Source organism: Oscillibacter sp. 1-3 (genome assembly GCF_000403435.2).
In the GTDB taxonomy this organism is placed as follows: domain Bacteria; phylum Bacillota; class Clostridia; order Oscillospirales; family Oscillospiraceae; genus Oscillibacter.
In genome coordinates this window covers 231,391-286,750 of the sequence record NZ_KE159711.1, presented here as the reverse complement: position 1 = coordinate 286,750, position 55,360 = coordinate 231,391, and the positions used below count along the sequence as shown (strand labels likewise).

The window sequence follows — 55,360 nt, the reverse complement described above, 5'->3', positions numbered from 1 at the left end:
ACTTGACTATCTCTCGGAAAAACGTCTGGAGATTGAGCAGGCCATACGGGCTGATCAGGAAAAGCTGCAGAAAATAGCTGTTGCCCAGGAACAGATATTGGGCAACAGTGGTGATCTTCATTATAATATCTCCATCAAGTCAGTACCGGAGTACCGTGTCCTTTCCCTGCGCAGGGTGGTGCCCACATACTACTCGGAAGGAGAACTGTGGAGGGAACTCTGCGCTTTTGCAAAAACGCAAGACATAGCCCTCTCTGGTGAGACCTTCTCAATTTATCACGATGCGGAGTACAAAGAGCAGGATGTTGACATCGAACTATGCGCCCCCGTGAATAAGTTGATGGATGATGTGGAGCCATTTCAGTTCCGTATGACAGAGCCTGTGCCCATCATGGCTAGTACCATGGTGTATGGCGATTTTTCCAATATCAAGGGGGCCTACCTCGCCTTTGCCAGGTGGTTGGGCCAGCATGGCGTTTATCAGATGACCTGTCCCACACGGCAGATCGTGCATCGAGGACCTTGGAACGAGGCAGATCCGACTAAATATCTCACAGAGCTCCAAATACCGCTGGTAGCCAGGTAAAACGGCTTTGAGAGTAAGGACAGCACACATATTAGAATGGTTTTGGGAAACGGGGCAGCTTTCGGGTTGTACCGTTTCTTTATCTTTCACGACACGCAGCAAGCAGACGGAGAAAATTCATTTTCCCTATTGCATCTCACACAGTGTGAGGTATTATACTGGGCCTGCCAATAAAAAGGAGGTTTTCGTATGAACGAATATCAGGTAAGGCCCATTGGAACGATTCAGAATGGAAAGGACGGAATATTCATCAAGCTGTTCCCGGAGTATGTTCCCGGTCTGGAGGCGCTGGACGGCTTCAGCCATATCAACGTGCTCTGGTGGTTCAGCAACTGCGACAATCCCGCAGACCGGTGCATTTTCCAGGCAGAGCAGCCCTATAAGAACGCACCCGCCGTTATGGGCGTGTTCGCCACAAGGTCTCCGCTCCGGCCCAATCCCATTGCCTTGACAGCTTCGGAGATTATCAAAATTGATGCTGACCAAGGAGTGATCCAGCTTGACTACATTGACGCTGACAATGGTACGCCTGTGCTGGATATCAAGCCTTATACACCCAGTCTCGACCGGGTTGAGACGCCTCGGGTCCCTGAGTGGTGCCGCAGCTGGCCCAATAGCATTGAGGCCTCCGCCAACTTCCCCTGGGACCAGGTGTTCAATTTTGAGGCTGTATGAGGCGCCGGGATTACTCGGATAGAGGGCCCGTATGGATCGCCGTATCAAAATGTACTTGTGCGCAGGCGGGCAGAGGTGTATAATCCGCCCATAACAACATAGTAGGGGGAGCTTGTGTGACAGGCAGAGAGGAAGGTAGACCTTCGACCCTTGAACCTGATGCGGATAATGCCGCTGTAGGGAGTCACAGAAAATTCTACTTTTCCAGGGGGCATCGTATTCGGGTGCCTCCTGTTTTTTGCTGCACTTTTGATAGAATGTGAAACCGGCCACTGCCGCACACCTGCGGCGGCTGACCATCAACATCGGTACACTGAGCCAGCGCACCTTCCCCACGATGTTTGGCCCCAGGATTTGGCCGCATATATAGTCTCTTGCCTTTTTGGCTGATACCTAATATAATCTACACTGAAATAAAGGCTTTGTGATTCACAGGAGGCACTATGGCAAATATACTGATTGTCGAAGATGAAAAAGCCATGCAGGACATTATCGTAGACTATATGCGAAAAGGCGGACACGCCTGCTTTACTGCCAACGACGGCATAGACGCCCTTGTCACGTTGAAGAATCATCCTATGGATTTGATGATCTTAGACGTGATGATGCCCCATCTGGACGGCTTTTCCGTCTGCAAGATGGCGCGGGAAATGAGCGATATGCCTATTATCATGCTTACCGCCAAAAGCGCGGAGGATGACAAGCTGAAAGGCTACGACTACGGCGCAGACGACTACATGACCAAGCCCTTCAGTCCCAAGGTGCTGTTGGCCAAGGTGAATGCCTTGCTGCGCCGCTCCTCTGCTGCGTCTTCTGGGGCAATCACTGCTGGGAAAATCATGCTCCATCCCAATGCACACAAGGTCTATCTGGACGGCCAGGAGATCTCGTTGACCCATAAGGAGTATGAATTACTCGCTTTTCTGATGGCAAACCTTGGGCAGATTTTCAATAGGGAGCAGCTTCTAAACCGTGTCTGGGGCTATGATTTCGAGGGGACGACCCGAACCGTGGACACCCACATCAAGACCCTGCGGCAAAAGCTGGGGGACGAGGGCAGACATATCGTCACACTGATCCGCTCCGGCTATAAATTCGAGGTAACAATATGAAAGAGGCTTTTTCCCTCCGCACAGTGCGGAAAAAGATTGTAATGCTCTCCAAGCTGGCGGGAATTGTGCTGATTTTCTCCTATATTCTGTCTACCCGTCTGCCTGTCAGCGAGGATGCTTCTTTCTTGATTTGGTTGGGTTTTCTTATGCTGCTGGTTTTAGGGATAGACTTTTTCATGGGCCGCTTTATCACGAAACCGATTGACAAACTGAACGCCTCCGCAAAGCGCATGGCGGGACTGGATTTTTCCGCCCCCTGCAATCTCGTTTCAACCGATGAATTTGGGGAACTGTCTGCCAGCCTGAACACAATGGCTGAAAATCTGCAACAGGCCCTTGTCCGTCTGGAGGATGCGAATACCCAGCTCGAAAAGGATGTGGAAAAGGAACGGCTTCTGCTGGCCGAGCGCAAGGAACTGGTGGACAGTCTATCCCACGAGATGAAAACTCCGCTGGGCATCATCCGGGCCTATGCCGAGGGCTTGCAGGACGAGATGGACGAGGCCAGAAAGCAGAAATACGCCCAGGTCATTGTCTCCGAAGTGGAGCGAATGAATGGCCTGATCGTAACCTTGCTGGACCTGTCAGCGCTGGAAAGCGGAGCTGCAAGTCTGAATGTGACCCGCTTTGACTTTGTAGAGCTGATGGAGACAGTAGCCGGGCGGCTGCTGATTGACGCCCCGGACACCAATTTTGAGCTGCAATATGAGCTGCCGGATCAAAAGGTTTTTGTGAGGACAGACCAGCGGCGCATGGAGCAGGTTTTAAGTAATCTGATTGTCAATGCCAGGAAAAATGTGTGTCCTGGCGGCGTTCTGCAGCTTGAACTGAAAGTGGATAGTGGGATGCTGCATTTCTCTATCTACAATCAAGGCCGGCCCATTCCAGAAAGTGCCCTGCCCAAAATCTGGACAAAGTTCTATCGGGATAGCAGCGCGGAGTACAGTGGCTCCGGGCTGGGGCTGTCTATTGTGGCGCAAATCCTGTCCATGCAGAATCTGCCCTACGGTGCGGAAAACCGGGTGGACGGGGTGCTGTTCTGGTTCTCCATCCCCGTCACAGAATAATTTCACGCAGATTTCACAGCGGCCTCACACCAATTTCACACCGCAACCTTAAACTCTCCTTATCATACAGCTTCCAATTCAAATCCCTGTTCCCGCCCCCGGGCGGGAACAGGAAGAAAAATTGGGGCTGCAACTAAGGAGGTTTTTTTATGTTCTTTGGGTTAGCGTGGTACTGGTGGCTGGTGATTGGGGCGGTGCTTGTCATCTCCATCCCCTTCAAGATCAAGTTCATGAAGTGGTGGACCAAGCGCCAGCAGGGAAAAGATCAGCGTGGAAAGTGGGGTGGCGACGAGTGATTGAGGTCAAAAACCTGACGTTCTCCTACGGCAAAGACAAGCAGGCCCTCCACGGCCTGAACTTCACCGTGGAGGACGGAGAAATCTTCGGTTTCCTGGGGCCCAACGGCTCCGGGAAGTCCACAACACAAAAGATACTCACTGGGATATTAAAAGGCCACGGCGGCAAGGTCTCGCTGTTCGGGCAGGATATCTCCGCCGCTCACGGCCAGGAATTTTTTCAGAAGATCGGCGTGCTGTTTGAGTTTCCTTACCTATACGCCAATTTAAGCGCCGTGGACAACCTGAACTACTTCGCCTCCTTCTACCCCAGGGAACAGCGGCGGGATGTGGGGGAGCTGCTGGACACGCTGGAATTTAAGCCGGATTTTTTGAAAAAGCCGGTGTCCTCCTACTCCAAGGGGATGCGCCAGCGGGTGAGCATGGCGCGGGCGCTGGTAAGCAATCCCCGGCTGCTGTTCCTGGACGAACCCACCAGCGGCCTGGACCCCTCCGGGGCGGTTCTGTTCCGAAAGATCATCGAGCAGGAGCGCAAAAAGGGAACTACGGTGTTCGTCACCACCCATAACATGGTGGATGCCGATTTGCTGTGCGACCGGGTGGCGTTCATTTCCAACGGAAATTTGGTAGCCCTGGATACGCCCAAGCGTCTGAAGGAGAAAAACAGCAACCACCGGGTGGTCGTCGACTACCTGTACCGGGGAAAACGGGAGACAAAAACCATTGAGGCACCGGAGCTGGAGGCGGGCATTCCCTTTGCCCACAACGAGATTATCAGCATCCACTCCCAGGAGCCGACCTTGGAGGATATGTTCATCCAGTACACGGGGAGGGGGCTGTCCTGATGGGAAAAGGCTTTTGCGCCCTGTTCAAAAAGGATTGCCGGATGCTGGCGTCTGGGAAGTTTTTTCTGATGGCGATCGGTTTTCTGGCCCTCTATACGGCGTATGTGAACCTGGGCTATATCCGCTTTATGCAGATGCCGCCCTACAATGTGTATCTGTATGACCCGGCGGGGACACAGACGGAAAAATCGCCCCTGGTGCAGATTGTTTCCTCTATGGAGGCTATGGACGCCGTCCTGCTCTCCGACGCCAACGGTGTGGGGCTGGACGCCAGCGGCGGGGGTGTGCGGGTGGTACTCTACAAGGGGGCGGAACACGTTGACCGCCACCGGGCCGACTACGCCCTGTCCCTGCTGCGGCCTTCGGACAGCCAAGCTCCGGCGGTGCTGGGTACAAACACGCCGGAGCAAAAGGCAAGGAAAGAGATCACCTGCGAACTGCTGTTTTTTGAGCTGGCCGCTGTGGGATTTTTGGGCATCGCCGCCGTACTGTTCAAGGAAAAGGGCATGGGGGTCATTCGTGTCCACGCCATTCTCCCGGTGCGAAAAGATTTGTTTCTCCTGTCCAAGCTGGCGGTGTTCCTGCTCTCTGATCTGGCCTTTGCGGTGCTGCTCACCCTGCTGAACGTAGGGTTGAACGATGGAGCGGCGGTGCTGCCTGCGGTCCTGCTCCAGACGGCCATTCTTTCCCTGATGATGGCCTTGGTGGGACTGCTCTGCGCCCTGCTGCTGAAAGATTTCCGTCAGTTTACGCTGGCCTACCTGGTCATCGCTATTTTCGCTGCTACCCCGGTGTTCCTGTCGGCCAACACCTCCATCAAACTTGACTGGATCGGCTATCATCCGTTCTATCACGTCTATATGGGCCTGAAAAATGCCTATTTCGGAACAGACATTTCCCCTGCCTATTATGCCGGCGCTGCCGGTGTGATTGCGCTGCTGTTCCTGGTGGTGCGGCTTGCGTTCCATCGGGAAATCGGAAAGGAGGGGTGAGGGGTGAAAGGCTTGAAATATCAGCTAAAAAGTGTCCTGTGGGATAAATTCTGCCTGATGACATTCCTGCTGCCCATCCTGGTCGCCGGGGCGCTGAATTTCATGGGCTCCATTGATATGTCCAGCCTGGGAGAACTGCACTTCGGCGTACTGGAAAATGATCTGTCCCCGCAGACAATTACATGGCTGGAGCGGTATGGCCCGGTGACGGCCTACAGGACCCAGGAGGAGCTGACCGCCGCCATCAACGAACCGTCTACCAATGTGATTGGCGTAAAAGCAGACGGAGACAGCCTCAAAACCGCAATCAGCGGGGACGAGCTGGAGATTTTCCGGCAGGCGGCGGCTACCCTGCCCACCCTCTATGAGCGGCAAGAAAACGCTGAACAAACAGAAGTCCAGGTGTTGGATCGGCCTGATATTTTGGAAAACTTTCAAGACATTTTCATCCCCGCCGTGCTGATCGTGGCTATGTTTATGGGCTGTACGTTCAACGCCATGAACATCATTTCCGAAAAAGAGGACGGCGTGGCGTTTGTCAACGAGATACTGCCCATGACGCCCTGCCAGTACTTTTTACAGAAAGTTGTAGTGGGATTTCTCTTTGGAAGTCTTTCGTCTATCATAACGGCGTGTATTTGCTTTCAACTGTCCTGGAACCATTGGGGACTAATGCTGGCCCTGATTCTTCTGTCGTCCTTTGTGGCGGCGCTGATCGGACTGTTTACCGGCAAGCTCTCCGAGGGCCTGATGATCGGTGTGGTCTATATCAAGATCATCATGCTGGTATTTATCGCGGTGCCCATTTTATGCGCTCTGATTGGGGTCAGCGGGCTGTCGGCGGTCCTCTGCAATCTCGTCCCATCCCAGCCCGCCTTCGACGGCATTATGGCCCTGTCCGCCGGAAACACAGGCGCAGCAATCAAAGATGCCGGCATACTGTCTATTCATTGTGTGGTATGGCCTGCGCTGTACGTTTTGCTTTTTACACAGCGGAAAAAGCAAGGGGGATATTCAATCTAAATACCTTTTAGTGGAAAACCTGCTTTGGCTATGATTGGATGTATGGAACGATAGTGATCCGTTTTTACTTGCAGCCAAGAAAAATATAATTGACACCGGAAAAGAATTGCATTACAATGTGGAAAACAACATAGCAGGGGAGCTTGTGTGACAGGCTGAGAGGAAGGTAGACCTTCGACCCTTGAACCTGATGCGGATAATGCCGCCGGAGGAAGTCGTAGGAAACGCTACTTTTTTCAGGGGGCATCGTATTCAGATGCCCCCTGTTTTTTGTTGCCAATCAGAGAAAGGGAGTAAAAAACCATGTTTGAACCGATTTTTGAGAATGTCCGCCAGAAATCCCCCCTGGTCCACAACATCACCAACTATGTTACCGTGAACGACTGCGCCAATATGCTGCTGGCCTGCGGCGGCTCGCCCATTATGGCGGACGACCCGGAGGACGCCGTGGAGATTACCGCCATCTGCGGTGGACTGAACATCAACATTGGAACCCTGAACCAGCGCACCATCCCGGCCATGCTCGCCGCCGGGAAGCGGGCCAATGAACTGGGCCATCCTGTGGTGCTGGACCCGGTGGGGGCGGGGGCCTCCACCCTGCGGACGGATACCGCCCTTCGGCTGCTGAATGAGGTAAAGTTTGCGGTGATCCGGGGCAACATCTCGGAGATTAAGACCCTGGCCCTGGGCAGCGGCACCACTAAGGGTGTGGACGCCGATGTGGCGGACAAGGTGACGGAGGAGAACCTGGACGGGGCTGTGGCTTTCGCCAAAGACTTTGCCCGGCGGATCGGAGCGGTCGTTGCCGTCACTGGGGCCATTGACATTGTAACGGACGGGGAGCGAGCCTTCTGCATCCGCAACGGCCGTCCGGAGATGGCCTCCATCACCGGCACCGGCTGTCAGCTCTCCGCCCTGACGGCGGCCTTTGTCACCGCCAACCCGGATTGTCCCCTGGAGGCCGCTGCCGCCGCCGTGTGCGCCATGGGCCTGTGCGGGGAGATCGCCCACCGGCGGCTGACCGAGTTGGACGGCAATTCCTCCTATCGGAACTACATCATCGACGCCATGTACCGCCTCACCCCGGCGGAGCTGGAGAGGGGAGCCAAGTATGAAGTGCGATAAGCGGCATATGCTGCTCTACGCCGTCACCGACCGGGCCTGGACCGGGAAGCAGACCTTGTATGATCAGGTGGAGGCGGCGCTGAAGGGCGGCGTGACCTGTGTGCAGCTGCGGGAGAAGGAACTGGACGAAATGGCCTTCATCCAGGAGGCGAAGGAGCTGTGCGCCCTGTGCCGCCGGTATGGAGTCCCCTTCCTTGTAAATGACAACGTGGAAATTGCCATCGCCTGCGGGGCGGACGGCATCCATGTGGGCCAGGAGGACCTGGCGGCGGGCGAGGTCCGCCACCGGGTGGGGGACGATATGATTCTGGGCGTCTCCGTCCACACGGTGGAGGAGGCCTGCCAGGCTGTCCGGGACGGCGCGGACTATCTGGGCCTGGGTGCGGTGTTCCCCACCAGCACCAAGACCGATGTGGAGCAGATGTCCAACGAAACCTTGCGGGCCATCTGCGACGCGGTGGATGTGCCCATTGTGGCCATCGGCGGCATCAACCGGGGCAACATCCTCAGGCTGGCCGGCAGCGGCGTGGACGGCGTGGCTCTGGTGTCGGCCATCTTCTCGGCGGAGGACATTGAGGGGACCTGCCGGGAGCTGCGGGCGCTGTCGGAGAAGATGGTGAACGTATGAGGATCCGCGGTGCGATTTTTGATGTGGATGGAACGCTGCTGGACTCCATGTTTATCTGGGACACCATTGGGGAGACCTATCTTCGCTCCATCGGGTATCAGCCGAAAGAGAATTTGAACGAGACGTTCAAGAATATGAGTCTGCGCCAGGCGGCCCGCTACTACCAGACCGAGTATGGCGTGACACAGAGCATCGACGAGATCATGGACGGAGTCAACGCTATGTTGGAGCGGTATTACCGCTTCGAGGTCCCGCTGAAACCAGGTGTGGCAGAACTCCTGGAGCGGCTTCGGCAGGACGGCGTCAGGCTGTGTATTGCCACCGCTACCGACCGGCATTTGGTGGAGGCCGGGCTGGACCGGTGCGGAGTGCTGTCCTGTTTCGGTGAGATTTTCACCTGCAATGAGGTGGGCCACGGCAAGGACGAGCCGGACATTTTTGAGGCGACCCTTCGCTTCTTGGGAACCAGAAGGGAGGAAACCCTCGTGTTTGACGATGCTCTCTATGCCGTTCGGACTGCGAAAGAGGCCGGATTCCCGGTAGCGGCGGTATATGACAGCCATGAAAAGAACCAGGAAGGACTCCGTGCATTAGCGGACTTCTACATAGAGGATTTTTCTCAAGTTAGTGCTGAGGATTTTTAGAGGAGTTTCACATGGGTAAGATTGGAATTTTATGCGCCTGTGAAAAAGAACTGAGACCATTTATCCCGGATATAGTGCAAAAGGCTGTCTCGAAGTATGCGATGCACACCTTTTACAGCGGCAAAATCAAGGGAATAGATATCGTAGCGGTATACTCAGGGTGCGGGAAAATCAACGCAGCCATCACAGCACAGCAAATGATTGATCGATACAGCGTGGATACAATTTTGCTTTCAGGCATTGCAGGCGGGTTGTCAAGCGGAGCAAATATATTTGATACCGTTGTCTGCACCGCGTCTGAATTTCGAGATACAGATGTCGAAATCTATTCCGATTTTCCAGTTCTGGAGAGTCCTGTGTTCCCTGCGGACAGCCGTATGATTGACCTTGCTTGCCAGACTGCGGCAACAGTCGATTGGCCAATCCATTTTGGTCTTACTACTACGGGGGATATATTTACAGATCGTATCAGCCCAACCGCAGTGTGTATTGACATGGAAACCGCGGCGGTTGCTCATGTATGCCATATGAACAATGTGCCATTTCTGGCAATTCGGACTATATCAGACAATAGTGTTGAGAATGGGCAGGATGTGATCACCCGAAATTTTGACAGGGCGGCCCATTTATCATATCGTTTTATAATAGAGATGCTTTCCTCCGGCAGGATGATGTAGAACAGTAATACCACGACTAACCAAACGTTGCAAGCGGCGGACCGGGGGCACCACTCTCCGTCGCTCAATAAAAATAATGCAAAGGAGACACAGCAATGAAGACAGCATTATCAATCGCTGGGACCGACCCCAGCGGAGGCGCCGGGATTCAGGCCGATCTGAAAACGATGACCATGAACGGTGTTTTCGCCATGAGCGCCATCACGGCGCTGGTGGCCCAAAACACCACCGGCGTGCGGGAGATTGTAGAGATGACGCCTGAATTTCTCGGGCAGCAGATCGACGCGGTATTTGAGGACATACCGCCCGACGCGGTGAAAACCGGTATGGTGGCCTCCTGCGGCCTGATTGAGAAAATCGCGGAACGGCTGCGCTTCTATCGGGCGAAGAATATCGTGGTGGACCCGGTGATGGTGGCTACCAGCGGTGACCGGCTGATCTCGGAAGCAGCGTTGGACACGCTAAAGACCTGCCTGCTCCCTCTGGCGGCTGTGGCCACGCCCAATATCCCGGAGGCGGAGATCCTGGCCGGTGTGACGATCCACAGCCAATCGGACATCGAAGCTGCCGCCAAGTGGATCGGTGACACCTATGGCTGTGCAGTCCTGCTGAAAGGCGGGCACAACATTAGCGACGCAAATGACTTTCTCTATGCGGACCATGCAGGGACATGGTTCTATGGGGCGCACATAGATAATCCCAATACCCACGGTACCGGCTGTACCCTGTCCAGCGCCATTGCGGCCAACCTGGCCAAGGGCTTTGACCTGCCCACATCCATCCGGCGGTCGAAGGATTATCTCTCTGGCGCCCTGGGGGCTATGCTGGATCTGGGGAAGGGACGGGGCCCCATGCAGCACAATTTCAATCTCACCGGCGAATATGCAAAGGAGGCGGAGCAATGAAGACCACGGAGCGGCTTTTAGCTGCAGCGAAAGACATTTGGGCAGCCTATAATGAGCATCCATTTGTATTGGGCATCCAGAACGGCACGCTGGCCCGGGAGAAGTTCAAGTATTACATCATCCAGGACTATCTCTATCTGGAGGAGTATGCAAAAGTCTTTGCTCTGGGAATAGCGAAAGCCAAAAGCCCGGAAACCATTCAGCTATTCTCCAAGTATGTGACCTTGCTCACCGAGGGTGAGATGGACATTCACCGGGGCTATATGGGGAAATTTGCCGTATCCCGGGAGGAGTTGGAGGCCACCCCCCGGGCGCTGGACAATCTCTCCTACACTTCCTATATGCTCCGAGTGGCCTATGAGGAGGGGGAGGCGGAGATTTTGGCGGCTATCCTCTCCTGTGCCTACAGCTATGAGATCATCGCCCGGAAGATAGTGAAGAATAATCCGGCAGCCCTGGATCATCCCTTCTATGGCGATTGGGTAAAGGGTTATGCTGATCCCCATTACAGCGAAGCGAATGTCCTGCTGCTGAACATGACGAATCAACTGACGCAACACTATACCGAACCGCAGCTTCAACACCTCACAGATATCTTCCTTGCCTGTTCCCGTTATGAGCTGGCCTTCTGGGAGATGGCCTGGAACATGAGCAATTAAGGGAGAAGCCGAGTATGAGACGGTGTGTGATTATCGGCGGTGCGGATATTGGACGGTACGACCGTATTCGTGCCTATCTGCGGGCGGACGATTTTTATATCTGCTGCGACAGCGGCCTGAAGCATCGGGAAGGGCTGGGCATTGCTCCGGATCTGATCGTGGGCGACTTTGATTCCCATACGAACCCGCATTTGGACACGGAGACCATTGTGCTCCCCTGCGAGAAAGACGATACCGACACGGTCTTTGCAGTAAAGGAGGCCCTGAAGCGCGGCTTTCAGGATTTCCTGCTGATCGGGGTCATTGGCGGGCGGCTAGATCACACGCTGGGAAATGTATCCCTGTTGCTGATGCTGGATACCCAGGGAAAACATGCCGCAGCCCTGGATGATTACTCTGAGATGGAGATTGTTTCAAGCGGTCCGGTACGCATTGAGGACCGGTATCCGTTTTTCTCCCTGCTGAATATCAGCGGCCAGGCCAGGGGCATTACCATCCAAAATGCGAAATTCCCCCTGTCCAATGCGGAGATTACCTGTGAGTATCAGTATGGTATCAGCAACGAGGTACTGCCGGGGATGACAGCGGAGGTTTCTGTGGGCAACGGGCGGCTGCTGCTGATCAAGGTGCTGCCCTGATTGCAGCAGTTGGAGATAGGTTTGTTATGCCGAGGGGAAGGAGTGGCTGTAATGTACTCAGTTGAAAACTACAGCAATACCAGATTTAATGTGCAGTTCAAGGAAATCCGCAATTTTCTTCAAAAAAATGCTGACACTGGCTTTCATGAGCATTTCCACTGGGGACGCCTGGATGGGATGATGGCGCATTCGTATCTTGATGTGGAAAGGCTGCCGGAAAATGCCCTGTTCCGGGACAAGGGCGGCAGCCTTGTTGGCGTGGTAATGTAAATCAAGATCGGTTTATAGAATATGAGGTCGATACCTGCATAAGCAAGATTATGCACTTGTGCTCCATAGACGGAATTGTATTGAAGAGTATCAGCTGGGATTCTCAGAAAGAACTTGTGGTTTTCCCGAGGTCGTAATAATACTATCTCTTGCGGATTATTCTGTATCATGGATTCCCCTTGAGAATTCCGTTATTGGCGCAAGGGCTACAGCGCTGGACCGCTTTTCGGCATACTACACATTTCTGAACAAGAAAAATGAAGTGGTGACAAATGTGATAAGTTTTACGTTTTGTGAGTAGTTCAAACAGTAGGGTGCTTTTGCTCTTTGAACGGAGCTGTATTGTAAAGCATCAGTTGGGATTGCCAGAAGGAACTTATTATCTTTTCAAGATTATGACACGACTACAATAATTAGTGAAAGCAGCGGGGGGACCCCCGCTGCTTTCATATGTTAATTGCGGCAATGGGTATGGGCAATGCAAAATAATATGCTTTCCATATAAAATTTTGACGCAATTTATATAGTCATCAGGTAACATGACGCCGAATGCCCTTTCAGTATGTAACCTCCAAGCGATAAAATCCCACATAAGATAAAAGGGGAAATGCAACGGTTATGTTGCTTTATGTTTTTTATGAGCGTTCCACATATTTGACCAAGGAGGATTTATCTTGCTTCAAGTTTTAATTGTAGAGGACGAAAAGCCCATCTCCAACCTGATCCGTCTCAGCCTGACTAAGGAAGGCTACCACTGTACCTGCGCTTTTGACGGCGCAGCTGCGGCGGACCTGCTGGTAGATCATCACTATGACCTGATTTTGCTGGATGTGATGCTCCCGGAGATTGACGGCTTTGAGCTGATGGAGTACATCCGTCCAATGAAGGTTCCGGTCATCTTCCTGACGGCGAAATCGGCGGTCAAAGACCGGGTAAAGGGCCTGAAGCTGGGGGCGGAGGACTATATCGTCAAGCCCTTTGAGGTCATCGAACTGCTGGCCCGCATTGATGTGGTCCTGCGCCGGTATCAAAAAACGGACATGGTACTGGAGATTGGCGGGCTGAAAATCGACACCAGATCCATGCAGGTATGGCGGGACGAGGCAGAGATCAGCCTGACCAAGACGGAGTATGAGCTGCTGCTCCTCTTCGCCCGAAACCCCCGCCGCGCCCTATATCGGGAAACCATCTATGAGCGGGTATGGGGTGAACCGTACCCCTTTGGCAGCAAGGCGGTAGACATCCATATCCAGCGGCTGCGCAAAAAGACCGGATGGGAAACCTGCCTTCGCGCGGTGAACAAGATCGGCTACCGGCTGGAGGTGGAGCCGTGAAGTTCCATTTGAAGATGACCCTGTGTATGCTGGCGGTGCTGGCCGCCTTGTTTGGAGCCGGAGGCAGTCTGCTGATCTCCGAATCCTTTGAGGACTCTCTGGAGCGGGAAAAGACGGCGGCGCTGGGGGACTACCGCATGGCCTGGGGCATCCTGCAGATCGTCAACAGCATGGATACCTACCTGGACAGGGACGCTATCGTCAAGACGATGGAGCAGTTATACCAGCAGAACAGCGCCTCCTGGTCGGCCCTGCGGCTGTCTACCGGGGATGAAGTGCTGTATGAGAACAGAGGGACGCAGTCCTCATTGATTCAGACTGCCTGGTCCATTGAGGATCCTACGCCTGGCATCTGCCTGTTCCGCATCCTAGACAACGGGGCCGGGGCGCACTTTCTGGTCTTTTCCGGGGCAGTCGAGACCAATGGAGATGTTCTCTATCTCACTACCAGCCATGATGTTTCCGCTCTATACACAGCCCGGCAGGCCCAGCAGCACACCTATCTCCAGGTATTTTTCCTGATGTGTGTTCTATGCGCGGCGCTGTCCTACACGGTGTCGCGGCTGCTGACCGCCCCGCTGGGCGGGCTCTCCCGGGCCTCCCGAGCCATTGCCGCTGGCAATTTTGCCAGCCGGGTGCGGGTCCGCTCCAATGACGAAATCGGAGCCGTATCCACGGACTTCAACACCATGGCGGAAAAGATGGAGCAGACCGTCTCCGAGCTGAACCGGGCTGTGGAGGAGCTGCACCAGGCGATGGAGCGGCAGGAGCAGTTCACCGGCAGCTTCGCCCATGAGATGAAAACGCCTATGACCTCCTTGATTGGCTACGCGGAGCTGCTGCGTAGCGGGACGTTGACCCCGGAAGAGCAGTTGGAGGCCGCGGACTACCTGTATTCGGAGGGAAAACGGCTGGAGAGCCTGTCACACAAGCTGTTGGAGCTCCTGGTCCTGAAACGGCATGACCTGCCCTTCGCCAAAGTCTCTCCGGCGGAACTGATTGAGGCGCTGGTAGAGAGACTGCGGCCGCTGTACGCCGCCAAAGGGATTCGTCTGTCCTGCGTATGCAAGGCGGGGGCCTGCCTGATGGATGCAGACTTGGTCTGGTCCCTGCTCTTGAACCTGGCAGACAACGCACAGAAGGCCATAGAGCAGGGCGGGGAAATACAGTTTCGGCAGGAGATGCTGGCGGACGGCTGCCTCATCCATGTCCTGGACAGTGGCCGGGGGATCCCACCCCAGGCGCTGGAGCATCTGACAGAAGCCTTCTACCGGGTGGATAAGGCCCGGTCCCGGGCACAGGGTGGTTTCGGTCTGGGACTGTCCCTGTGCCGGGAGATTGCCGCTCTCCACAACGGCAGGATTCGATTTGAAAACCGGCCAGAGGGTGGCGCCTGCGTAACGGTGGATCTAAGAGGGGGCCGGCCATGAGAACAATCAAACGATATATCCTCCCGCTGTTTACGCTCGTGCTTATTACTGTGGGCGCGGCGATGCCCCTTGCAGTTTCGCAAATGCAGGACAGCCGGATCAGCAGCCTGCGGGAAGAGTTCCTGCTTAATACGGTTAATCTGACGCTCCAGCAGGATGTTGGGGTAAGTCCGGTTCTCCGCCTGATTGCAGGAGAGTGTAACAGCATCCTGTGGGAGGAGGAAACAAAGCTCACCGAACAGGATGCAATCGAAGCCGCTAAGGCGGTGCTAACTGAAATGGAGGCCATGGACCTATTGTCTGTGGGCGATTTGGCACTGATACGAGACGCAGAGGGACGAGCTGAACCGATTCTCTTAATTGGCGGCGACGGCAGCTCCGCACTGGTTTGGAACTGTTATTCGTACAGCGAGAATGTGCCATACCAGATGTGGATTGATGACACGACGGGTAAGGCCGTACAGTTTCTGGTGAGCAGCCCTACGCCCCGAGATACGGATGCCGCCCACGCCCTGGCTGCAAACTGGAACATATTCTTTCAGGGCTACTATGGAATTGAAATTGTCAGTGTGAAAGAGGAGTCTCAAGGCATTGATTCCGGCGGCATTCTATACCAGTTCGTTTTTGGGGCTGATTTGCAGGACGGCTTGGATGTCTGTGAGCTGGAACTGAAACTGTTTGGCGGCTTAGCGATCTTTAAGTAAAATGATGCAGTTTCGTTGCCGGAATGTTAATGGTTCTTTCTATCCTCCCGCTATGATAAAGGCATCTCAAATAAAGAAGGTGCTTATCATGAACCAAGGAGAAGTGATGATGCGGTCTCGCGGCAAACGTGTGCGCAGGCGTAGACGCAGACGGAGCAGAGGATTGGGGAATTGGTTTCTCCCTGTTTCGGCTCTTTGCTTTCTGCTTGCGGTTTGCATCATGGGATTCAAACCGGACGCCTCAGCGCAGGGTGATTCCACATCACTGGCGAAAACCGCTTATCAGCCCAATAGCTCCACCCAGACCAATCCGGATTCTGCCACAGACACGCTCAAGGTTATCGAGCAAGGTGCTTCTACCCAAACTGACCCAAATTTTTTCCCGCTGCAGCCTGAGCCTTCAGTCGGCACCCAGCAGGATCCCAGTTCCACATCGCCAGAGGCCAGCGGCAGCCCCAAAACTACCACACCAGACAAAGATAGCTGGAATCTGCTTCTGGTAAACCCCTGGAACCCGTTGCCGACAGACTATTCTCTCTCCCTGACAGAACTGAAGAACGGGCTCTCAGTGGATAGCCGGTGCTATCCGGATTTACAGGCCATGATGGACGCTTGCCGGGCGGATGGTCTGTCCCCAGTCATCTGCTCCGCCTACCGTACACAGGAGTACCAGGAGAAGTTGTTCCAGAATAAGGTTGACCGCCTGATAGCACAAGGATACTCTGAGGCTGACGCCCCAGTGGAGGCAGGGAAATCTGTGGCAGTCCCAGGTACTAGCGAGCATCAGTTGGGACTGGCAGTGGATATTGTGGACATCAATAATCAGCATCTGGATGAAACCCAGGAGAGCACCGCTGTGCAGAAGTGGCTGATGGAGCACAGCTGGGAGTATGGTTTCATCCTCCGCTATCCCAATGACAAAAGCGAGATCACCGGTATCATCTATGAGCCCTGGCATTACCGCTATGTGGGGCACGAGGACGCGGAGCAGATCCATTCCCTGGGCGTCTGCCTGGAGGAGTATTTGGAGGGAGTGTCCTGATGGAATTTTACGCAAATGAGGGAAAGGACGTATTGATCCAGGCAAACGGGAAAATCTATGCCCGCCATGCCATTACCACACATTTCGTCCAAGCGGGGGAAAGCTATATCGACCTTGTTGAACGATATGTTAAGCCCGTCTATCAGCCAGGGGATATCCTTTCCTCCAGCGAGAAGGTGATCGCCCTGTGTCAGGGACGGGTGGTGACAGAGGACCAGGTGCGCCCCGGCTTCTGGGCCAAGCTGCTCTCCCGCTTTGTCCGGCAGACTGCGGCGGGACCGGGCATGGGCCTGCCGGTGAAGATGCAGTTTGCCATCAACACCTGCGGTTTGGGCCGGGTGCTCTGGGCAGCGGTCCGAGCCGGTCTGGACAAGCTGCGGGGCATCCACGGCACTTTCTACCGGCTCCTCGGAGAGGAGGTCCGGGGATTGGACGGCTTCTACGGAGAAGACATCCCAGAATATAAGCACATCGGCATCCGCGTTCCCAGGAATCCAGACATGGTCTGCAATGAGGTTTATAAACGGACCGGAGTTGTTATGATGATTGTGGATGCCAACGACCTGGATGTAGACCTGCTGGGTAAAGGGAATCAGCTGAGAGACTGGAAGCAGGATCAACTCCTTGCGCTAATTGTAGATAATCCGGCTGGTCAGAACCGGCAGCTTACCCCATTCATCCTGATTCGGGAAATTCAACAAACATAACAGGCAGGACACGACAGCCACGATAGCGGCTGCCGTGTCCTGCTTCGGTATGTACGAAGGGAATTTTCATACAAGAGAACGCATGATATGCTCGAAAGATTTTGCACACTGGTAATCCCAAGGGGTAACTCAAATGCAGCTTTTTACTCTGCAAGATTTGATAGAGTATGTCTTTATTAAAGACCATGGTTGTTGGGATACCGTTTAAGCGATTTCACCGACTTGTATTGAATTTACTGGGTGTCTATGATAATATAATAGCAACATACAAAATTATTAACGGTTCATCTACAGTATGTCGCTGCTTCTGATGATTGTCATAGAACAATAGCCGGGATTTGAGGGGGATATTTATATGTTAAGGTCAATGATGCAAGTATATGTTAAAGGCAGCGCTGAGGCTGTTCATACCTATCAGAGAGCGTTTGAAGCTGAAATTCTTGGTTTGTACCCTGATGGGAATGGTGGATACATGCACTCTGAACTAAATGCTCATGGGCAGATATTGGCTGTGTCGGAATTGACAGATGGCCTTGTTGTAGGAAATACCATGCAATTTTGCTTTCATTTCGGCGAAGGCGGGGAAGAGTATGTAAAAAAGGCATATGAAGTTTTGCGGGAAGAGGCAACTATCTGCATTCCGATGGGTCCATGTGATTATAGTCCTTGTATGTTCTCTTTGATAGATAAATTTGGAGTATATTGGTGTATATTTGTATGATAAACTGCAGTTTATCGGGCAGTTATATCATAAAAATTGGAAAGGACATGATGGTGGCTTCCTGAACCGCCCTGTCCTTAAAATGGGTGGCTTTGATACCCCCTATTTTGCAAGAGGAAACGGCGGTTCAGTTTGAACCGCCGTTAAAATATTCCGTTCATTCCTAAATAGTATGTTAGAACTGCGCTATGGCAACAGGAAAGCAGCATTTCTAAAACTCCCAATTCGCTTTTGTGTTCCCGGTGACTAAAATCCGATGTTCTAGTGTATAAGCATTCATTTCTACAAAATTATCTGAATTTATCTTGTCCATGATGCGTGTGCAAATTTCAAGAAGAAAGCTGCCCCAAAATCGGAGCAGCTTTTTTTCAAAACAAGGGCATGAATCTACTTAATATTTCTCAAAGCGTCTAACACATTTTCCAGTTCCGCTGTATCAGTAAAAACGCCAATATAGTAATCTCCAGAATGAATATAAGCCGCCTCATCTTTTTCAAGAAGCGATATTGTTATATCCTCCTGACTGGAATAAATGCTTATATCAGTTTCCGGTTCATAGTTCATAACACATACAGTAAAAGAGTCTCCGAGTAGTTCCGGATTGGGTACAACCTCTCCGCCGTCCTCTGCAAATTCTGGTTCTGGTATCTCGCCGGTAATGTATTCAATTCTCAACATATTATACTGGGTTCCATCTTTCATCGTTGTGTTATAAACGCTTCCGCGCCCATAGTGAAAACCGTCTGGCAACTGATTGGGAAGGTGTTCTGCTAATGGATGTGCCAAGGTTTCTTCTTCTGTCAGGCTTGCCACTTCTGCCGATTCTACATTTTCTTCGCTCTCGGTGCTAGGATATACGGCAACGCTGTATGTTGATGTCATCCCATCGCTGTTTCCGGCATCAATTCCAGCAGTGCCGCCAGTACCGGGAATCGAAATTCCACCGAGTATTGTTGAAGAATCCTGCTGTAAAAGAGCAGTAGTGCCTGCAACAATAAGGCACAGGCAAGCTGCCATTGCACCCCAAGCCTTCCAATTCATTTTTTTCTTCATAGTTATTTTAGCCCCTTTCACAATGTCGTCATCAAGTTCACCAAGGACTTCAAAGAAATCTTCTTTTCTCATATCTCAAAGCCCCTTTCTGTCAAATATGCTTTTAACTCTTTTCTTGTCCGTTCCAGTGTCTTTGATACGGTTCCCTGCAACATTCCATTGTCATGTGCAATTTCTGTGACTGAGTCCGCATACCAATAGCGCCGTACAAATATATTTCGCTTGCTTACCGAAAGACTTCTGACGAATGAATTGATAGCCTTTATTAGTTCCTGACGGTCAATGATTTGCTCCACATCATCAACGTCCGATATGCAGTCGGTCAATTCGTCTAAAACAAGTGTTATTTTTTCCCCACCGCGTTTTTCGGTATGATTGTGCTTGTACCTGTTAAAAGCTAGGTTCCGTGTGATTTTACCGAGGAATGTTGCCAACTGTTCAGGCCAATGGGTTGGCATGGAGTTCCAGGCGTTTAGATAGGTATCATTGACACATTCCTCTGCATCTTCTTCATTGTTTAAAATATTCCTTGCAATAGCTTTGCAGTAATGACCATATTTATCGGATGTTACTTTTATGGCTTGGTCATTCCTATCCCAATAGAGCTGGATTATGCCATTATCATCCATACAAATCCTCCTTCCACCTATATACACAACTTCTAGGCAAAAATCTGACACCTATTTTGAAAAATTTTTTTCTTATTATATCATACTGCCTACATGATATCATTAAAAATGGGCCAGAACAGTGTCTGGCCCATTTCAAAATCATTATTATCACACCACATTAGGGAATTGACCTTTGGTGTTAATGTCAAGCGGACGAGATTTTATGCTGTCATAGGATTCTTTGTAATCATCCCAACTGTCTGCAAGAGTACGTTTGAGTAGAATAACCCTTTCATCCAGTGATAAACCTTTATGTATCCATTGCCATGTAAACAAAGCCATGTATTGATTCAAATACTTTGTTGCTGGGATACGTTCTGCTGATTCTGGCATGAATTTTTCTATCTGTGAATGAATTCCATTGACATTTGCAAGATTATATCTGCCTTCAGTGTGCTTATCTGCTTTGATTTGAACATGACGAATATTTTCGCTCTTTGCCAAAATCGGATAGGCTGAATGACTGTCAGTAATTAGAGTGCTATCACTATCAAAATGCCCTGATAACAATTTTTTAACATCTTCTGTTTCTAATCTGCCAACAGAAACAGGTTTTGCTATTAAGTTCTTTTCATCATCCGCCGCAACAACAATACAGGCCTGTTCATTGCTGATTCCTCTTTTGTATCTCTTGGTGTTCTCCCGCAGTTCCTTTAAATAACCTGGTATTGATATTACCCTCGTCCATAGACCATGCTTTTTCAAATATTCCTCTTGATCTGCGTTGGAACAGTTATGCCTGGGAAATCTTTTCAATGTGAATATGAAAAACTCCGGGTCGCGTTTACCTTTAAATGATACAGTACAAAAACATTCATCACATTGCACTTCACCTTCAAATTTGAAATTATGTTTCCCCTCTGTATCTAATACACTATATTGCGCCATCATCCGTTGAAAAAGAATGTCCATGACCTTTAATTTGTGCTGTGCCGCTGTTGATCTACTGACATTCATCTTTTGAGCAAGATTCCCAATTGTTTGATTCTCTACAATCCCCACATATAAAGCTGCAAGTTGTGTATCTGACAGACGAGAGTTTTGGTCAAGTATATCTATGTCAGACGAAAATGTCTTACCACAATCCTTACAAATTATTCTTGGAGTACCCTTTTTAGACTTTCCATGCTTTTTAATCCTGATACTCCCACAGAATGGACAACTATCCGACGTTTTAATTTCCTTTTTCCCTTTACTTTCCGACCTTTTTGCTTGTGCCATGATTATCAGTTCATCCAGTTGGTCAGCTGTCAAACTATCAAGGCCACCCTTCAACGCTTCGTTGAAGAAGTCGGACATTGTAAAACCTACTAATGCTATTAAATTGTTTGCACCCTCTGCGGTGCTTACCCTTCAACCATAGTCAAGACTTGCTAGAATCGCTTTTTTCTGCCGCTCGAGTGCCATCCTCCGATATTTGAGAGCTTTTTGTTGTAAGCGTTCCTCCTCCTTCAAGTATTCCTCCGCCATATCAAAATCAGATTGGAGTTGAAGTCTGTACTCGTCTTTATCACTTAATTCTGGTACAATATGGTCTTGTTCAGTTGCTACAGATCGTTTAGCGTATTCTGCGTTTTTAATTGCACTCGAAATAATTATTCCCAATAAACCAGTATGTTGATATTTTGCTTTCTTGGAATTACAAGTGTCTTTAATTTCATCCCATTCAGAATCCGCAATGATCTCTACACCCAATTTTTTGGCATAAGTTCTGGCATTGAATGTCACTTCGTTATTGGTAATGACAACGGGCTTTCCAATATTATTGTAAAATGCCGCTCCAGAATAAACCTCTTGAATTGGGCCCTTGCCCAAAGGCTTGTTGTAATACTTGCATTGAATGTAATATGAATATTTAACCCCTTGAATATTCACACTCGCTTCAATGTCAATACCTCCATCATTAGCTTTACCTACTCTGTTAGCTGTGAGTCCAGCCAGTCGAAGAAAGTCTACCGTTTTGTTTTCAAACTCTGTACCTGAATAGCAATTGTTAAAGACGATGTTCTCAGGAATGATGTTCGCCTGCATGATGTTCGCCTGCATGATGTATGCCTCCTAAAAAAGTATTGAACTGTTTTTTAAGTTCAACACCACATAGAGGAAGTCAGTACAACACGCTATATGTTCCATTTGGTCGATGATGTATTAGGCCTTTTAACTGTTCAGCCCTCGAACAGAATGATTGATAATATAAGCGAACATGAGTAGCTGTCTTTTTCTACTCTCAAAATTCATTTCTTGAAATTCAGAACAATGACCAAAAACAAGATGGTGAAACTGTTTATTATAACGAAAGCCAAAAAGAGACTGTCCACCTATGGTGAGCAGTCTCTTTTTGCAGCTGTTGTATAATTATTGCATTGATATAAATATTTATTTAGAAGATTCTACCGGGAACACGAAGTCGAATTGGGACTTCTAAAATAGTTGCTTTATGCTATGTAAAGGAACGGATAGTTTGCTCAAAGTCTCTTGCGCTCTGACAGAGCCGCGTTACCTGCTGCCAGTTCCGGCAGACAACTGGAGCAAACTCTCTAAAAACTTTGGCGCTCTTTTTTTGGCGTGGAATCCGGACACCATGATAAGGAGCTCCTCTGAGAATAATTTGTTTCCAAGGGTCTTCAAAAGACTCAACATCCTTCGGGCCGTCATACGCTGCCACAATCCAGGCTTCTAAACTATCGCAGGGAACCACAACACAGGTGTCATCTATATCAATCAGTTTAGAGGAAATCAAACTTTTCAGATGATCTATGTAGCCGGTTACAGGGGCGCTATGTCTATTGCAGGGCAGTGTAACCGGGCAGGTTATCGTGTTACAATACAGAGGGTTCAGACTTTCTCTGTCAGGACATACAGTGGGGTCACAGCTGCAATGGGCTGGCTTTTCTTTCCTGGAGACATCACCATCCATCTGGATGATCAGGAGATCCAGTGCAGGCTGGATACTGTTCATAAACTGTTTTTTGATGTCGGCATGATCTATGCACCATTTCCAAACACCTTTCCAACCATTTTCATACCGACCAATTACATCGGGCTCTGGCTGCAAGAGGTAAAACCGTTGCTTTCCCCGGTGATGGCATCAATCACGGCTTGAAGAATAATAAAGTCTGTTGGACCCTCGCATACGATTCCGATATTTTTCATAACAGCGTAGGGACACCTCCCAGCCTGCCGTTGATCCACAGCCGGGACAGGGGCTGGCCTTCGTTGATCAGATCCTGGGAGACAAGAATCCGTTTGATTTGCGCATAACCGTTGGAGTCCCGATCCAAAGCGAACAAGCGGATGTCGTCATTGCACAGGTCCAGGCCGTCCAGGACCAGCGGGTTATGAGTTGTCAGAAAAACGTGCTTCTTGTGCTGAATGACCTGCTCACAGAAAACCTGAATCATTTTCTTGGCAAGCCGGGGGTTTAAGGCATGGTCAAAACTATCTACGGAGAAAATAGAAGGGGCCTGCGGGTGCATTGCCAGAGCCAGCATGAACAGCACATACAGCGCACCCTCACTGGCATCGTAGCCGGTGAACTGCGCAGACGCTTTCATATAGCGGTCTGCAAATTGAATAACCTGTCGTGGAGAAGGGATGTTGGAATTGATAGTACTCTTTTTAGGTGCGCCTACGGTGATATCAGATGCCCAATCGATCATATCCAGGATATCATCCATGTATAGATCACCAAAACAAAGATCGCCATCTTTTTCGTGAATGAGAGCATCAATTGCTTCAGCCAAACGACCGCCATTCAGGCCGATAGGGGTAGTTTGGTTTGGGTCGGGAGTTGTTCCGCGCAGGGTCATTGTATTTGGTTGAAAGATACCATATGAGGAAAAGTCCTGTGCTATTTTTCGGCTTGCCGCCAAATCCTCGTTGTTGTCAATTAAAAAGAAGCCAATATGATTGTTGGTTTGCTGCTGGGAGGCATGGCTGCGCCCCCACTTTTTTATGCCATTGAGGAAAAATGCTTCTGCGTGATATTTCCAATAGTCGCTATCTGTAGGGGTTGTGAGGTGAACGTCATATTGGCACACATCAGAGGAGTCATCATCATCCCACTCCAAAGAGAGATCCACTGTTAGTTTCTGACGACTAATCCCCTTAAAATTAGACTTATAGAGTGAGGGGATGCTTAGCCTAACGCCTCTCCTTTGTAGGCTTGCAGAGTCAACACGATCTGTCATGGCCGCGCTGAGCAGTCCAATAGCCTCCAAAATTGTAGACTTCCCAGAACCGTTGGCACCAATGAACACATTGACTTTCCCAGGCTCAAAAGCTATATTATATAGACACTTAAAGTTGCCAAAGCTGATTTTTCGCAAATTCATGCCATCACCCCTTCCGTTGGATACAAATACAGTATAACACATCGAACAAATTAAATACAGCATTTTTTGTAGATTTTGGCTTATTTAATTTGATGGAACAAAAATTCCATAAGCAAGATGCTTCTAACAAAAATCTAACACTCAGATTGGTACAATAAGAAGAAAAAGGGGGTGTAGCTTTGAGAATTTTGCTGGTTGAAGATGAACGGCGGCTTTCCGGCTATATTGCAAAGGGCCTGCAAAACAGCGGCTACGCGGTGGATGCCGTTTATGACGGGGAGGCGGCCCTATATGAGTATGGGGTAAACAGCTATGACCTGATCATTCTGGACCTGAACCTTCCCAAAGTGGATGGGCTGGATGTCCTGCGGGAGATTCGGAAGACTGACGGCAGCATCAAAGTCATTATCCTGTCCGCCCGCAGTAAAGTGAGCGACCGGATCCTGGGGCTGGATGACGGAGCGAACGACTACCTGATCAAGCCCTTTGATTTTGGGGAGCTGGAGGCGCGTATCCGGAATCTGCTGCGCCGGGAGTTTTTGCAGATGCCTTCAACCGTGTCACTGGGCGATCTGAGTCTGGATACCAAGGCCAAGCGGGTCACATTCCATGGTACAGAGGTCGTTTTGACACGCAAGGAGTACGGTATTCTGGAGTACCTGATGTTTCATCAGAACCAGGTAATCAGTGCGGAGGAGTTGACAGAGCACATCTGGAACAACACGTTTGATCCGTTCTCCAACACTGTACGCTACCATATCCACTCGTTGAAAAAGAAGTTGCATATGGCCTGCCGGATCGAATATATCAAAACCATCCGAGGGCAGGGCTATATCATGGAGGCGCCGCAATGAGACATATGAGTTTACAAATGAGGGTGGCGCTTTTATCAGTGGTTGCGCTGATTGTTTGTACGGTGGCATTGACGGTCGTATCCGTCTATAGTGTGGAGAGCATTATTTCATCGTCAGAGGATTACTGGGGGACGCAGTATGGCGGTGACGATTTGGATGCTTTACCGCAGGGCCAGGAGAATGCCGATACTGTCATCACGCTTCGCAAGTTTAATGCTACGAGTGTGATTCTCTGCATCTTTGTCAATCTGTTGGGCGGAATCGCTATCTATCTGATTATGGGCAGGGCGCTGCGCCCTTTGACGAAGCTGATCGAGGCCATAGAACGGATTGATGAACAGAAACTGTCTGAGCAGATAGCGGAGACGGGCGCAAATGATGAAGTTGGGCGGCTAACCCACAGTTTCAACGGTATGATGGCCCGGCTGGAGGACGCCTTCCAGCGCCAGAGCAGCTTTACAGCCAATGCGGCCCATGAACTGAAGACACCGCTTACCATCATGAAGACTGGGGTTCAGGTGCTGCTCGCGGACCGAGCGGCTACGCTGGGGGACTATCAGGAGAACGGACGGGAGCTCTTGGACAGCATTGACCGGCTCGCAAAGATTGTAGACAGCCTCCTGGTACTGGCAGCTAATAGCGACCCAGGGCACGACACGGACGAGGACGTGATGCTGGAGCCTTTGATGGAGGCCATCCAAGGCGAGTTGTCTGCTCAGCTGGACGAACGGGATATGAGCTGTTCTGTGATTTGCGGCGAGCTGTCCGTCACCGCAGATCCTGCGCTGTTGTATCGCGTTTTCTTTAACTTGATGGAAAATGCCTGTAAATACGGAAAACAGGAGGGGAGTATCTGCATCACCGGCTCCCGGGGCGATGACGGCATTTATGTATGCGTATTGGATGATGGGCCGGGCATTCCGCAAGAACATATCCCTTATATATTCGATGCGTTTTACCGGGTCGATAAATCACGCTCCCGAGAGATTGGTGGTGCTGGCTTGGGACTATCGATTGTGAAGACGATGGTGGAGTCGATAGGGGGAACGATATCGGCCGAGAACGGCGGAGGAGCCGGTATCTGTTTCATGATATTTTTCCCGGATTGAGTCCGTGGCCAATAAACGAAAAAAGAGGCAGGGGTTGGAGACTCCTGCTTCTTTTTGTCTTCTAACGAAAATCTAACATTCTGTTTGGTATCCTTGCGGTAGCACGTTCAACCTGGAAGAAAGGACATTTTATAATGAAGTTGTCAGACCTGCGGAAGCACAAGAAATTTTTGATTGCAGTTGTGTGCGTGTTGGCGGCCATAGCTATGGGTGCGGTTTTTTTACAGCCCAAAGCAGAGCCGGAGGACGATGTGATCTGGCGGGAATACCCCGTTAAGCTCGGCACGATTACGGCATCACTTGACGGCAGCGGATTGCTGGAGGCCACCGGCATCCATCATAGCTTCGATGTGGACTTGAAAATTGACCAGATACTGGTTGAGGCCGGACAGGAAGTAAAGGCGGGGGATACCCTGGTCACATATTCCAAAACTGCGCTTCAGGAGAAGATAGACGAATTGACAGCCTCCCTGCAGGCAGCCCAGCGGGCGTTGGAGGATGCCCAGAACAATAAGCGGAAGATGCAGCTGGAGGGCGTGCTCAGTCAGACCCAGGGCCAGCAGGATCAGGAAACGGCCTATGAGGGTTCCAAACGGGAGATTGAGAATGCGATTCAGAATGGGGAGCACACAGTCGCCCAGCTTCAGGAGAAGGTCGTCTCTTTACAGGAAGAACTGCGGCAGGTGAGTATGTCACAGGATGGCACCGCCGCCTCCGCTGATTTACAGAATTTGATGGCCCAAATGTCGCGTCTGAAAAAGGACATGGAGCGGCTGCAGGCGAGCAACACCGCTGCCGCCGGCGACCAGCAGATCGCCGCCCTGGTCCAGCAGCGCAGGGAGTTGTATGATCAGTTGGATGACATTGAGCGTCAGATCAGGGACGCTGAGAATACAATCAGCTACTTACAGCGGCTGGAGCAGGACCTGTCAGGTGTGCAGCAGCAGATCGCGTCGCTCCGTGTGCAGATTGCCGAGTTGGAGGCTGCCCAGCAGCAGGTCCCCACAACGTCTCCTGCGCCAGAGCCCACGCCAGACCCAACCACAGAACCCACGCAGACCCCGGACCTGCCAGAGGACCCTCCGCCCACGCAGCAGCCGGAGACGGAGCTCTTCCCGGAGACAGCGGCAGATAACGGGCAGCTTTCGGTCCTGAAGGCGCAGCTGGAGAACCTCCTGGCCGACGAAACCCGCCTGAAGGCTGAGATTGATGCCACAGCCGATCCGTCCGACCAACTCGCCTCACTCCGCTCACAGAGGCGAAGCACAGAACGCAGCATATCCAATGTCAACGACCAGATTGACGCCATGGAGGACTCGGCCCAGATTGCTGAGGATATCCAGAAAAAACAGAGTCAGATTGACAACCTACAAGCACAGATCAATGCGCTTTCTGCCAAGGAAGAGAAGATTGACTCACTGAGTGGCCAGATTGAGAAAGCGATAGAGGATATAAATACCGCCAACTTTGATTTGGAGACCCAGCGTATTGCCCTGGAGACACTGGAGACCAACCATAGTGCGCAGGTATCAAAGACGGAGGCCAACCAGGCGACGCAGTCCCAGATCGACGCGCTTACCGTTGAAACACTGAACAATGCTATTGAGAACGCACAGGCGGAGATCAGAAGCATCAATGCAGAATTGTCCGCAGCCCAGGCATTGCTCGCTACTCCCGCACTGTCCGCAAAGGCGGATGGGGTCGTCACACTGGTGAGCTATACCGAGGGGGATACCGTCCCCGCCGGGAAGTCCGTGGTGACGATTGGGGACAGCGGTGAGAAATGCGTGGCAGCGGAGATCCCGCAGGAGGACATAGGCGGCGTTGAGCTTGGCCAGGCGGTGGAGCTGCAGTTTGTGGCGGACCCGGACAACACGATCTCCGGGCGGGTGGTTGAGAAAAACCTTGTACCGACCCAGGGGACAGAGGGCGTTACATATACGGTGAAGATCGCCTTTGACGAGCCGCAGGAAGAACTACTGCAGGGCATGACTTGCAGTGTGAAGTTCATCCAGAAACGGGTGGAGAATGTTCTGACCCTGGCCAATAAGGCCATTACGCTGACAGATGGGAAACAGACAGTCATCGTCCAGATGGCGGACGGCTCCCATGAGGAGCGGGAGATTAAGACGGGCTTTTCCGATGGGCGCACCAGCGAGGTGACCAGCGGCCTGTCCGCCGGCGAAATTGTTGTGGTAGCGGGGTGAGTGTATGCGGCTGACAGAAACGCTCCGCATGATCTGGACGAATCTGCTCCAGAACAAGTCCAAGGTCCTGCTGACCTCTCTCGGCATTATTATCGGGACCCTGACCATCATCCTGGTAACCGCCATCGGCAAAGGCGGCGAGGAAGAGGTGGCCCGGCAGTATTCCAGTATGTCCGCTGAGACGATCTATGTTAATGTCATATACAGTGACAGGCTCGACTTTGCCAGCATACCGCGCATCTCCACAGAACACTTGGCGGTGATATTGGAGGAAAACCCCTACCTTGAGGGGATATATCTGCGTACCACACTGTTCCAGGAGACACGAATCGGACAGAAAAAGAAAGACCTCACCATTGCGGCTGTGACGCAGGGGTACAGTGAGATCTCCTCGCTGCCCATAGCGGAGGGGACCGATTTTGCGGATGCGGACTTTGAGGATGGAAGCCGTGTGGTGGTACTGGGCAATAATGTGGCGCAGCAGAACTTTGCCAGCCCGGAGGCCGCGGTCGGGGAATCCCTGGTCATCAACAACGCCCGCTATGAGATCATTGGGGTCCTGGCAAAGAAGTCCGAGGGCCTGCAGGGCCTGTCTCCGGACGACAGTGTTTTCCTGCCCCTCCAGACAGCGCAGAACGGCGATATGCTGGATGACTACGCCATACCTCAGGCGGTCGGCCTGGCCACCAGCACCGAGGTGATCGACCAGGCCATGACCAGGCTGAAAAGCTCACTTGATTATCTGCTGGAGGACAGCACGATGTACGGCATTGAGGATGCCGGCGGACGTATCGAGGCGGCCCTGCAGTCGGCCCGCACGATGAAGATGCTGCTGGTGTCGGTGGCCGCAATCGTGTTCCTGGTGGGCGGTATCGGTATCATGAATGTCCTGTTTGTTTCCGTGAAAGAGCGGACCAAAGAGATTGGCATTTTGAAAGCGCTGGGGACATCGAAAAAGGATATCCTGCTGCTGTTCTTGCTGGAGTCCGTTGAGATTGGCCTTTTTGGCGGGATTGTCGGCGTCCTGGTGAGCTTTGTGGCAATGCCGCTGATGCAGCGCACCGGCATTGCGGTATCACCCAGCGTGGAGGGCTGGGTCATCGCACTGTTCTTCGCAGTGGGTACTGCGGCGGTGTTCGGCTTCTATCCCGCCTATAAGGCCGCAGGACTGAAACCGATTGATGCGCTGACATATGAGTGAGAAGATTTTATGCTGTGGAGCCAGATTGTCCGCCAGGGCATCGAACTGCGGCTTAAAATAAAAATAATTGTTTTGAAAGGAACGGACCACTATGAAAACTCTGATGACATTACTGCTTACCCTTGCGATGCTGTTTACGCTGGCCGCCTGCGGCAGCCAGGCCGGTGGAGATCAGACCCAGGAGCCCAATCAGTCGGATGTCCTGGACGGCGATGTCTCCGGCGGAGAGGAGGAGAACTACGAGTCCCTCTACGGAAAGGTGACCAGCATCGTGGGCAATGAGATCGAGCTGGCCCTTGCGGAGCTGCCGGACGATGATGCTGGTGACGGTGACGATGACCCGGCGCCGGTCGAGCTTCCGGGCGGCATCGTTGTGACCCAGAAGGAGCCGATCAACGTGGAGAGCATGGAATATACCGGGGAGTCCCTGACGTTCACAGTCCCCGCAGGGACCCAGTTCTACAGCGACGGTCAGGAGACGGTCCTGTCGGCCGTCAAGAAGGGGAGCGTTGTGTCTGTTACTGTGGACAACCGGGAGGACATGAACATCCAGTCCATTGAGGTTTTGGGCTGACGGGATGGATGCGGAAAACATTGTAACACTGAGCGAGATTGAAAAGTCCTATACCGCCGGCGGCGAGCGGCTTTATGTACTGAAGCGGGTCAGCCTGACCGTCAACAAGGGCGAGTACCTGGCGATCCTGGGCGCGTCCGGGTCGGGAAAGTCCACGCTTATGAATATCATTGGGTGTATGGACACATCGGACTCCGGGCAATACCTTTTGGACGGTGTGGATGTGAACACCTGCAATGACGCTGGCTTGACAGCTCTGCGCAACCAGAAGATCGGGTTCATCTTCCAGAAGTACCATCTGATCCCCCAGTACACCGTGCTGCAGAATGTGATGCTCCCGCTGCTGATCCGGGGGAAGACCCGGACGGAAGCGGCAAAAATGGTAGAGGAGTACATACGGATGGTGGGCCTGTGGGAGCGCATCTCCCATAAGCCAAACGAGCTCTCCGGCGGCCAGCAGCAGCGTGTGGCGATTGCCCGGGCGCTGGTGACGGCACCGACCCTGCTTCTGGCGGACGAACCCACGGGCGCACTGGACTCCCAGACCGGCAAAGAGATCCTTGCCCTGTTCCAGCGGCTCAATGAGATGGGAAACACCATTATCATGATCACCCATGACCTGAGCGTGGCGCAGCACAGCAAGCGGATCGCACGGCTGGTAGACGGTGTCCTGTCATTTCAGGGGTAGGAGAGCCATACAAAACTTTCTAAAAAAGAATGAAACAGTGTAACCTATAGCCTTCCTTTTCCCACTTCTATCATAGAAGAATACCGTATTCGGTTTCAAACGGCTGACGAGTCGGCTGAAATAAATCTAATTGAAAGAAGGTTATTTGCAATGAAGAAACAGTTTATGCCCCTGGCCCTTGTATCCCTGCTGGTCTGCTCCCTGCTGTGTACCTCCGCATTTGCCGCCAACAGGGACACCCAGACGGAGCCCGCCGTGATCGAGGTGGATACTGCGGCCCTATTCTCCACCATTGAAAGCAACGAGGCGCAGATGGTCAATGTATTGGAGAAGCAGGCCGGTGCTGTTGTGGTCGCTCCTGAATTTTCCCACTTTAGTGATGTGGCGACCTCTAACGCATTGCAGGCGGACGGGGACGTTGAACAGACCGATTATGTCCCCGGCACTGAAAGCCATGGAGATGGCATTGACCCGGAGTCAAGCGGCGAGTTGGCTGCTGGAAAATCCTGGAGCTATGATGCGCAGTCTATGAGTAAAGGCCAGAAGATTACGATTAGCGTAGACTACACGCCCACCTCGTCCAATATGCAGATTGGTTTGAAGGACTCCAATGGTACGGTTTACTATACCACGGTTACTGGCGGTTCCGGTTCTGCAACCTTCAGCATCAACAAAACTGGCACCTATTCCATTTATGTGGGGAATCCCTCTTCTGTCAGCGTTAACTTTGATGTGTCCTATATCCTGGACTGAAACTCCGGCAAACCGGTACGATGAAATAGTTGAGCCTCATAAGCGGCACCAGGGGACGCACTGGTGCCGCTTAGTTGATTTGTCCGCTATGTTGCAGTAAATATTTCGGTGTGTTGATAAAATGTTGAAACTTGTATGCTAAACTGATCTAAAGGGGGTGCCGCAATGGACTATAAAATATTGATTGTGGACGATGAACCTGATATTGTCTCCATGCTGGCCAGTTTCTTCACAGGAAATGGCTATCAGGCCCTGACAGCCCATAGCGGTATGGAATCGCTCAGGCGAGTTGAGCAAAACCCGGACATTATTTTGCTTGACATCAATATGCCGGACATGGACGGCCTGGAGGTCTGCGAGTTAATCAGGGACCGTGTATCCTGCCCCATCCTCTTCCTGACAGCCCGGATTGAGGACCGGGACAAGGTGAAGGGTTTCTTTGCTGGCGGAGATGACTATATCCTAAAGCCCTTTTCGCTGATGGAACTGGAGGCGAGGGTGTGTGCCCACCTACGGCGGGAGGCACGGCACAAGGCAGACACCCGGCTAAGATTTGTCGGAAATCTTGCGATAGATTTTGCCAAGCGCCAGTTGTTTTGTGGGAAGGAAGAAATCCTCCTGACGAAAAAGGAATTTGACATTGTGGAGTTGTTGTCCCAAAACCCCGGTCAGGTGTTTGACAAGGAGCGAATCTACGAGAAACTGTGGGGGTATGACAGCGAGGGAGACAGCAGCGTCGTAGCGGAGCATATCCGCAGGATTAGAACAAAAATTGCCGCGCACACAGATCGGCCTTATATTGAAACAGTTTGGGGGTGCGGCTATAAATGGAGTCGGTAAAACGTCGCTGGTATAATATGTCCTTGCGAAAGGCGCTCGTCTGCTATGTTACTGCTGCTGCTGCTGTGCTGGCGCTGGCCCTGTGCGCGATCACCTCAAATCTTTGCGATTTTTTAGTCAAAGAGATTTATGAGGCATATCCTGAAACTGTGGAGAAATACTACTTGACCAACGAGCGGGGGGAGCGGCTGGGGGATGGAAGTTATGTCGGGAGAGATTTTGTACCGCTCTCCGCGAAGGATCAGCGAATGGTCGATATTCTTCGGGCCTTCCCTGGCGTCATAATACCGGTCTATTCCGCACTTTGCATTTTAGCAGCAGCCCTGCTGTTCTATCGGGATAAGCTGAAAAAGCCCCTTGCGGAGTTGCGCCTCGCATCTGAAAAAATCTCCAACAATGATTTGAATTTCACCGTAGCCTCCGACAGAGACGATGAATTGGGCCAGCTCTGCGCATCCTTTGAAACTATGCGGGAGGCTCTGGCCCAAAATTTCTCAGAGATGTGGAGGCAGATGGAGGAGCGAAAGCGACTGAACGCCGCTTTCGCCCATGATCTTCGGACGCCGCTCACTGTTCTGAAGGGGTACAACGAGATGTTACAGGCTGGCGGAGATGAACAGACTCGGGCCACCGCTGTCACCATGCAACGGCATATCTCTCGGCTGGAGCATTATGCGGATACCATGAGCCAGCTGCGCCGGCTAGAGGACACACAGCCCATTTGCCAGCAGACACCGCTGAAAACTCTCGCTGCTTCTTTGCATGAAAGCGGATCGATTCTATGTGGACAAATGGGGAGACAGTTTTTCATGCAGAACAAGGTCAATTCGCCAACGCTGACTTTGGACGGGGATCTGATTTCACAGGTACACAGCAACCTAATTGCGAACGCTATACGGTATGCCGTTGCATCCGTAACGCTTTGCCTAGAAGAAACGCAGGATGGCCTTCTGCTGTCTGTATCAGATGATGGACCTGGCTTTGATAAAATCAGTCTGGAAAAAGCGGCAGATCCCTATTTCACCAGAGAAAAGGCGGACCACTTTGGCCTGGGCCTTTACACCAGCAAGATACTTTGCGAGCATCATGGCGGCTGGCTGCGGCTTGAGAACACTCCTTCCGGCGCCAATGTGACTGCTTTTTTCAAAAGTAGATAGAAAGTTGGAATTTGTCCGCTATACTCCTCATGTAACGCATGGGGAGTATTTTCATCTCCCAATCAAGGAAAGGCGGTTCTTAATGATGACAGAAACCCCAATTTTGCAAACAGCTAATTTGAGAAAGTATTATCGGCAGGGAGATCATGTCACAAAGGCCCTCGATGGGGTAAGCCTCTCTGTAGATGCCGGGGAGTTCGTGGCGGTTGTCGGCACCTCCGGCTCCGGCAAGTCTACGCTGCTCCATATGTTGGGCGGACTTGATACGCCCACCTCCGGGGACATCATTGTGGGCGGGAAACGGCTCTCGAAAAAGAGTGAGGAGCAGATGGCAGTGTTTCGCCGCCGCCATATTGGCTTTGTTTTCCAGAATTACAATCTGGTACCAATTCTGAACGTCTATGAGAATATCGTCTTACCTGTGCAGTTGGATGGAAGAAAAGCGGACAAGGACTTTTTGGAGGAGATTGTCTGCTCCCTCGGCCTCCAGGACAAGCTCCAGAGCCTCCCCAATAACCTCTCTGGTGGCCAGCAGCAGCGGGTCTCCATCGCCCGCGCCCTGCTTACGAAACCGGAAATCATCCTAGCAGACGAGCCCACCGGAAACCTGGACAGCAGAACCAGCGAGGACGTGCTTGCCCTGCTGAAGGTCACCAGTACTAAATTCCATCAGACCACCATTATGATAACACACAATGACGCCATTGCGCAACTGGCAGACCGAATCATTCGCATCGAGGATGGGAGGATCAAGGAATGAGACACGGAAAGAGACTGATCAAAACACAATCGTCAGTTCAGATCGTTGCCCAGCGTTCCTTTCACAACAGCCGTGCTACAAACCGGTTGATTGCCGTTGCAGCTATCATCGTGGTTATTCTGATTACAGCCACCTGCAGCGTCTTGTTTAATCTGCAGAATTTTTCCACGCTGCAAACTCTGAAAAGTTATGGAACGACTACGGAAATCATTTTCTCCAACCCTAGTACTGCGCAGCTGACCAAACTGGAGGAAAGTAATCTTGTGCAGAAGCCCTTGTATACTTCCTACAGACTGGGACGGCTGATTGGAAACCCCGGTCAGTCCGGTCTTAGTATTGACCTGTGGGCGGTTGAAAATTGGGACACCTGGAGCAGTCCGCTGGTTTCTAATCTACAAGGGCGTTACCCAGTTGAGGCAGGCGAGGTCATGCTGTCCACCTGGCTACTGGAACGGTTTGAGATTGAGCCAGTGATTGGCACAGAGATCACATTTTCCGTTGGCTGGGATGATTGTGATGCGGTGCAGGAGGAGACATTTTATCTATGTGGCTTCTATACCGATACATCCTATATTGACACGACATCAAAGCAAAAGGTCTTTCTGTCCGCTGCGGTTCTTGCACAGCATGAATTGCCGGCGTCAATCGCTGGATTTTCCGTTTCGGCTGGCAGTGGCCAGAGGGATTTGAACCAGGTCATCAATCAGCTTGGACTGACAGAGCAACAGACGGTTACAGTTTTGTCTGCCGGGAAGATGTCGCTTCAGGATATGGTTTTGGCCCTGGCGGTCATCCTGTTTTTTATGGTAGATGGCTTTTTAATCATTTTCAACATCAACTCCATTTCCGTTACCAAGGACATTCAGTTTTATGGCCTACTGAAGACCATTGGAATCTCCCCCAAGCAGTTAAAGCGGGTAATCTATTACCGGATGGCTCGGATATTGCTGATGGCTCTTCCCGCTGGGTTGCTCCTCGGCTGTATTATAACGCAATGGATCGTGCCCCTGCTGTTGGGAAATTTGCTGGAAGGTTTCACTCAGGCAAACCTCCATTGGGCGGTACCTGTTGTATCGGCCATTTTTTCCTGCGCAATAGTTTTTTTCAGTTTTGCCATGACGGCGCGGAAGGTTCTGGCTGTTTCGCCCATGGCCGCGCTGCGTTACACTGAGGAAGGCATTAAGCGAAAGACCAGCCGCTCCAGCGATCACGCTACGATGCCTTGGATGGGGCTGAGGAACGCTTTCCGGCATCCCACCAAGGCTTTCTTTGTGATTGGGACCTTCTTTTTGAGCGGTGTGACTTTCCTGCTCTGTATGACAGTGCTGAATGGCCTGTCGGTAGATGAATACGTCAACTTTAATACTGCCCATGACATCGCCCTATATAACCATATGAGCCGGGCCTCATTCTCGCCCCAGGAGGAGCAGTCCTTTACGCCGGAAATTATAGCCCAACTGCAGGGGATAGAGGGTGTTGAAGCCTTTCGTACCACAAAGGTTGTTCCCATCTACGAGCAGTATTCTGAGGAGGTATATGGAGACTGGTATCAGATCAAGAGTGAGTTTGAGAAGTCAAATGGAGTGGAACCGACGGATCCGCAGATTTGGATCGACAATCCCAGTGCGGCGTTTTGGGGACTGCTGGTGGGCGTGGATCGTGATGTAATCACTGCCTATAACCAGTCGGCGGAAACGCCGGTGGATATTGATGCCTTTGAACGTGGGGAATTTTTGATGACCACAGGCATGAATGGGGACGGGCTGCACCAAGGGGATATGATAACCTTTTTTGTTATGGATACAGACCAGCAATTTCAGTTGCCTATCAGGGGGCAGCTCCCGCTGGAGCGGGATGGAATGAACGGCGGCGCGGCTCCGTGGCTGGTAGTATCCAATAAAGTCATAGACCAGTATAGGCCGGACGCCATCATCTACTCTATTAAGATTGACAGTAAACCTAAATATGAGCAGAACATTTTGGACCAAGTGATGTCTTTAACAGAGCACATCCCGGCCATTTCAAGGACATCTAAGATAGAACTGGCACAGTCGCTTGCCGAGGTGAAAGACTCCCTGTCAAAACTGTCTATCTTTCTCACAGTGGTGCTGTTTTCCATAGGTATCCTCAATTTCATCAATACTATGAGCGCAAATGTGTTGAACCGTCAAAGAGAGTTTGCTGCGATGGAGGCAGTAGGAGCAACCAAGCGGCAGGTGTGTCAGTTGGTTGTGTGGGAGGGCTTTTGGTACTTTGTCTCTACGATGATACTGGTGCTTACCTTTGGTTCTGTTGCTGATGTCCTTCTATTTGGACTCATTCAAAATTCTCTGGAATTTGGGGTATTCTCTTACCCTGTTCTACCTTTGGTACTCTATTTATTGGCTACTTTGATCCCTTGCGGTATAATTCCATCAGGCATCTACCGGAAGGTCGGGATGGAGAGTATCATTCAACGGCTGCGAGAGGACTGATGTATTGGCGATCCTTGATTTTTACTAATGAAATTAGGTGTACCTCCTATGCGGCATCAGGGGATGCCGCATAGGAGGTTGTGCAAGTTGAGTAATATTGAGGTCCATAGTTCAGCTGCTACCTGTATGTAAATTTGTACCCATAGCCAGTAACAGTCTGGATTAAATCCGCATTGCCCAGCTTCCGCCGCAGTTGGCAAACTGTATTACGGATGATATGATTGCAGTCAATCGGATCCTCATGCCATATTGATGTATAGATCTGGGTTGGGGTAAGAACCCAGCCGGGATAATGAGCCAAGAGCAGGAGTACATTGAATTCTTTTGGGAATAGGATGACTTCTTCTCCCGATAGTGCGACAGTGTGGCATTGTGGGTCAATCACGAGATCATGATACTGGATAATGGGTAGGCGTTTTATTTCTGGTGGCTTCATAGTGGGTCACTCCAATGTATGATAATTATAGCAAGCAGCTGTTATGGTTTTGTTTTCATAAGATATGCTAGTCCCATAACTACCAATATTTGTATTACACTGATTGTAAGAGTCCTCATATTGGGAAAGCTGCATAGTGACGTGAGAGTATACATTCCACCCAAGACGGTATTTGACCAGGCATGGAGCAGAACGGATACCCAGATACTTTTGGTAATTCTGTGCGCTGCGGCCAGGGTTGCGCCCAGAGTAATGCAGAACAGCGTGAAAGCTGCAAAACTGTATGTGCTTTGTGATGAAGCAGGGATAAACCACAAGGGCAGATGCCATATGCTCCATACAGCACCTTCAATCAGCACAGCGATCAGAAACGGGAACCGCTTTTGCAGCAGCGGTTGGAGGATACCCTGCCAGCCGACCTCCTCCAGCCCGCCGCCATAAATCATCAGCGGCATAAACAGAACAAATAAGTACCAGGAATTGCCGGTGTAGCGCTCCTGAAGCGTACAGGCACAGAATTGGATCAGACCAAATAGAAGGAGGACGCCTAGACACCGTTTCATACTGTGCGTTTCGATAACTTTCCGCAGGAATGACCGCAGCATCATCCCATGGCATTTCCGCTCCACAATGAATGCCGCATAGGCGGGGGCCATCCCGCAGCCGAATCCAAGCCCGATATAGTACAGTACCTGTAGGAAAGCACTGCTGGACAACGGCAGGCGGTAAAGAAGGATCAGCAGCAGTTCGGTCCCCCAAGCAATCGAAAATGTAAGCAGCAGATAGGTGTTCATCATTGATTTTTCAATTTTAGTGAGGCGCATATTAAGTTTCATACCTTCCTTTCGCTGTGGACAGCTCCATGCTGTCCATACTGTTTGCCAGGTTCCACATGAGCAAGATACCCGTCAACAGCAGAATAGCGGTGAATAAAAGCAGCCCTGCAAAGTAGGCGTTAATTGCAGCCACAAAATTTGTCAGGAGCATACTGAACAGAACGGCACTGATGACGGTCATGGAATTGGACCTTCGGGCGAACCCGATGCGGATAGAGCACAGAGTAATACCACAGGCAAGGCAGGCTATCATAATAGAATTGCGTAGCGCGGTGACAAAGTGCGCAAGTACCAGTTGTTCCTCCACGAAGGAAAATGTGCTTGCTGCCATTGCAAAAGCAGTGAAACTGCACAGCGTCGTGCCTATTGCCGCTATGGATGTAAACATCATCAACAGCAGCGTTTTTGCCGTCAGGATACGTTTTGGGCTGATGGGATAGCTGAACAGTAAGATGGCCTGAGCACCGCAGTATTCCCGAATCACATACCGGTATCCCATAGCGGAGGACAGCGCGGAGAAGGCCATAAGCGCAATGGCGCCGTTGACGGCCATAATTCCAGAATAGGAAGAAAAGAGTACGGCGCTGTTCTGGCTGCCAGACTCCAGCTTCGGTACATAGGCAAATAGAAAAGACAGCCCCAGCAAGCAGAGAAATATGGCTGCTGCCGCAATGCAGTAGGGACATATATTCGTTTTTCGCAGCTCCAGTCGCAGTATCCGCATTTATGTGTTCCCTCCCAGCATAATTTTGAAAAAATAGTCCTCCAGCCCGTTTGGACAGGCTGCTCTGATTTCCGGCATAGAGATCTCCTGCGTGATAGAGCCGTCCGCAAGCACGCCTACCCGGTCGGCGATCTGCTCTACTTCGCTGAGGATGTGGCTGGAAATCAGAAGTGTCATATTGCGCTCCCGTGCCAGGGACAAAAACAGATCACGCATTTGCCGTATTCCAAGAGGGTCAAGACCGTTGAGCGGTTCATCCAAAATCAGAAGTTTGGGTGTGTGGCTGATAGCCCTGGCAATGGCAAGGCGCTGCTTCATACCCAGTGAGAATTGGGATACCGGCTGGCCATCAACGTCTCCAAGACCTACGGCAGCCAAGGCGCTGCGGATTCCGGAACAGCTGCATCCCATGTATTCCAAGTGTATCTCCAGATTGGCCAGTGCGGAGAGATGTTCATAGAAGACTGGAGTTTCAATCATAATACCCATATCCTTTAAGAACGCCCGTCTCCTCATGGTTATAGGCTGCCCGTTAAACACAATCTCCCCCGAGGTTGGGTACAGCAGACCAGCGAGCAATTTGAAAGCGGTGGTTTTTCCCGCACCATTGACGCCCAGCAGCCCATAGATTGCCCCGCTCTCTACACGCAGGTTGATTTGGTGCAAAACCTCTCTACTTGCATATGTTTTTGTCACTGACCGCATTGCTATCATTGGATTAGCCATTGCTCGTTACTCCCCCCAATTCACTTAGAACTTTCTTTGCATATAGAGCAATACACATTGAGATTGCACCTGCGCCGGTTATGATGGGAACGGCGCTTATTTGCTCAAGAAAAATCCCGTAAGTCAGTTGCCCAATGGGTTGAGCACACATGATCAGCGTCATAATGCAGGCGATGACTTTCCCAATCAGATGTTCCGGCGTTTCCCTCTGTACGACCGCAAGCATTTGGATGCTGAACATAGTAGAAAAAATTGTAATTGCGGTACCAGTGCCCGACAGAATCAGATACTTCAAATAAGGAGTATTGCTCCAGAGCATCCCCGCTCCCATCAGCAGCGTGAGCATGGCGCAGAGGATCAGAAATACATAAGCTCGCTCTGGCTGAAGCCGCTTGCCAAGGAGCGCAGTCAATAGGCCGCCAAGCACACCTCCTGCCGCCAGCAGCCCCTGGGCGACTCCAAGCAGTTGATCGGAGAACCCTAAATGCTCCACAGTCAGCACCGGAATGCCGACGGTGATCATAGCCGAGAGAATCAGATTCAGACCCGCAATAATCAGAGATACTTTGAGGAATACCGGCTGATCGACACGCAGGAACCGGCAGCCTTCCAGCAGATCCTGCCTTGCGATTTGAAGGGCCGGTTTTTCCCGCGGACGCTTGACGAAGGGGATTTTGATGAAGATTTCCATGACTGCGGACAGGGCAAAACAACCCACGCTGATTTCTAAAATCGGCTCCAGCCCCCACAGACCATAGATCCACCCGCCTATGACCGGCCCAATAAAGTTCGCCATAGAACCGATCTGATTAACGATAGCACTGGCAGTCAGGATGTAATCTTTCGCAACCAGTGCCGGGATACTGGCCTGTACAGCAGGCTGGTATGTCCCGGATATCCCGTATAAAAGCATCAAGGTAACAATAAACAGAGGGATTGTTGGCGCCTTGCCCACCAGAAAATAGAATCCCGCTATGATGCCTGCTTTGGAAAAGTCCAGAAGCACCATGATGTTTCGCTTATTCACCCGGTCAGCCAATACGCCGCCCAGCAGAGAGAGAAGGATCATCGGCAGGAGAGAACAGGCTGTCACCATGCCAAACAGAGCCGATGATCCGGTTTCCCGGAGCAAAAAGAGCGGCAAGGAAAAGCGCAGGATCGCGTTGCCAAATAGAGAGACTATTTGACCCGCGATTGCCAGCGCAAAATCCCTGCCCAATAATTTGTGATTCAATATCGCCACCTCCTTGACACAAAAAGTGTAAGGCCGGTGGGAACCCCCAAGTCAAGAGGGAATTTTTTATTTAAGTGGGACCCACACCTCGTAGAAATGCTGATCTGTAGTCTTCTTCAGCATAACGAATCGAATGAAGATATAGACTACACCCCGGAAAGACGCCTTGTGCTCCGTTGCCCAGTTATGGCACAGGTCAAACATCTTCTCAGGTACAGAAGGATCATTATTGTCAGCAATCAGGGTGGTATAGAGGCATTTCCCATGCTCCAGAAATGTCTCTGCCCGGCTCATTCGGACAGCAGGCTTCACAACATACATTTCAGAGCCCTTATAGCCTGTATCGTCAAACGAAATTGCGCGAACCAGGTTGGAAAGGATATCTTCCTGTTCCAAGTCGAGAAATTTCAGGACCCGGTTCCGGTACTCGCCAAAGGAGGAGACTGAGGGCAGCGTTTCCCGGACACAGTAAAGTGGAAGTTCTCGGATTGAAAATGAGCCAGCTATATCCGGGACAGATTCGCAAAACGATTGTGCTTCTACCAGGCGATGGCGCATCTGCTGAAGCTGGGCAATTTTTCGATCTAAGAGATCCAACTGGCTGTGCATAAGGGCCGCACAGTCCTCCGGCGCCGCCGCCGTCAGGAGTTCCCGGATTTCTACAGGCGAAAATCCGCGCTTTCTAAAGAAATCAATGGACATCAGCCGGGACATATCATACAGATCGAACTCTCGGTACTGGCTTTGACTGCTCCGTTTTGGCTGAATCAATCCTACATCCTCATAGTAGCGCAGTGTTTCGCGGGTAAGGCCAAGGGTTTGGTAGACGTCGGTGGTATGATAAGTTTCAGCCTCCCCACTGGATTCCAGCGAACCGCCTGCTGATACGATTGTTTTGACCGTTTGCTTTTTGCAGCGCTGGTCTAGCGGCTTTTCTGCGCTGGCAGGTATCAGCCAGGTTTTTCCCTTTTTGTGAGTGCCAACAATTCTTCCCGTCTCACAGTACCGGGCGACCATGCGGCTGGTGATACCCCACTTTTTTGAGAATTCTGTGGCAGTCAGGTAGTCCATATCGATCCCTCCTGACCATACTATAATTCAGATGTCGGAACAATACAAGCATAATCATATTTGAGAAGTAGAAAAAACTTGACTTCCGGTGTCCAGTTTTTTGTGTTATACTGCGCCCAAGAGGTGATGACTGATGCAGGAGAGCAGGCTGTTCAAAATTGTTTACTACCTGCTGGAAAAGGGGCAGGCCACTGCCCATGAGCTGGCGGAGAAGTTTGAGGTATCGGACCGGACCATCTACCGGGATATTGATGCCCTGAGTGCAGCGGGGATCCCTGTTTACACGGAGACCGGCCGGACCGGCGGCGTTCGTCTGCTGGGCAGCTTTGTCCTGGATCGGACCGTCTTATCTGAGGCAGAGAAACATGAGATCCTTGCGGCCCTGCAAAGCATGGGCGGTACAGTTGGCGTCCAGGACAGGGATACCTTGAATAAACTTTCTGCTTTATTTGATGTCAGTACAGAGAGCTGGCTGGAGGTGGACTTCTCCCGCTGGGGCGGTGAGGGGAGCGATAACGAGAAATTTGAGCGGCTGAAGGCAGCAGTGATCCATCGCAGGAGTGTGCGCATCACTTACGCCAATGCCAACGGTTCCATCAGCAGCCGGGGCGTACACCCTTTGAAGCTCTCCTATAAATCAAGGGCATGGTACTTGAAGGCGTTCTGTGTGGAAAAGCAGGATTACCGCACCTTCAAACTGACCCGCATTCTGGAGCTAGAGATGCTGGAAGATCAGTTTTCACCGCATCCGCCCCCGCCCAAAACAGACTTTTCACAGTTCGATAATGAGAAAATCGTCCTGCGCTTTCCAGAATCGCTGGCTTATCGGATTTATGACGAGTTCAATCCGGAGACCGTGAAACGTGAGGACGGGGTGCTGGTTGTAACGGTATGGATGCCGGTGGATGAATGGCTGACCAGATATCTGTTGACCTTTGGAAGTGAAATAGAGGTGTTGGAGCCGCCAGAGCTGCGGCCCATGTTGGCGGAGCTTGGGAGAGCTATCTATGAAAAATATAGAGACTGACCGGACGGGGAGGGGTAGCCCGTGCATTATGTGGATGCAAAAGGGATTTTATCTGCGAAAAACGGCATGAATCTGTATCGCGGCTGTTCTCACGGCTGCATCTACTGCGACTCCAGGAGCAAGTGCTATCATATGGAGCATACCTTTGAGGACATTGAGGTAAAACGGAACGCCATCCCATTGCTGGCGGATACGCTCCGGCGGAAGCGCCGCAGATGTATGATCGGTATGGGCGCCATGACCGACCCCTACATTCCACTGGAACTGGAGCTGGGACATGTCCGGCAGGCCCTCGCTCTCATATATGAACATGGCTTCGGGGCTACCCTTATCACCAAGTCCAATCGAATCCTCCGGGACATCGACCTGCTTGAAAAGATCAATAAAAGGGCCAAGTGCGTGGTACAGATGACCCTGACGACCTACGACGAGGCACTGTGCAGGAAGATCGAACCCAATGTCTGTACCACCAGAGAGCGGTTTGAGGTTTTGAAGCAGCTGCGTGATGCAGGCATCCCCACGGTGGTGTGGCTGGCGCCAATCCTGCCTTGGATTAACGATACTGAGGAAAACATATCAGGTATCCTGAACCTGTGCATCCAGGCGAAGGTCTACGGAGTGCTCTGTTTCGGTATGGGGCTTACACTGCGGGAGGGCAACCGGGAATACTTTTACGCACAACTGGACCGGCTGTTTCCGGGATTGAAGGAGAGGTATGTGCGCCGGTACAGGAATCAGTATATCATCGACAGTCCCAACAGCGGCTGCCTGATGCGCCTGTTCCATCAGACCTGTGGAAAGCATGGAATCGTGCATAGTAAGGAGCAGATATTCTCCTATCTGCAAACCTTTGAAGAAAAGCCTGTGGCAGAGCAAATCAGTTTATGGGGTTAAAAACCTTGACATAAGGTGTTCATATTTCTTTGTTAAAATATAAGTATCCAGCAAAAAAATAAATCAAACTATGGAGGAAAAATTGTGGGATCTATTTGTGGAGCTGATTGTACGAAGTGTGAGTTCACCAGCGCCTGTGCAGGCTGTACGGAAACCAACGGCGCTCCTTTTGGGAGGCCGTGCCTTGTTGCGGGGTGTTGCCGGAAAGGTGAGAACGCATTACAGGAACTGAAGGACAAGCTGATGGCGGCGTTCAACAATCTTGGCATTCCAGATATGCCGCCGGTGAGAGAACTCTACGCTTTGAAGGGCTCTGTGATCAACATTACGTACACACTGCCAAGCGGTGAAATCATGAAATTTTGGGATGGTGACAAGATTTATCTGGGGTATCAACTTCCCAAACAGGGCAGCGACAGGAGCTATGGGATCGTCGCTGACGAACAATACCTTATGGTATCTGAGTACAGCGGCTATGGCTCTGATGCTGAAATCGTAGTCTTTAAGCGTTGGGAGGGTAAAACCGAATGACGACCATAACGCCGAATTTTAATTTTGATGGCAAATGCGGGGAGGCGATTACACCCTACCAGCAGGCGTTCGGCGCCAAAGTGGACTGCCTGCTCCACTATCGGGACGCAGACCAGTCGGATTTCAAGCGGGAACTATCCGAGGAGCAAAAGGGTTACGTCTATCACGCGGAGCTCCACATCGGCGGCCATTATGATGGCTGACAACCTGGACATTCTGTTCCGGCCCAGTACAGCATTATCGTTGACTGTGACCATGAGCAGAAAAGAGGAAGTCTTAGCAGCATTTGAGGTGCTGGAAAATGGGGGCGAGGTAATTTATCCGCCCCACAGTACCACATACAGTTCCTGTACCACCAATGTGATTGACCGGTTCGGATTCCGGTGGGTTATTATGACAGAGCAGACCGAACATTGAGTAAAATGAAAAATGCGGGGTATGACTGACGATGTGGTTCAGTCTGCCCCGCATTTTCATTTTGTCTGCGACAATTTAATACAATTTCTGGAAGCACCTTTCTTGACTTTCTCCGGGTGGGGGCCTAAAATGTAGCAGGGGTAAGACAGCAAACTAAACAATGCGGTCAAACGGAAAGAACGCACAACAACAAAAGCGAGGTATGACATATGGCCATACGGTCAGTCATGCCTCGCTTTTATCATCGGGGATAACAGCGGCGATAAAGCTGTTGACGATATCCTCCAGGTGCCGGTATTGCGCCGGAGAAAGTTGGGATACTTTAGAGAATAGAACGGATTGATCGTCGCTGGAAATTGTTCCAAATAATAGATAGTCCGCGCTGATCTTCAGAGCACCACATAGCTTGATGATGTTTTCCGGGCGCAGAGCCTTAATGCCATTTTCGGCTGTGGATATGGTCTGAGTTGTCATGTCGGCCCGTTCTGCAACTTCTTCCTGTGTAAGGCGGAGCTGTTTCCTACGCGCTGATAGCCGCTGCCCCATCTCCTTTAATAACATTTCTTCCATTGCACCCCTCCTATGGATAATATTCTACCCGCTATAACACAAAAAATTAACAGGCTATGGATAGAATAAATTATCTAAAGCGTATATATTAGAACTATACCATTGAAAGGGAGAACAGAAAAGTATGAGAAGATCATGTGCGGTAACAGGCCCCAAACCGACTCGCTTCAAATTCGGCTACAAAGAGGATTATTCACTGTGTAAGAAAATTAAAAAGGCTATGCAGGAGCAATTCAAGCGGCTCTACAATGAAAAAGGCGTTCGCCGGTTTTACATTGGCGGCTCCATAGGCGTGCATATCTGGGCTGGTGAGTTAATCTTACAGATGAAGGCGCAGCCAGGCTATGAGGATATAGAACTGGTTGTCGTGCTGCCGGCCCCCGGCCATAGCGCGAGGTGGGACGTGCGCAGCCGGAAGCGGTTGGAGCAGCTGCTGAAAAACTGCACAGAGCAGCTGACGATAGGGAGCCAGCCCAATCCAGAGAACTATGCCAAGCAAAACCGTTACCTGGTGGACCATGCGGACTTTCTGGTAGCGGTCAGTGACGGTGAAGGGGAGATGGTAGGGTACGCCAGGAAAAAGAAAATGGGTATCCTGCGGATCCATCCGGATACTGCGGCGGTAGATGGTGATGTGTGGGGCGATAGAGCATGAACAAACTGGGCAGTCATCTGTTTTGGATGACCGCCCAGCGATTTATACCAGGTATTTCAGGATTGTCTCATACCAACTTCTCAGGTCATGGTAGTGGATCCAATGCCGCTCCAGACCGTGATGTGCTGAACAACCGGCAGGAGTTACTTCAAACAGCCGATGGAACTCCGCAGTCGGCCCTATGTATACGGGGATATTGAAGGTTAGAGGGGCGGGATGATATCTGAACTGATCACCAGTAATGTCGATAACTAATCCATCCAAGACAAGCCAGGCGTGGTGCCAACTATCCTCAGGATCATCACCGTAATATGTGCCGCTTACATAGGTAATTGGGCCTATCCCATTATCAATCAGATATTGGGCCAGCATATCGCTAGTATGCCCGCACTGTCTGGTGGGGAACTTTCTAAAAAACGAGCCCGGTTCATAATTGGTCTGCGCGTCTTCAATGGCTTTACGGAAATTGCGGACTAATGTTTCTAATTCCATCGTACATCTCCTGGTATTCTAAAGGATTGACAACTATTATATCACGCCGACCCTGTAGTCACAAGGTGGGAAGAAAAAACAGAAAATATTTTTAGTGGGTGTAACCTGCACTGCTCCGAATCCCACTATAGGGGTGAGAGGCCCTCAACACCAAATGGAGGATATGACCGTGGAAGACGATAAAATCATTGACCTGTTCTGGACGCGCGACCAGACGGCCATTGAAGAGACCGGCATAAAGTATGGCAGCAGGCTTCAGCGGCTGGCCATGAAGATTCTATACAGCCGCGAGGATGCGGAGGAGAGTGTCAACGACACCTATCTGTCGGCCTGGAACACCATCCCGCCCCAGAGACCCGTGTATTTCTTTGCGTTTCTAGCAAAAATATGCCGGTTTGCAGCCTATGGAAAGCTGGATTGGAAAACAGCTCAAAAGCGTCAGGCGGAGGTTGTGGAATTGACCGCTGAGTTGGAGACCTGCATCCCGGACGCTGCAGCCCAGGCCGCCTTTGACAGCCGGGAACTGGGGGAACTGCTGAACATATTCCTTGGGACATTGACTGAGGAGAAGCGGTTGATTTTCCTGCGCCGGTACTGGTTTGAGGACTCCGTGAAAGATATTGCCAAACGATATGGGATTGGGGAGAGCAAGGTGAAGACCACCCTGCTGCGTACCCGGACCAATCTGAGAAATTTCTTGGAGAAGGAGGGAATCCATCTATGAACGGGAAAGACCTGCTGATGGGTTTAGGGCATGTAGACGAGGTGTACATCCAGGCGGCGGAAGAAAAGACACTGAGGAAGCCCTTTGGTACGGCATTAAGGCGCTATGGCGCTATGGCGGCCTGCTTTGCGGTGTTGATCGTTGCCGCTACGGTATTCTATACGCGCAGCCCCGTTGGGCCCACGCCGCCCGGACCAGTTGTTGAGCCCCCTGACATCAGCCAGCCGCCTGAGTTCGTCCCGGAGGAAGTGACTGTAGATATGGGGCAGGTCTACTTCAACGATGCAATAGGCCCGCAGGAGGATATATGGTATGACCCGGATGTTTACACCATTACTCCGTTGAGCGGGCAGGCGTATGCAGACTATTATCAGCGGGGGCTTACACCGCCCTGGCTCCCGGATGGGCTGTCTCCAGCAAAATGGAACGATACCGCGGAGCAGATAACAGCGGCAGATGGCACGGTGATCAGCGATATTGCCAACCTTGGTTTCTATTCTGGCTACTATGAGGACGGCACACCGGAACTGTACGAGAATACCAACGCCGTCAAAGGCCTGAGTCTGTCGGCCTCCCGGATCGGAGCACTCCCTCAATGGGACTATGTTCTGCCTGAGCAGGAGCGCCAGACCACGGATATTGACGGCATAGCGGTCACTTTGGGCGTGAGTATCTGTCCATGCGAGCCAGCTGGAACGGTGGAAGTGATCAATGCTGAGTGGGAGTCGGGTGGGCTACACTTCCAGCTGACAGCCCAGCAGATCGAGCGGACGGACGTGGTCAAGACCATCGCATCTATCATCGCCGGTACAGCGGACATTACGATCATCAACTGAATAACTGACATAGGAGGTAATCTATCATGAAAAAAATCTTTGCTTTTTTCCTTGCAGCTGTGATGCTGCTCTCCCTGGCTGCCTGCGGCCAGGATGTTCCCGAGAATGATGAAGCGGGCAGAAACTCCAGCCAGCAGGTGGGGGCACCCAGCGCAAGCGGCAATCCCGAGAATGAAGGCAACCCGGATATCGCTCCCGAGGATGACCCGGGCGCGAAGTCCAGCCAGCAAACCGCTGAACAGGGTCAGATCAATCTTTCCGATGGGGACGGCAAAGCTGATACCCATAACGGTTTGGACACGGCAGATTGGAAAGTTGAAATTGATAAGGGCCCCTATATGGAAAACTATAAGGACATTCCCGAACTTCCTAACGCCGAGCCGAATTGGAATGATGCGCAGAGCAGCACCCCAAAGGGGGTGCCGGAGAATGCCATTGGCGCGCCGGACATTGCCCCGGAGGACGATCCCAATGCGGGCGCTAACCAGCAAGTCGCTCAGCATTTCATAGTTGATCTTTCCGAGGAGGATGGCAGCGAACTGCAGAGTGTGTCCGATACCGCGTCTTATGCAGGCGCTATGGCAGGGGACGGCTATATCCAGTTTGGGGATAAGCTCGCGGAGAAGAAGGCCCTGTCTCAAGAGACAATCGAGTGGCTTACGTGGTATAACAGCCTGAGCACAGACGAGCAGGCGGCAATAAGCACCGTTCCGGCTGACCTGATGGTGGCGAGCGGGATTGCCAAGTCTGGAGACAGCGAAGCACTCGGAACGGAGTTGGAGGAAAAGTTACCGTGAAATCTGCACCTGGCCAGACCAGCATCTGCTTGGTCTGGCCAGGTGTTGTTTTGCAGTGAAAAACCTCGACATACGGTGTCAGAATTTTGGGTATATGCTATAAGTGGGGGCAATTTAAGTGGTAGCTGAATCAAACGATAGGATGGAATTTTTAATTTGATTGTTGCCATTTCTTTGCTAAATTGTTGCTTCAATGTGCCATAAACAGGAAGGAGTTGGAATAGCTGCTTTTTACAAAATACCAATACGAAAAGTGATTCCACTCAAGATAAATATTTGGAGACGAGAATTATGTGAGTACTTTGTTGTCCGCAGAAGGGATGGGTTTTGTCGTGTTATAGACCATTAAGCCGTATATGTTTGAAAGGAGCTAATTATGACTAAGAGTAAGTTTAACCAAAGGAATGTCCTGGCACTTCTGGGTGTCTTTATTGTTGATTCGGATAAAACTTAACGGTGAAGTAAGTGAATATGAGAAGACGATTCCTATTTCTGGTTGCGGCTATAATTTTGACGACTGCATTGGCCGGCTGCCAAGTGAAGGTTTCCGAGCCTTCGGATGAAACGACACCAGAGACAATAATTCGGAACTTCGGTGCCGACGAAGCTAGCTGGCGTGCATGGGATGACCTGCATGAGAATGATTTAGAGTGGATGGATGCTGCGGCATTGAATATTGATTTGACCTGTCCACTCTCGTGCGGAACAGTATTTTTCTGTGAGAGTGGTGCGGCTGTTACTCCAGATGAGGCTGCAAAGATTTTGATATCCTCCATGCTGGACTCCATGGGTGAAGATTCCAATGAGCGCCAATTTACCATTTTAGACTATGCGGTGCCAGATCAGATTCTGTAGACCAGAGCGGATGTCATTACCAGTGCGTTAGGCTTGCTTGAAAGTGGAGAAGCACCATCGGAAAGAGCTGACTTAGAAGAGTGGTGCAGATTTTATTTTGGACAATTTCCGGGGATTGATGACAATATGTGGTTTCTGTATCCGGATTTTTCGATCAGATGGTCTGGCCAATGTGGCATAAGCGAGTATGATGAATTTATTGGCGGTGAGGAGATGGACGAAAATGGGCTTGTCCCCATAAGCTATACACTGGCGAGATCGCTGGAAGCAAATATCTTTTTGCTGGCTCAAACAGATAGTGGATACTATCTTCAAAGTGCGGAGGCATTTTATGCCAGTCATACATAAATTCGATTTGCCAATAATTGAATGGGAAAAATTTTCGAGTGAAGGGGTGGTTGGAGAGCACCGATATAAATAAGACCCCTAAATTTAAGCGGAGCTGATGATAGTTAGGAGCCGCCAGAACCTCAGAGGTTCCAGGCGGCTCTTGCTATAAGCGCATTGATTTATTCTCATTACCTATTCCGAACTTGACACCGCTAAGTTTTGACGGTATAATCTTATCATCGTCAAGATTGGAGGTTACTATGGAAAATAGACCTTATCACCACGGGAACCTACGGAATGCTTTAATTGGAGCCGGATTAGAGTTAATCAATACAGAGGGGGAGGAGAATTTATCCTTACGCAAAGTCGCTCTAAAATGTGGTGTCAGTAATGCCGCTCCCTATGCTCATTTTAATAGCAAGGATGAATTTATCGCCGCAATCCAACAACACATTATGGATTTATTTACGTCGACATTGGAACAAACAGTAGAGATGTATGCGGATACCCCTAATATTCTCTTGATGCTTGGGACTGCCTATGTAAAATTCTTTTATAAAAATCCCCTTTATTTTGATTTTTTATTTTCCAGAAAAAACATCCAGATCAACTTATCTTTGGATTGTGCGGGAGAAAAAGAAATTCCACCGCTAAAAATATTGAAGCAAATTGCGACACAAACCTTTCGCAAAATTGATATGCCAGAATCTGTCATGCAAAATAAAATAATTGCGATGTGGGCCTTAGTTCATGGTTTATCTGCTATCGCAACCATGCCGAATGTAGAATATGACAAGGATTGGGAAACGAGAATTGAAGAAATAATTCAATCCTTAGACGTATGATTAGCTATGAGAATGGATTTACCGCAAGTCTCCCGTCTTTACTTAGTTGGTGCGATTAGAGTAGTACCTGCTATGATCGCATTTCCTATCGTTGCTTAACTGCTGAAAAATGGTGCTAAGATCGTACAAATAGCGGTAATCATATCCGACGTGCCACGGATGGAGTTATCATAATCTTGTTGCAGCCCTTTCCAGTATCCCTGATTTCTCTGGCAAAATAAACTTTGACATACGGCGTCAGAGTTTTGGGTGTATAATGTAGGTGTAGAGGGATTAATATTTTGACTAACGAAAATCTAACATTCCATGTGCTATCATACTCTCACTGATTTTGTATGCGGATACCTGTAATGCGTTTTGTTTGCTATGAGATAGACCGCAATACCATTAAGCAGCAGAAAATGTCATAGGGCCTATATAATATAGTCTGAATCCATCAGAATGTGATCCTCTTTCGGGATGGTGTTCATGAATTGTGCTGTCGCTTACTGAGAAGCAGCGAGTAAAGGTAGAGGAGAATATGGGCCTTGTGGGTAAGGTGATAAAGGACTGTGTCCACACGTTGGGCAGGGGTTGTATCTATACCTATGACGATCTATTGCAGATCGGGTATATTGGACTGTGCAAAGCGGTCCAGACCTATCAACCTGAATACAAGAACGCCTTTTCAACTTATGCTTACCGCCTGATTCAGAACGAGATCTACACACAGTTGGAGTATGCTGCGCGTTGCGGACGGGAACAGGCCACGGATCCGGCAGAACTGCCCTGCGGTGGACTGCGTGATAGTCTGGAGGAGCAGGAGGCTTGCCGGGAACTGATGAATTTGCTTGATCGGGCTGAAGCAACAGCCACCGGAAGCACCGCAAAGGGGATCCGGGCCATTCGTATGCGCATTGATGGATACTCAAGCAAAGAAATTGGTGAGTTACTTGGGGTTCCAGCCAACCATGTGACTGCATGGGTTTCCAAGGCGAGGAATCACATCCGCATGTATAGATTAGACCTCTTGCGAAATTAAGCTAAGCGGTCAAAGTTGCAGATACCAGCAATTAAGGAAAAGCGGAGAGCAAAGCGCTTTCTCCGGTTACGGTAACGCTCCGAGAGGATACGAAACCTTTTGACAAAATGGATACAGGAATCCTTGGATAGCTGGAAATCGTGCTTCCTTCCGCTGGAGAATGCCAGCGCAATGATCTCCCCGGTCCGAAGGCTGACGAACAGCTGAGTCTTTAGTGTATGCCTCTTTTTCTTCCCGGAATAGTACCGCTTTTGCTTTTTTAGGACGCTCAACCGGCGATTCTATTAAATCGGAGTTAGGAGGATAACTTTGTGAACATAATCGAATATTTCAGTACAGATAACCAAGAATATTGGCTTTCAAAGATTAAAGAAAGTGATTGGGGGGCAGGTCGGTTTTTATATGAACTGTTAAGAAACCAAAAGTTAAAGGAATATGTCGGTGAAAATACAAAGGTGCTTATGTTGACAGAGGGAGGAGATTTGATTTCTTTTTGCACATTTGCTGATAAGGACGATATTCAGCCAACCGAATTAACACCATGGATTGGGTGGGTATATACCTTTCCGCATTATAGAGGACACCGTTATGTTGGAAAGCTGTTAAGTTACGCTGAAACATTGACAAAAGCAGATGGAATTAATAGCATTTATATTTCAACAAATCATAATGGACTATATGAGAAATATGGGTATGAGTTTTTTGGAATGATGAAAGATGTGCATGGAGAAGATTCAAGAGTATACGTAAGATATCTGTAATTTCCAGTTAATCGGTCTAATGAAACTCCAAAACAAAGCGGCGGGGCAGAGGTGTTGACTATCTCGCCTTTGAAAAATGTCAAAACGCCCAAACGGTGGATCTTTTTCCGCCACTTTGCGTTAAATTTTCTTGCCGGGCGACAGCCCGCCTGCGAAAATTTGCCTTGATTGGCGAAAAAATTTTCGCCGTTGGACATCCGCCAATTTTCAAACAAGGCATAGAAAAGCAAAAGAAGTCGAGTAGGTCGGTGCAGTCTATAGTGGAATGGTCTGTATCGGATTTTACTACTTTGCCGTTGACGCTGACTGAGAACACAAACTTTAAGAAAAGGTATGGGACGGGGGTTCAAATGAATAATTATAATAAATTGCAAAAATATCTTGAAAACAGCGGGAATGCGACAGTCATATTATCCTTTGACACGCTAAAAGAAATATTGGGCATTGATGTTAATTACACGGCTGCTCTTTGTATAAAAAAGGACTTTCATTGCAGCTATGTGGTTGACGATGTTTCGGAAAAAGAGAAATGGATTCGTTTTTGCAGAACTGAAACGCAAAATGATGAAGATACAACAATCACAACATTAGCGTCAATGTTATGGTGGTAGAGAAATCTAAAGCGGTAAAGCCTGACGCAGTCTTCTGTACGAAAGCCACGCCCCGGCAAGACAGCCGCAGCGCGGGGGGGAATCCCCGCCTGCGGCTGCTTTCAGTAATTGGTAGCAAGAGTACTCCAGTTGTCTCCAGGTGATAGATACGGCAATAGAAAACCTATATGTTTTACTATACTCAAATGAACTGAGAGGAGGGTACTTATGCTGGGTCCTGCTAATATTGAACGAATTCCCACTCTGCAGCATGGAGATCTTTTGATTGATCCTCAGTGCTGCACGGCCACGCTGGCAGGCAAGGTGCTTCAGCTATTCCCCAAGGAATTTGAAACGCTTTACCTGTTGGCCCAATATCCCAACTGGGTCCTGTCTCCTCGGCAGATATATGAGCATGTTTGGAAAGAGGACCCTGTTGACTGCGATCATATCGTTCGCAATACCATCTGCCAGCTGCGCCGTAAGCTGGCACGCCCGGAACTGATCCAAACGGTTGTAGGGTATGGGTATAAATTTGTTGTGGAATCAGGGGTAGACCAATGACATTGACAATAAGCGCTATAAAAACAGGAGGATATTGTTTATGACACAATCAGTTGTACAAGCGGAGCTGGCCAGCCCAGTAAGACGGGTTTGGGAGGTATTGACCGACTTGAACCATCAGGATTGGCGCAGCGATATAGAACGAGTGGAGGTTACAGGAGAAACGACCTTTGTGGAATATACCAAAGGCGGGGTTGCAACTTTTTTCACTGTAACCCGGCACGAGCCACCGGGCTATTGGGCCTTCGATATGGAAAATAAAAACATGGCGGGGCATTGGGCTGGAAAACTTGAGTCAACGGCCTGCGGCTGTATGGTGACATTTACTGAGGAAGTAGAGGTACGAAAGCTGTGGATGCGACCCTTCGTGAAGTTATATCTGAAAAGGCAGGAGAAACAGCATTTGACGGATTTGAAAAAAGCACTGGGGGCTTTAATGTGGAGCCAGTGTGAAGGAAGTGAGAGCGGTGATAGAAATGTCTGGTAAAACTGTTTTTCGGGATGGAAGAAGCCATTACAAAAAAACAGGGATTATTTTGGGTATCGCGCTTACCGTTACATTTCTGGCAGGGAACACATTAGGTGCGTCTTCCTCGCCAGATTCGCATATTGATAATCTAACGGAGGAATATGGGAGCTGGCATGTGGGTTACTTTGATGCGAATTATGTATTTGAGCAGACACTGCTGAAGGATGACAGAGTAACTGACGTAGCTTCTTTTGATAATGTCGGCTATGTCACGCTTTCAGGTATCCAGGATACCAATAAGCCATATTGATTTATTGCAGGTTTTGATGAAGAGACATATGAAATGGTGCCGGTCCAGCTGATTACAGGCAGGCTGCCCAAGGATGGCAGCGAGGTGCTGATGCCGTCTCATTTGTTATCGGCTATCAACCTGGACTGTGCTGTGGGCGATACACTTGATCTCGCTGTTGGATTGCGTCAGGATGGTGATGACATTCTCAGCCAGCATGTTCCATACCGCCCCGGAGATGAATTGTTGTCTGTAGGAGAGGATAAGACTTATACTGTGGTTGGCATCTATGAAAACCCATCTTTGAAGCTGCGGATGCACCAGGATATACCTTGATTACAGCATCAGACCGCACCGTTTTGGCAGAGAGCATAAGCGTATTTGCCTCACTGAAAGAAGTGGAAGAAGTTTATCATTATGCTGAAGGCACTGCGCCTGGAGCAGATTATGCAGTCAACAGCAAATTGCTTCAAGAATTGAAGGATAGAAGATAATGATAAGGACCCCTCTTGGGAAGGAGCATTGTTAACTATGATCATCGTCTTTGCCTTGGTAGCAGTCTTTATTTTCGGTTTTCTGGTAACAATCCATGAGTTTGGACATTTTCTGGCGGCACGGCTTTGTGGTGTGCGCGTCAATGAGTTCTCTGTCGGCATGGGGCCCTGCCTTTGGCACAGGGAGACGGATGAAACTCAGTATTCCATCCGCCTTCTGCCCATTGGTGGTTTCTGCGCCCTGGAGGGGCAGGACGAGGACTCTGGAGACAGGCGCAGCTTTACCCGCCAGAGTTTCTGGAAAAAATTCGTCATCCTGTCCGCTGGATCCTTTATGAATCTTCTTGCCGGAATGATTATCATCGCTATGCTTTTCGCTGGAGCAAGCGGCTTTTATGTTGATCAAATCTCCGGGTT

Annotated in this window: 69 protein-coding genes, 1 pseudogene and 2 riboswitches (2 of these 72 running past the window's edge); of the genes and pseudogenes, 56 read left to right on the top strand and 14 right to left on the bottom strand. The window is 50.5% G+C overall.

Features of this window, described 5'->3' with window-relative positions; all coding sequences use genetic code 11:
- From C816_RS19655 to C816_RS25225, 23 genes are all read left to right on the top strand, one after another.
- A protein-coding gene (locus tag C816_RS19655) for a MerR family transcriptional regulator (protein ID WP_016324165.1) crosses the window boundary here: on the top strand, positions 1 to 586 show its 3' portion. It extends 227 nt beyond the left edge of the window; 586 of the gene's 813 nt are visible here — the last part of the coding sequence; the start codon falls outside the window, past its left edge; the stop codon is at positions 584 to 586.
- A gap of 189 nt (positions 587 to 775) precedes the next feature.
- The gene (locus C816_RS19650; RefSeq protein WP_016324164.1) at positions 776 to 1,261 is read left to right on the top strand and encodes an SAM-dependent methyltransferase; all 486 of its coding nucleotides are present in this window, start codon (positions 776 to 778) and stop codon (positions 1,259 to 1,261) included.
- Between the two features lie 94 nt (positions 1,262 to 1,355).
- Positions 1,356 to 1,463: riboswitch (TPP riboswitch) on the top strand.
- Positions 1,464 to 1,704: 241 nt separating this feature from the next.
- Positions 1,705 to 2,373 carry a response regulator transcription factor gene (locus tag C816_RS19645; RefSeq protein WP_016324162.1) on the top strand — a complete coding sequence of 223 codons (669 nt, stop codon included), beginning with the start codon at positions 1,705 to 1,707 and terminating at the stop codon, positions 2,371 to 2,373.
- The gene (locus C816_RS19640; RefSeq protein ID WP_016324161.1) at positions 2,370 to 3,440 is read left to right on the top strand and encodes a sensor histidine kinase; all 1,071 of its coding nucleotides are present in this window, start codon (positions 2,370 to 2,372) and stop codon (positions 3,438 to 3,440) included. Before C816_RS19645 ends, C816_RS19640 begins: the two co-directional genes overlap by 4 nt.
- A 149-nt stretch (positions 3,441 to 3,589) precedes the next feature.
- Complete coding sequence (locus tag C816_RS24380) at positions 3,590 to 3,736, top strand: hypothetical protein (protein WP_016324160.1); 147 nt, start codon at positions 3,590 to 3,592, stop codon at positions 3,734 to 3,736.
- Positions 3,733 to 4,581 carry an ABC transporter ATP-binding protein gene (locus tag C816_RS19635; protein WP_016324159.1) on the top strand — a complete coding sequence of 283 codons (849 nt, stop codon included), beginning with the start codon at positions 3,733 to 3,735 and terminating at the stop codon, positions 4,579 to 4,581. Before C816_RS24380 ends, C816_RS19635 begins: the two co-directional genes overlap by 4 nt.
- Before the next feature lie 68 nt (positions 4,582 to 4,649).
- A complete protein-coding gene (locus tag C816_RS19630) occupies positions 4,650 to 5,573 on the top strand; it encodes an ABC transporter permease (protein WP_371254432.1) in 924 nt (307 codons plus the stop codon).
- A gap of 3 nt (positions 5,574 to 5,576) precedes the next feature.
- The gene (locus C816_RS19625; RefSeq protein WP_016324157.1) at positions 5,577 to 6,596 is read left to right on the top strand and encodes an ABC transporter permease; all 1,020 of its coding nucleotides are present in this window, start codon (positions 5,577 to 5,579) and stop codon (positions 6,594 to 6,596) included.
- A 125-nt stretch (positions 6,597 to 6,721) separates the two neighbouring features.
- Positions 6,722 to 6,827, top strand: a riboswitch (TPP riboswitch).
- Between the two features lie 72 nt (positions 6,828 to 6,899).
- Entirely contained in the window at positions 6,900 to 7,721 is an 822-nt protein-coding gene (gene thiM, locus C816_RS19620) for a hydroxyethylthiazole kinase (protein ID WP_016324156.1), read from the top strand.
- On the top strand, positions 7,708 to 8,349 hold the full coding sequence (gene thiE, locus C816_RS19615) for a thiamine phosphate synthase (protein ID WP_016324155.1): 642 nt from the start codon (positions 7,708 to 7,710) through the stop codon (positions 8,347 to 8,349). Before thiM ends, thiE begins: the two co-directional genes overlap by 14 nt.
- Positions 8,346 to 8,993, top strand: a complete 648-nt coding sequence (locus C816_RS19610) for an HAD family hydrolase (protein WP_016324154.1) — start codon at positions 8,346 to 8,348, stop codon at positions 8,991 to 8,993. Before thiE ends, C816_RS19610 begins: the two co-directional genes overlap by 4 nt.
- A gap of 11 nt (positions 8,994 to 9,004) precedes the next feature.
- The gene (gene mtnN, locus C816_RS19605; RefSeq protein ID WP_016324153.1) at positions 9,005 to 9,670 is read left to right on the top strand and encodes a 5'-methylthioadenosine/S-adenosylhomocysteine nucleosidase; all 666 of its coding nucleotides are present in this window, start codon (positions 9,005 to 9,007) and stop codon (positions 9,668 to 9,670) included.
- 95 nt (positions 9,671 to 9,765) lie between these two features.
- Positions 9,766 to 10,575, top strand: a complete 810-nt coding sequence (gene thiD, locus C816_RS19600) for a bifunctional hydroxymethylpyrimidine kinase/phosphomethylpyrimidine kinase (RefSeq protein WP_016324152.1) — start codon at positions 9,766 to 9,768, stop codon at positions 10,573 to 10,575.
- Complete coding sequence (tenA, locus tag C816_RS19595) at positions 10,572 to 11,234, top strand: thiaminase II (RefSeq protein ID WP_016324151.1); 663 nt, start codon at positions 10,572 to 10,574, stop codon at positions 11,232 to 11,234. Before thiD ends, tenA begins: the two co-directional genes overlap by 4 nt.
- A gap of 14 nt (positions 11,235 to 11,248) precedes the next feature.
- Positions 11,249 to 11,872: a thiamine diphosphokinase gene (locus C816_RS19590; protein ID WP_016324150.1), complete on the top strand. Its 624-nt coding sequence runs from the start codon at positions 11,249 to 11,251 to the stop codon at positions 11,870 to 11,872.
- A gap of 51 nt (positions 11,873 to 11,923) precedes the next feature.
- A complete protein-coding gene (locus C816_RS19585) occupies positions 11,924 to 12,142 on the top strand; it encodes a hypothetical protein (RefSeq protein ID WP_016324149.1) in 219 nt (72 codons plus the stop codon).
- 674 nt (positions 12,143 to 12,816) lie between these two features.
- A complete protein-coding gene (locus C816_RS19580; protein WP_016324148.1) occupies positions 12,817 to 13,476 on the top strand; it encodes a response regulator transcription factor in 660 nt (219 codons plus the stop codon).
- Entirely contained in the window at positions 13,473 to 14,906 is a 1,434-nt protein-coding gene (locus C816_RS19575) for a sensor histidine kinase (RefSeq protein WP_016324147.1), read from the top strand. Before C816_RS19580 ends, C816_RS19575 begins: the two co-directional genes overlap by 4 nt.
- Entirely contained in the window at positions 14,903 to 15,610 is a 708-nt protein-coding gene (locus tag C816_RS19570; RefSeq protein ID WP_016324146.1) for a hypothetical protein, read from the top strand. Before C816_RS19575 ends, C816_RS19570 begins: the two co-directional genes overlap by 4 nt.
- A gap of 517 nt (positions 15,611 to 16,127) precedes the next feature.
- Positions 16,128 to 16,652: a M15 family metallopeptidase gene (locus C816_RS25230; RefSeq protein WP_242832286.1), complete on the top strand. Its 525-nt coding sequence runs from the start codon at positions 16,128 to 16,130 to the stop codon at positions 16,650 to 16,652.
- Positions 16,652 to 17,359: a hypothetical protein gene (locus C816_RS19560; protein WP_016324144.1), complete on the top strand. Its 708-nt coding sequence runs from the start codon at positions 16,652 to 16,654 to the stop codon at positions 17,357 to 17,359. Before C816_RS25230 ends, C816_RS19560 begins: the two co-directional genes overlap by 1 nt.
- Before the next feature lie 367 nt (positions 17,360 to 17,726).
- Positions 17,727 to 18,080, top strand: a complete 354-nt coding sequence (locus tag C816_RS19555) for a VOC family protein (RefSeq protein WP_371254431.1) — start codon at positions 17,727 to 17,729, stop codon at positions 18,078 to 18,080.
- Entirely contained in the window at positions 18,073 to 18,216 is a 144-nt protein-coding gene (locus C816_RS25225; protein ID WP_242832285.1) for a hypothetical protein, read from the top strand. The genes C816_RS19555 and C816_RS25225 overlap by 8 nt, the downstream gene beginning before the upstream one ends.
- A gap of 251 nt (positions 18,217 to 18,467) precedes the next feature.
- Here C816_RS25225 and C816_RS19550 read toward each other — a convergent pair whose 3' ends face one another.
- From C816_RS19550 to C816_RS22125, 4 genes are all read right to left on the bottom strand, one after another.
- Positions 18,468 to 19,205 (bottom strand): hypothetical protein, encoded by a 738-nt coding sequence (locus C816_RS19550; RefSeq protein WP_016324143.1) that lies wholly within the window; start codon positions 19,203 to 19,205, stop codon positions 18,468 to 18,470.
- On the bottom strand, positions 19,202 to 19,762 hold the full coding sequence (locus tag C816_RS19545) for an RNA polymerase sigma factor (RefSeq protein WP_016324142.1): 561 nt from the start codon (positions 19,760 to 19,762) through the stop codon (positions 19,202 to 19,204). The genes C816_RS19550 and C816_RS19545 overlap by 4 nt, the downstream gene beginning before the upstream one ends.
- A gap of 150 nt (positions 19,763 to 19,912) precedes the next feature.
- On the bottom strand, positions 19,913 to 21,103 hold the full coding sequence (locus tag C816_RS19540; protein ID WP_016324141.1) for an IS1595 family transposase: 1,191 nt from the start codon (positions 21,101 to 21,103) through the stop codon (positions 19,913 to 19,915).
- Positions 21,104 to 21,157: 54 nt separating this feature from the next.
- Entirely contained in the window at positions 21,158 to 21,850 is a 693-nt protein-coding gene (locus C816_RS22125; RefSeq protein ID WP_016324140.1) for a restriction endonuclease, read from the bottom strand.
- A 703-nt stretch (positions 21,851 to 22,553) separates the two neighbouring features.
- Here C816_RS22125 and C816_RS24025 point away from each other — a divergent pair.
- The gene (locus C816_RS24025; protein ID WP_040656241.1) at positions 22,554 to 22,907 is read left to right on the top strand and encodes a hypothetical protein; all 354 of its coding nucleotides are present in this window, start codon (positions 22,554 to 22,556) and stop codon (positions 22,905 to 22,907) included.
- 46 nt (positions 22,908 to 22,953) lie between these two features.
- Here C816_RS24025 and C816_RS19525 read toward each other — a convergent pair whose 3' ends face one another.
- The gene (locus C816_RS19525; protein WP_016324138.1) at positions 22,954 to 24,138 is read right to left on the bottom strand and encodes an AAA family ATPase; all 1,185 of its coding nucleotides are present in this window, start codon (positions 24,136 to 24,138) and stop codon (positions 22,954 to 22,956) included.
- Positions 24,139 to 24,317: 179 nt separating this feature from the next.
- Here C816_RS19525 and C816_RS19520 point away from each other — a divergent pair, with 179 nt between their 5' ends.
- From C816_RS19520 to C816_RS19470, 11 genes are all read left to right on the top strand, one after another.
- A complete protein-coding gene (locus C816_RS19520) occupies positions 24,318 to 24,992 on the top strand; it encodes a response regulator transcription factor (protein ID WP_016324137.1) in 675 nt (224 codons plus the stop codon).
- Entirely contained in the window at positions 24,989 to 26,101 is a 1,113-nt protein-coding gene (locus C816_RS19515; protein ID WP_016324136.1) for a sensor histidine kinase, read from the top strand. Before C816_RS19520 ends, C816_RS19515 begins: the two co-directional genes overlap by 4 nt.
- A gap of 134 nt (positions 26,102 to 26,235) precedes the next feature.
- Positions 26,236 to 28,308 (top strand): efflux RND transporter periplasmic adaptor subunit, encoded by a 2,073-nt coding sequence (locus C816_RS22120; RefSeq protein WP_016324135.1) that lies wholly within the window; start codon positions 26,236 to 26,238, stop codon positions 28,306 to 28,308.
- A 4-nt stretch (positions 28,309 to 28,312) separates the two neighbouring features.
- Entirely contained in the window at positions 28,313 to 29,509 is a 1,197-nt protein-coding gene (locus C816_RS19505; RefSeq protein WP_016324134.1) for an ABC transporter permease, read from the top strand.
- Between the two features lie 91 nt (positions 29,510 to 29,600).
- The gene (locus C816_RS19500) at positions 29,601 to 30,083 is read left to right on the top strand and encodes a hypothetical protein (RefSeq protein WP_016324133.1); all 483 of its coding nucleotides are present in this window, start codon (positions 29,601 to 29,603) and stop codon (positions 30,081 to 30,083) included.
- Between the two features lie 4 nt (positions 30,084 to 30,087).
- Positions 30,088 to 30,771, top strand: a complete 684-nt coding sequence (locus C816_RS19495; RefSeq protein ID WP_016324132.1) for an ABC transporter ATP-binding protein — start codon at positions 30,088 to 30,090, stop codon at positions 30,769 to 30,771.
- A 150-nt stretch (positions 30,772 to 30,921) separates the two neighbouring features.
- Positions 30,922 to 31,524: a hypothetical protein gene (locus C816_RS19490; protein WP_016324131.1), complete on the top strand. Its 603-nt coding sequence runs from the start codon at positions 30,922 to 30,924 to the stop codon at positions 31,522 to 31,524.
- A 165-nt stretch (positions 31,525 to 31,689) separates the two neighbouring features.
- Positions 31,690 to 32,364 carry a response regulator transcription factor gene (locus C816_RS19485; protein ID WP_016324130.1) on the top strand — a complete coding sequence of 225 codons (675 nt, stop codon included), beginning with the start codon at positions 31,690 to 31,692 and terminating at the stop codon, positions 32,362 to 32,364.
- Positions 32,352 to 33,521 carry a sensor histidine kinase gene (locus C816_RS19480; RefSeq protein WP_040656239.1) on the top strand — a complete coding sequence of 390 codons (1,170 nt, stop codon included), beginning with the start codon at positions 32,352 to 32,354 and terminating at the stop codon, positions 33,519 to 33,521. The genes C816_RS19485 and C816_RS19480 overlap by 13 nt, the downstream gene beginning before the upstream one ends.
- An 85-nt stretch (positions 33,522 to 33,606) precedes the next feature.
- Entirely contained in the window at positions 33,607 to 34,281 is a 675-nt protein-coding gene (locus C816_RS19475; RefSeq protein ID WP_016324128.1) for an ABC transporter ATP-binding protein, read from the top strand.
- Complete coding sequence (locus C816_RS19470; RefSeq protein ID WP_016324127.1) at positions 34,278 to 36,755, top strand: ABC transporter permease; 2,478 nt, start codon at positions 34,278 to 34,280, stop codon at positions 36,753 to 36,755. Before C816_RS19475 ends, C816_RS19470 begins: the two co-directional genes overlap by 4 nt.
- A 118-nt stretch (positions 36,756 to 36,873) precedes the next feature.
- On the opposite strand, the gene C816_RS19465 is transcribed toward C816_RS19470, so the two are convergent.
- The 6 genes from C816_RS19465 to C816_RS19440 are packed head-to-tail and all read right to left on the bottom strand — an operon-like array spanning position 36,874 to position 41,782.
- A complete protein-coding gene (locus C816_RS19465; RefSeq protein WP_016324126.1) occupies positions 36,874 to 37,191 on the bottom strand; it encodes a winged helix-turn-helix domain-containing protein in 318 nt (105 codons plus the stop codon).
- A gap of 41 nt (positions 37,192 to 37,232) precedes the next feature.
- Positions 37,233 to 38,027 (bottom strand): CPBP family intramembrane glutamic endopeptidase, encoded by a 795-nt coding sequence (locus tag C816_RS19460; protein WP_016324125.1) that lies wholly within the window; start codon positions 38,025 to 38,027, stop codon positions 37,233 to 37,235.
- A complete protein-coding gene (locus C816_RS19455) occupies positions 38,017 to 38,751 on the bottom strand; it encodes a hypothetical protein (protein WP_016324124.1) in 735 nt (244 codons plus the stop codon). The genes C816_RS19460 and C816_RS19455 overlap by 11 nt, the downstream gene beginning before the upstream one ends.
- A complete protein-coding gene (locus C816_RS19450; RefSeq protein ID WP_016324123.1) occupies positions 38,752 to 39,477 on the bottom strand; it encodes an ABC transporter ATP-binding protein in 726 nt (241 codons plus the stop codon).
- Positions 39,470 to 40,720: an MFS transporter gene (locus C816_RS19445; protein ID WP_371254430.1), complete on the bottom strand. Its 1,251-nt coding sequence runs from the start codon at positions 40,718 to 40,720 to the stop codon at positions 39,470 to 39,472. Before C816_RS19445 ends, C816_RS19450 begins: the two co-directional genes overlap by 8 nt.
- 57 nt (positions 40,721 to 40,777) lie before the next feature.
- Complete coding sequence (locus C816_RS19440) at positions 40,778 to 41,782, bottom strand: MerR family transcriptional regulator (protein ID WP_016324121.1); 1,005 nt, start codon at positions 41,780 to 41,782, stop codon at positions 40,778 to 40,780.
- Positions 41,783 to 41,915: 133 nt separating this feature from the next.
- On the opposite strand from C816_RS19440, the gene C816_RS19435 reads away from it, so the two are divergent.
- From C816_RS19435 to C816_RS25210, 5 genes are all read left to right on the top strand, one after another.
- Positions 41,916 to 42,809 (top strand): helix-turn-helix transcriptional regulator, encoded by an 894-nt coding sequence (locus C816_RS19435; protein WP_016324120.1) that lies wholly within the window; start codon positions 41,916 to 41,918, stop codon positions 42,807 to 42,809.
- A 21-nt stretch (positions 42,810 to 42,830) separates the two neighbouring features.
- Positions 42,831 to 43,703, top strand: coding sequence for an SPL family radical SAM protein (locus C816_RS19430; protein WP_016324119.1), 873 nt, complete (start codon positions 42,831 to 42,833; stop codon positions 43,701 to 43,703).
- Between the two features lie 243 nt (positions 43,704 to 43,946).
- A complete protein-coding gene (locus C816_RS25220) occupies positions 43,947 to 44,234 on the top strand; it encodes a hypothetical protein (RefSeq protein WP_016324118.1) in 288 nt (95 codons plus the stop codon).
- Positions 44,231 to 44,437 carry a VOC family protein gene (locus C816_RS25215; protein WP_016324117.1) on the top strand — a complete coding sequence of 69 codons (207 nt, stop codon included), beginning with the start codon at positions 44,231 to 44,233 and terminating at the stop codon, positions 44,435 to 44,437. Before C816_RS25220 ends, C816_RS25215 begins: the two co-directional genes overlap by 4 nt.
- Complete coding sequence (locus tag C816_RS25210) at positions 44,427 to 44,651, top strand: VOC family protein (protein ID WP_016324116.1); 225 nt, start codon at positions 44,427 to 44,429, stop codon at positions 44,649 to 44,651. The genes C816_RS25215 and C816_RS25210 overlap by 11 nt, the downstream gene beginning before the upstream one ends.
- A gap of 225 nt (positions 44,652 to 44,876) precedes the next feature.
- Here C816_RS25210 and C816_RS19415 read toward each other — a convergent pair whose 3' ends face one another.
- Complete coding sequence (locus C816_RS19415) at positions 44,877 to 45,221, bottom strand: helix-turn-helix domain-containing protein (RefSeq protein ID WP_016324115.1); 345 nt, start codon at positions 45,219 to 45,221, stop codon at positions 44,877 to 44,879.
- A 124-nt stretch (positions 45,222 to 45,345) separates the two neighbouring features.
- On the opposite strand from C816_RS19415, the gene C816_RS19410 reads away from it, so the two are divergent.
- Positions 45,346 to 45,876 carry an SLOG family protein gene (locus tag C816_RS19410; RefSeq protein WP_016324114.1) on the top strand — a complete coding sequence of 177 codons (531 nt, stop codon included), beginning with the start codon at positions 45,346 to 45,348 and terminating at the stop codon, positions 45,874 to 45,876.
- Between the two features lie 42 nt (positions 45,877 to 45,918).
- On the opposite strand, the gene C816_RS22115 is transcribed toward C816_RS19410, so the two are convergent.
- Positions 45,919 to 46,368, bottom strand: coding sequence for a hypothetical protein (locus tag C816_RS22115; RefSeq protein WP_016324113.1), 450 nt, complete (start codon positions 46,366 to 46,368; stop codon positions 45,919 to 45,921).
- A 169-nt stretch (positions 46,369 to 46,537) separates the two neighbouring features.
- Here C816_RS22115 and C816_RS19400 point away from each other — a divergent pair, with 169 nt between their 5' ends.
- The 7 genes from C816_RS19400 (at position 46,538) to C816_RS19375 (ending at position 51,776) form a co-directional block, all read left to right on the top strand.
- Positions 46,538 to 47,092 (top strand): RNA polymerase sigma factor, encoded by a 555-nt coding sequence (locus tag C816_RS19400; protein ID WP_016324112.1) that lies wholly within the window; start codon positions 46,538 to 46,540, stop codon positions 47,090 to 47,092.
- Positions 47,089 to 47,928 carry a hypothetical protein gene (locus C816_RS19395; protein WP_016324111.1) on the top strand — a complete coding sequence of 280 codons (840 nt, stop codon included), beginning with the start codon at positions 47,089 to 47,091 and terminating at the stop codon, positions 47,926 to 47,928. Before C816_RS19400 ends, C816_RS19395 begins: the two co-directional genes overlap by 4 nt.
- 26 nt (positions 47,929 to 47,954) lie before the next feature.
- Entirely contained in the window at positions 47,955 to 48,725 is a 771-nt protein-coding gene (locus C816_RS19390) for an LptM family lipoprotein (RefSeq protein WP_016324110.1), read from the top strand.
- Between the two features lie 510 nt (positions 48,726 to 49,235).
- The gene (locus tag C816_RS19385) at positions 49,236 to 49,580 is read left to right on the top strand and encodes a hypothetical protein (protein WP_242832284.1); all 345 of its coding nucleotides are present in this window, start codon (positions 49,236 to 49,238) and stop codon (positions 49,578 to 49,580) included.
- A gap of 33 nt (positions 49,581 to 49,613) precedes the next feature.
- Entirely contained in the window at positions 49,614 to 49,928 is a 315-nt protein-coding gene (locus C816_RS24020; RefSeq protein WP_155979112.1) for a hypothetical protein, read from the top strand.
- Between the two features lie 242 nt (positions 49,929 to 50,170).
- Positions 50,171 to 50,755 carry a TetR/AcrR family transcriptional regulator gene (locus C816_RS19380; RefSeq protein WP_016324109.1) on the top strand — a complete coding sequence of 195 codons (585 nt, stop codon included), beginning with the start codon at positions 50,171 to 50,173 and terminating at the stop codon, positions 50,753 to 50,755.
- 520 nt (positions 50,756 to 51,275) lie between these two features.
- Complete coding sequence (locus C816_RS19375; RefSeq protein ID WP_016324108.1) at positions 51,276 to 51,776, top strand: sigma-70 family RNA polymerase sigma factor; 501 nt, start codon at positions 51,276 to 51,278, stop codon at positions 51,774 to 51,776.
- On the opposite strand, the pseudogene C816_RS25205 reads toward C816_RS19375, so the two are convergent.
- Positions 51,773 to 52,067: pseudogene (locus C816_RS25205) on the bottom strand (transposase); the annotation flags it as partial. The gene C816_RS19375 and the pseudogene C816_RS25205 sit on opposite strands and share 4 nt — an antisense overlap.
- 20 nt (positions 52,068 to 52,087) lie before the next feature.
- Here C816_RS25205 and C816_RS19365 point away from each other — a divergent pair.
- The 8 genes from C816_RS19365 to C816_RS19345 all read left to right on the top strand — a co-directional run.
- Entirely contained in the window at positions 52,088 to 52,537 is a 450-nt protein-coding gene (locus tag C816_RS19365) for a GNAT family N-acetyltransferase (protein ID WP_040656232.1), read from the top strand.
- 95 nt (positions 52,538 to 52,632) lie between these two features.
- Positions 52,633 to 53,148, top strand: a complete 516-nt coding sequence (locus C816_RS24015) for a hypothetical protein (protein WP_155979110.1) — start codon at positions 52,633 to 52,635, stop codon at positions 53,146 to 53,148.
- A 207-nt stretch (positions 53,149 to 53,355) separates the two neighbouring features.
- The gene (locus C816_RS19360) at positions 53,356 to 53,691 is read left to right on the top strand and encodes a winged helix-turn-helix domain-containing protein (protein WP_016324107.1); all 336 of its coding nucleotides are present in this window, start codon (positions 53,356 to 53,358) and stop codon (positions 53,689 to 53,691) included.
- Positions 53,692 to 53,731: 40 nt separating this feature from the next.
- Positions 53,732 to 54,178 carry an SRPBCC family protein gene (locus C816_RS19355; RefSeq protein WP_016324106.1) on the top strand — a complete coding sequence of 149 codons (447 nt, stop codon included), beginning with the start codon at positions 53,732 to 53,734 and terminating at the stop codon, positions 54,176 to 54,178.
- The gene (locus tag C816_RS24010) at positions 54,141 to 54,470 is read left to right on the top strand and encodes a hypothetical protein (protein ID WP_155979109.1); all 330 of its coding nucleotides are present in this window, start codon (positions 54,141 to 54,143) and stop codon (positions 54,468 to 54,470) included. Before C816_RS19355 ends, C816_RS24010 begins: the two co-directional genes overlap by 38 nt.
- Positions 54,471 to 54,503: 33 nt before the next feature.
- Positions 54,504 to 54,785 carry a hypothetical protein gene (locus C816_RS19350; RefSeq protein WP_016324105.1) on the top strand — a complete coding sequence of 94 codons (282 nt, stop codon included), beginning with the start codon at positions 54,504 to 54,506 and terminating at the stop codon, positions 54,783 to 54,785.
- Positions 54,782 to 54,943 carry a hypothetical protein gene (locus C816_RS24005; RefSeq protein ID WP_155979108.1) on the top strand — a complete coding sequence of 54 codons (162 nt, stop codon included), beginning with the start codon at positions 54,782 to 54,784 and terminating at the stop codon, positions 54,941 to 54,943. Before C816_RS19350 ends, C816_RS24005 begins: the two co-directional genes overlap by 4 nt.
- Before the next feature lie 37 nt (positions 54,944 to 54,980).
- Positions 54,981 to 55,360 carry the start of a M50 family metallopeptidase gene (locus C816_RS19345; RefSeq protein WP_016324104.1) on the top strand. 682 nt of this gene lie beyond the right edge of the window, so the window shows 380 of its 1,062 coding nt (coding positions 1–380); its start codon is at positions 54,981 to 54,983; its stop codon lies beyond the right edge, outside the window.

What these genes read in the sequence shown, in the direction of transcription:
- C816_RS19650 (WP_016324164.1), top strand. Translation starts at nt 776, where the DNA reads ATGAACGAATATCAGGTAAGGCCCATTGGAACGATTCAGAATGGAAAG.
- C816_RS19645 (WP_016324162.1), top strand. Translation starts at nt 1,705, where the DNA reads ATGGCAAATATACTGATTGTCGAAGATGAAAAAGCCATGCAGGACATT.
- C816_RS19640 (WP_016324161.1), top strand. Translation starts at nt 2,370, where the DNA reads ATGAAAGAGGCTTTTTCCCTCCGCACAGTGCGGAAAAAGATTGTAATG.
- C816_RS24380 (WP_016324160.1), top strand. Translation starts at nt 3,590, where the DNA reads ATGTTCTTTGGGTTAGCGTGGTACTGGTGGCTGGTGATTGGGGCGGTG.
- C816_RS19630 (WP_371254432.1), top strand. Translation starts at nt 4,650, where the DNA reads ATGGCGATCGGTTTTCTGGCCCTCTATACGGCGTATGTGAACCTGGGC.
- thiM (WP_016324156.1), top strand. Translation starts at nt 6,900, where the DNA reads ATGTTTGAACCGATTTTTGAGAATGTCCGCCAGAAATCCCCCCTGGTC.
- thiE (WP_016324155.1), top strand. Translation starts at nt 7,708, where the DNA reads ATGAAGTGCGATAAGCGGCATATGCTGCTCTACGCCGTCACCGACCGG.
- C816_RS19610 (WP_016324154.1), top strand. Translation starts at nt 8,346, where the DNA reads ATGAGGATCCGCGGTGCGATTTTTGATGTGGATGGAACGCTGCTGGAC.
- mtnN (WP_016324153.1), top strand. Translation starts at nt 9,005, where the DNA reads ATGGGTAAGATTGGAATTTTATGCGCCTGTGAAAAAGAACTGAGACCA.
- thiD (WP_016324152.1), top strand. Translation starts at nt 9,766, where the DNA reads ATGAAGACAGCATTATCAATCGCTGGGACCGACCCCAGCGGAGGCGCC.
- tenA (WP_016324151.1), top strand. Translation starts at nt 10,572, where the DNA reads ATGAAGACCACGGAGCGGCTTTTAGCTGCAGCGAAAGACATTTGGGCA.
- C816_RS19590 (WP_016324150.1), top strand. Translation starts at nt 11,249, where the DNA reads ATGAGACGGTGTGTGATTATCGGCGGTGCGGATATTGGACGGTACGAC.
- C816_RS19585 (WP_016324149.1), top strand. Translation starts at nt 11,924, where the DNA reads ATGTACTCAGTTGAAAACTACAGCAATACCAGATTTAATGTGCAGTTC.
- C816_RS19570 (WP_016324146.1), top strand. Translation starts at nt 14,903, where the DNA reads ATGAGAACAATCAAACGATATATCCTCCCGCTGTTTACGCTCGTGCTT.
- C816_RS19560 (WP_016324144.1), top strand. Translation starts at nt 16,652, where the DNA reads ATGGAATTTTACGCAAATGAGGGAAAGGACGTATTGATCCAGGCAAAC.
- C816_RS19555 (WP_371254431.1), top strand. Translation starts at nt 17,727, where the DNA reads ATGATGCAAGTATATGTTAAAGGCAGCGCTGAGGCTGTTCATACCTAT.
- C816_RS19550 (WP_016324143.1), bottom strand. Translation starts at nt 19,205, where the DNA reads ATGAGAAAAGAAGATTTCTTTGAAGTCCTTGGTGAACTTGATGACGAC.
- C816_RS19545 (WP_016324142.1), bottom strand. Translation starts at nt 19,762, where the DNA reads ATGGATGATAATGGCATAATCCAGCTCTATTGGGATAGGAATGACCAA.
- C816_RS19540 (WP_016324141.1), bottom strand. Translation starts at nt 21,103, where the DNA reads ATGTCCGACTTCTTCAACGAAGCGTTGAAGGGTGGCCTTGATAGTTTG.
- C816_RS22125 (WP_016324140.1), bottom strand. Translation starts at nt 21,850, where the DNA reads ATGCAGGCGAACATCATGCAGGCGAACATCATTCCTGAGAACATCGTC.
- C816_RS24025 (WP_040656241.1), top strand. Translation starts at nt 22,554, where the DNA reads ATGATCTATGTAGCCGGTTACAGGGGCGCTATGTCTATTGCAGGGCAG.
- C816_RS19525 (WP_016324138.1), bottom strand. Translation starts at nt 24,138, where the DNA reads ATGAATTTGCGAAAAATCAGCTTTGGCAACTTTAAGTGTCTATATAAT.
- C816_RS19515 (WP_016324136.1), top strand. Translation starts at nt 24,989, where the DNA reads ATGAGACATATGAGTTTACAAATGAGGGTGGCGCTTTTATCAGTGGTT.
- C816_RS22120 (WP_016324135.1), top strand. Translation starts at nt 26,236, where the DNA reads ATGAAGTTGTCAGACCTGCGGAAGCACAAGAAATTTTTGATTGCAGTT.
- C816_RS19505 (WP_016324134.1), top strand. Translation starts at nt 28,313, where the DNA reads ATGCGGCTGACAGAAACGCTCCGCATGATCTGGACGAATCTGCTCCAG.
- C816_RS19500 (WP_016324133.1), top strand. Translation starts at nt 29,601, where the DNA reads ATGAAAACTCTGATGACATTACTGCTTACCCTTGCGATGCTGTTTACG.
- C816_RS19495 (WP_016324132.1), top strand. Translation starts at nt 30,088, where the DNA reads ATGGATGCGGAAAACATTGTAACACTGAGCGAGATTGAAAAGTCCTAT.
- C816_RS19490 (WP_016324131.1), top strand. Translation starts at nt 30,922, where the DNA reads ATGAAGAAACAGTTTATGCCCCTGGCCCTTGTATCCCTGCTGGTCTGC.
- C816_RS19485 (WP_016324130.1), top strand. Translation starts at nt 31,690, where the DNA reads ATGGACTATAAAATATTGATTGTGGACGATGAACCTGATATTGTCTCC.
- C816_RS19480 (WP_040656239.1), top strand. Translation starts at nt 32,352, where the DNA reads ATGGAGTCGGTAAAACGTCGCTGGTATAATATGTCCTTGCGAAAGGCG.
- C816_RS19475 (WP_016324128.1), top strand. Translation starts at nt 33,607, where the DNA reads ATGACAGAAACCCCAATTTTGCAAACAGCTAATTTGAGAAAGTATTAT.
- C816_RS19470 (WP_016324127.1), top strand. Translation starts at nt 34,278, where the DNA reads ATGAGACACGGAAAGAGACTGATCAAAACACAATCGTCAGTTCAGATC.
- C816_RS19465 (WP_016324126.1), bottom strand. Translation starts at nt 37,191, where the DNA reads ATGAAGCCACCAGAAATAAAACGCCTACCCATTATCCAGTATCATGAT.
- C816_RS19460 (WP_016324125.1), bottom strand. Translation starts at nt 38,027, where the DNA reads ATGAAACTTAATATGCGCCTCACTAAAATTGAAAAATCAATGATGAAC.
- C816_RS19455 (WP_016324124.1), bottom strand. Translation starts at nt 38,751, where the DNA reads ATGCGGATACTGCGACTGGAGCTGCGAAAAACGAATATATGTCCCTAC.
- C816_RS19450 (WP_016324123.1), bottom strand. Translation starts at nt 39,477, where the DNA reads ATGGCTAATCCAATGATAGCAATGCGGTCAGTGACAAAAACATATGCA.
- C816_RS19440 (WP_016324121.1), bottom strand. Translation starts at nt 41,782, where the DNA reads ATGGACTACCTGACTGCCACAGAATTCTCAAAAAAGTGGGGTATCACC.
- C816_RS19435 (WP_016324120.1), top strand. Translation starts at nt 41,916, where the DNA reads ATGCAGGAGAGCAGGCTGTTCAAAATTGTTTACTACCTGCTGGAAAAG.
- C816_RS25220 (WP_016324118.1), top strand. Translation starts at nt 43,947, where the DNA reads ATGGCGGCGTTCAACAATCTTGGCATTCCAGATATGCCGCCGGTGAGA.
- C816_RS25215 (WP_016324117.1), top strand. Translation starts at nt 44,231, where the DNA reads ATGACGACCATAACGCCGAATTTTAATTTTGATGGCAAATGCGGGGAG.
- C816_RS25210 (WP_016324116.1), top strand. Translation starts at nt 44,427, where the DNA reads ATGATGGCTGACAACCTGGACATTCTGTTCCGGCCCAGTACAGCATTA.
- C816_RS19415 (WP_016324115.1), bottom strand. Translation starts at nt 45,221, where the DNA reads ATGGAAGAAATGTTATTAAAGGAGATGGGGCAGCGGCTATCAGCGCGT.
- C816_RS19410 (WP_016324114.1), top strand. Translation starts at nt 45,346, where the DNA reads ATGAGAAGATCATGTGCGGTAACAGGCCCCAAACCGACTCGCTTCAAA.
- C816_RS22115 (WP_016324113.1), bottom strand. Translation starts at nt 46,368, where the DNA reads ATGGAATTAGAAACATTAGTCCGCAATTTCCGTAAAGCCATTGAAGAC.
- C816_RS19395 (WP_016324111.1), top strand. Translation starts at nt 47,089, where the DNA reads ATGAACGGGAAAGACCTGCTGATGGGTTTAGGGCATGTAGACGAGGTG.
- C816_RS19390 (WP_016324110.1), top strand. Translation starts at nt 47,955, where the DNA reads ATGAAAAAAATCTTTGCTTTTTTCCTTGCAGCTGTGATGCTGCTCTCC.
- C816_RS19380 (WP_016324109.1), top strand. Translation starts at nt 50,171, where the DNA reads ATGGAAAATAGACCTTATCACCACGGGAACCTACGGAATGCTTTAATT.
- C816_RS19375 (WP_016324108.1), top strand. Translation starts at nt 51,276, where the DNA reads ATGGGCCTTGTGGGTAAGGTGATAAAGGACTGTGTCCACACGTTGGGC.
- C816_RS19360 (WP_016324107.1), top strand. Translation starts at nt 53,356, where the DNA reads ATGCTGGGTCCTGCTAATATTGAACGAATTCCCACTCTGCAGCATGGA.
- C816_RS19355 (WP_016324106.1), top strand. Translation starts at nt 53,732, where the DNA reads ATGACACAATCAGTTGTACAAGCGGAGCTGGCCAGCCCAGTAAGACGG.
- C816_RS19350 (WP_016324105.1), top strand. Translation starts at nt 54,504, where the DNA reads ATGGTGCCGGTCCAGCTGATTACAGGCAGGCTGCCCAAGGATGGCAGC.